The organism is Streptomyces sp. NPDC029956 (assembly GCF_055574655.1).
In genome coordinates this window covers 5522-62657 of sequence record NZ_JBVHZJ010000033.1, presented here as the reverse complement: position 1 = coordinate 62657, position 57136 = coordinate 5522, and the positions used below count along the sequence as shown (strand labels likewise).

49 protein-coding genes, 1 tRNA gene and 4 pseudogenes (1 of these 54 only partly in view) are annotated in these 57136 nt (G+C 69.6%); 27 read left to right on the top strand and 27 right to left on the bottom strand.

The window, feature by feature from the left end; all coding sequences use genetic code 11:
• From ACZ4XX_RS24800 to ACZ4XX_RS24750, 11 genes and pseudogenes are all read left to right on the top strand, one after another.
• Positions 1–104, top strand: the 3' end of a protein-coding gene (locus tag ACZ4XX_RS24800; protein ID WP_468510062.1) for an AAA family ATPase. 4087 nt of this gene lie to the left of the window's left edge; 104 of the gene's 4191 nt are visible here — the last part of the coding sequence; its start codon lies beyond the left edge, outside the window; its stop codon occupies positions 102–104.
• A gap of 32 nt (positions 105–136) precedes the next feature.
• Positions 137–1483, top strand: coding sequence for an esterase/lipase family protein (locus tag ACZ4XX_RS24795; protein WP_468510061.1), 1347 nt, complete (start codon positions 137–139; stop codon positions 1481–1483).
• Between the two features lie 1338 nt (positions 1484–2821).
• Entirely contained in the window at positions 2822–5395 is a 2574-nt protein-coding gene (locus tag ACZ4XX_RS24790; RefSeq protein WP_468510060.1) for a tetratricopeptide repeat protein, read from the top strand.
• A 572-nt stretch (positions 5396–5967) separates the two neighbouring features.
• Positions 5968–6150 carry a hypothetical protein gene (locus ACZ4XX_RS24785; protein WP_468510059.1) on the top strand — a complete coding sequence of 61 codons (183 nt, stop codon included), beginning with the start codon at positions 5968–5970 and terminating at the stop codon, positions 6148–6150.
• A 562-nt stretch (positions 6151–6712) separates the two neighbouring features.
• Positions 6713–6907 (top strand): annotated as a pseudogene (locus ACZ4XX_RS24780) (MobF family relaxase); the annotation flags it as partial.
• Between the two features lie 95 nt (positions 6908–7002).
• Positions 7003–7881, top strand: coding sequence for a MobF family relaxase (gene mobF / locus ACZ4XX_RS24775; RefSeq protein WP_468510058.1), 879 nt, complete (start codon positions 7003–7005; stop codon positions 7879–7881).
• The gene (locus tag ACZ4XX_RS24770) at positions 7881–8678 is read left to right on the top strand and encodes a hypothetical protein (protein ID WP_468510057.1); all 798 of its coding nucleotides are present in this window, start codon (positions 7881–7883) and stop codon (positions 8676–8678) included. The genes mobF and ACZ4XX_RS24770 overlap by 1 nt, the downstream gene beginning before the upstream one ends.
• A gap of 257 nt (positions 8679–8935) precedes the next feature.
• Positions 8936–9220, top strand: coding sequence for a hypothetical protein (locus ACZ4XX_RS24765; RefSeq protein ID WP_468510056.1), 285 nt, complete (start codon positions 8936–8938; stop codon positions 9218–9220).
• A gap of 137 nt (positions 9221–9357) precedes the next feature.
• Positions 9358–9654 (top strand): hypothetical protein, encoded by a 297-nt coding sequence (locus ACZ4XX_RS24760; protein WP_468510055.1) that lies wholly within the window; start codon positions 9358–9360, stop codon positions 9652–9654.
• A 281-nt stretch (positions 9655–9935) separates the two neighbouring features.
• Positions 9936–11213: a phage baseplate protein gene (locus ACZ4XX_RS24755; RefSeq protein WP_468510054.1), complete on the top strand. Its 1278-nt coding sequence runs from the start codon at positions 9936–9938 to the stop codon at positions 11211–11213.
• Between the two features lie 59 nt (positions 11214–11272).
• Entirely contained in the window at positions 11273–11737 is a 465-nt protein-coding gene (locus tag ACZ4XX_RS24750; RefSeq protein ID WP_468510053.1) for a hypothetical protein, read from the top strand.
• 21 nt (positions 11738–11758) lie between these two features.
• Here the strand turns inward: ACZ4XX_RS24750 and ACZ4XX_RS24745 are convergent.
• The 7 genes and pseudogenes from ACZ4XX_RS24745 to rhaI form a co-directional block, all read right to left on the bottom strand.
• Positions 11759–12071, bottom strand: a pseudogene (locus ACZ4XX_RS24745) (IS5 family transposase); the annotation flags it as partial.
• Between the two features lie 221 nt (positions 12072–12292).
• Entirely contained in the window at positions 12293–12934 is a 642-nt protein-coding gene (locus ACZ4XX_RS24740) for a LutC/YkgG family protein (RefSeq protein ID WP_468510052.1), read from the bottom strand.
• A complete protein-coding gene (locus ACZ4XX_RS24735) occupies positions 12931–14367 on the bottom strand; it encodes a LutB/LldF family L-lactate oxidation iron-sulfur protein (RefSeq protein ID WP_468510051.1) in 1437 nt (478 codons plus the stop codon). The genes ACZ4XX_RS24740 and ACZ4XX_RS24735 overlap by 4 nt, the downstream gene beginning before the upstream one ends.
• Positions 14364–15119 carry a (Fe-S)-binding protein gene (locus ACZ4XX_RS24730; RefSeq protein WP_468510050.1) on the bottom strand — a complete coding sequence of 252 codons (756 nt, stop codon included), beginning with the start codon at positions 15117–15119 and terminating at the stop codon, positions 14364–14366. The genes ACZ4XX_RS24735 and ACZ4XX_RS24730 overlap by 4 nt, the downstream gene beginning before the upstream one ends.
• On the bottom strand, positions 15119–16618 hold the full coding sequence (locus ACZ4XX_RS24725) for a rhamnulokinase (RefSeq protein WP_468510049.1): 1500 nt from the start codon (positions 16616–16618) through the stop codon (positions 15119–15121). Before ACZ4XX_RS24725 ends, ACZ4XX_RS24730 begins: the two co-directional genes overlap by 1 nt.
• Positions 16619–16794: 176 nt before the next feature.
• Complete coding sequence (locus tag ACZ4XX_RS24720) at positions 16795–18834, bottom strand: bifunctional aldolase/short-chain dehydrogenase (protein WP_468510048.1); 2040 nt, start codon at positions 18832–18834, stop codon at positions 16795–16797.
• A 99-nt stretch (positions 18835–18933) separates the two neighbouring features.
• On the bottom strand, positions 18934–20103 hold the full coding sequence (rhaI, locus tag ACZ4XX_RS24715; protein ID WP_468510047.1) for an L-rhamnose isomerase: 1170 nt from the start codon (positions 20101–20103) through the stop codon (positions 18934–18936).
• A 148-nt stretch (positions 20104–20251) separates the two neighbouring features.
• Here rhaI and ACZ4XX_RS24710 point away from each other — a divergent pair, with 148 nt between their 5' ends.
• Complete coding sequence (locus ACZ4XX_RS24710) at positions 20252–21307, top strand: LacI family DNA-binding transcriptional regulator (protein ID WP_468510046.1); 1056 nt, start codon at positions 20252–20254, stop codon at positions 21305–21307.
• Positions 21308–21338: 31 nt separating this feature from the next.
• Here the strand turns inward: ACZ4XX_RS24710 and ACZ4XX_RS24705 are convergent, their stop codons facing one another.
• The 14 genes from ACZ4XX_RS24705 to ACZ4XX_RS24640 all read right to left on the bottom strand — a co-directional run bounded on the left by ACZ4XX_RS24705 (position 21339) and on the right by ACZ4XX_RS24640 (position 34357).
• Positions 21339–21788 (bottom strand): MarR family winged helix-turn-helix transcriptional regulator, encoded by a 450-nt coding sequence (locus ACZ4XX_RS24705; protein WP_468510045.1) that lies wholly within the window; start codon positions 21786–21788, stop codon positions 21339–21341.
• Positions 21789–21876: 88 nt separating this feature from the next.
• Positions 21877–22740 (bottom strand): fumarylacetoacetate hydrolase family protein, encoded by an 864-nt coding sequence (locus ACZ4XX_RS24700; RefSeq protein ID WP_468510044.1) that lies wholly within the window; start codon positions 22738–22740, stop codon positions 21877–21879.
• Between the two features lie 39 nt (positions 22741–22779).
• Positions 22780–23817: a cupin domain-containing protein gene (locus ACZ4XX_RS24695; protein WP_468510043.1), complete on the bottom strand. Its 1038-nt coding sequence runs from the start codon at positions 23815–23817 to the stop codon at positions 22780–22782.
• A gap of 22 nt (positions 23818–23839) precedes the next feature.
• Complete coding sequence (locus tag ACZ4XX_RS24690; RefSeq protein WP_468510042.1) at positions 23840–25054, bottom strand: FAD-dependent monooxygenase; 1215 nt, start codon at positions 25052–25054, stop codon at positions 23840–23842.
• Between the two features lie 145 nt (positions 25055–25199).
• A complete protein-coding gene (locus tag ACZ4XX_RS24685) occupies positions 25200–25850 on the bottom strand; it encodes a CoA transferase subunit B (protein WP_468510041.1) in 651 nt (216 codons plus the stop codon).
• Positions 25850–26605 (bottom strand): CoA transferase subunit A, encoded by a 756-nt coding sequence (locus tag ACZ4XX_RS24680; protein ID WP_468510040.1) that lies wholly within the window; start codon positions 26603–26605, stop codon positions 25850–25852. Before ACZ4XX_RS24680 ends, ACZ4XX_RS24685 begins: the two co-directional genes overlap by 1 nt.
• 16 nt (positions 26606–26621) lie before the next feature.
• Complete coding sequence (locus ACZ4XX_RS24675) at positions 26622–27401, bottom strand: SDR family NAD(P)-dependent oxidoreductase (RefSeq protein ID WP_468510039.1); 780 nt, start codon at positions 27399–27401, stop codon at positions 26622–26624.
• Positions 27398–28144 carry an SDR family NAD(P)-dependent oxidoreductase gene (locus ACZ4XX_RS24670; protein ID WP_468510038.1) on the bottom strand — a complete coding sequence of 249 codons (747 nt, stop codon included), beginning with the start codon at positions 28142–28144 and terminating at the stop codon, positions 27398–27400. Before ACZ4XX_RS24670 ends, ACZ4XX_RS24675 begins: the two co-directional genes overlap by 4 nt.
• Positions 28141–29112, bottom strand: a complete 972-nt coding sequence (locus ACZ4XX_RS24665) for a fumarylacetoacetate hydrolase family protein (RefSeq protein ID WP_468510037.1) — start codon at positions 29110–29112, stop codon at positions 28141–28143. Before ACZ4XX_RS24665 ends, ACZ4XX_RS24670 begins: the two co-directional genes overlap by 4 nt.
• Positions 29113–29281: 169 nt before the next feature.
• Positions 29282–30223, bottom strand: a complete 942-nt coding sequence (locus tag ACZ4XX_RS24660; protein WP_468510036.1) for a VOC family protein — start codon at positions 30221–30223, stop codon at positions 29282–29284.
• 11 nt (positions 30224–30234) lie between these two features.
• The gene (locus tag ACZ4XX_RS24655; protein WP_468510035.1) at positions 30235–31239 is read right to left on the bottom strand and encodes an amidohydrolase family protein; all 1005 of its coding nucleotides are present in this window, start codon (positions 31237–31239) and stop codon (positions 30235–30237) included.
• Positions 31236–32366, bottom strand: coding sequence for an FAD-dependent oxidoreductase (locus tag ACZ4XX_RS24650; protein ID WP_468510034.1), 1131 nt, complete (start codon positions 32364–32366; stop codon positions 31236–31238). Before ACZ4XX_RS24650 ends, ACZ4XX_RS24655 begins: the two co-directional genes overlap by 4 nt.
• Before the next feature lie 39 nt (positions 32367–32405).
• The gene (locus ACZ4XX_RS24645) at positions 32406–33380 is read right to left on the bottom strand and encodes a cyclase family protein (RefSeq protein WP_376068095.1); all 975 of its coding nucleotides are present in this window, start codon (positions 33378–33380) and stop codon (positions 32406–32408) included.
• Entirely contained in the window at positions 33359–34357 is a 999-nt protein-coding gene (locus tag ACZ4XX_RS24640; protein WP_468510033.1) for a fumarylacetoacetate hydrolase family protein, read from the bottom strand. Before ACZ4XX_RS24640 ends, ACZ4XX_RS24645 begins: the two co-directional genes overlap by 22 nt.
• Positions 34358–34484: 127 nt before the next feature.
• Between ACZ4XX_RS24640 and ACZ4XX_RS24635 the strand changes: the two genes are divergently transcribed.
• Both ACZ4XX_RS24635 and ACZ4XX_RS24630 read left to right on the top strand, forming a co-directional pair.
• Positions 34485–35393, top strand: coding sequence for a LysR family transcriptional regulator (locus ACZ4XX_RS24635; protein WP_468510032.1), 909 nt, complete (start codon positions 34485–34487; stop codon positions 35391–35393).
• A 230-nt stretch (positions 35394–35623) separates the two neighbouring features.
• Positions 35624–36850 carry an MFS transporter gene (locus ACZ4XX_RS24630; RefSeq protein WP_468510031.1) on the top strand — a complete coding sequence of 409 codons (1227 nt, stop codon included), beginning with the start codon at positions 35624–35626 and terminating at the stop codon, positions 36848–36850.
• Positions 36851–37184: 334 nt separating this feature from the next.
• Here ACZ4XX_RS24630 and ACZ4XX_RS24625 read toward each other — a convergent pair whose 3' ends face one another.
• Positions 37185–38234 carry a LacI family DNA-binding transcriptional regulator gene (locus ACZ4XX_RS24625; protein WP_468510030.1) on the bottom strand — a complete coding sequence of 350 codons (1050 nt, stop codon included), beginning with the start codon at positions 38232–38234 and terminating at the stop codon, positions 37185–37187.
• Between the two features lie 248 nt (positions 38235–38482).
• Between ACZ4XX_RS24625 and ACZ4XX_RS24620 the strand changes: the two genes are divergently transcribed.
• The 5 genes from ACZ4XX_RS24620 (at position 38483) to ACZ4XX_RS24600 (ending at position 47243) form a co-directional block, all read left to right on the top strand.
• The gene (locus tag ACZ4XX_RS24620; RefSeq protein ID WP_468510029.1) at positions 38483–39793 is read left to right on the top strand and encodes an ABC transporter substrate-binding protein; all 1311 of its coding nucleotides are present in this window, start codon (positions 38483–38485) and stop codon (positions 39791–39793) included.
• 88 nt (positions 39794–39881) lie between these two features.
• Positions 39882–40766: a carbohydrate ABC transporter permease gene (locus ACZ4XX_RS24615; RefSeq protein ID WP_468510028.1), complete on the top strand. Its 885-nt coding sequence runs from the start codon at positions 39882–39884 to the stop codon at positions 40764–40766.
• Between the two features lie 5 nt (positions 40767–40771).
• Positions 40772–41674 (top strand): carbohydrate ABC transporter permease, encoded by a 903-nt coding sequence (locus tag ACZ4XX_RS24610; protein WP_468510027.1) that lies wholly within the window; start codon positions 40772–40774, stop codon positions 41672–41674.
• A gap of 46 nt (positions 41675–41720) precedes the next feature.
• A complete protein-coding gene (locus tag ACZ4XX_RS24605) occupies positions 41721–44324 on the top strand; it encodes a family 78 glycoside hydrolase catalytic domain (protein WP_468510026.1) in 2604 nt (867 codons plus the stop codon).
• Positions 44325–44804: 480 nt separating this feature from the next.
• The gene (locus tag ACZ4XX_RS24600) at positions 44805–47243 is read left to right on the top strand and encodes a beta-glucosidase (protein WP_468510025.1); all 2439 of its coding nucleotides are present in this window, start codon (positions 44805–44807) and stop codon (positions 47241–47243) included.
• A gap of 205 nt (positions 47244–47448) precedes the next feature.
• On the opposite strand, the pseudogene ACZ4XX_RS24595 reads toward ACZ4XX_RS24600, so the two are convergent.
• Positions 47449–47811, bottom strand: a pseudogene (locus ACZ4XX_RS24595) (Hint domain-containing protein); the annotation flags it as partial.
• A gap of 1093 nt (positions 47812–48904) precedes the next feature.
• Positions 48905–49663 carry a trypsin-like serine peptidase gene (locus tag ACZ4XX_RS24590; RefSeq protein ID WP_468510024.1) on the bottom strand — a complete coding sequence of 253 codons (759 nt, stop codon included), beginning with the start codon at positions 49661–49663 and terminating at the stop codon, positions 48905–48907.
• A 438-nt stretch (positions 49664–50101) separates the two neighbouring features.
• Between ACZ4XX_RS24590 and ACZ4XX_RS24585 the strand changes: the two genes are divergently transcribed.
• Positions 50102–50374 carry a transposase gene (locus tag ACZ4XX_RS24585; RefSeq protein ID WP_468510023.1) on the top strand — a complete coding sequence of 91 codons (273 nt, stop codon included), beginning with the start codon at positions 50102–50104 and terminating at the stop codon, positions 50372–50374.
• 9 nt (positions 50375–50383) lie between these two features.
• Here ACZ4XX_RS24585 and ACZ4XX_RS24580 read toward each other — a convergent pair whose 3' ends face one another.
• Positions 50384–50707: a hypothetical protein gene (locus ACZ4XX_RS24580; protein WP_468510022.1), complete on the bottom strand. Its 324-nt coding sequence runs from the start codon at positions 50705–50707 to the stop codon at positions 50384–50386.
• Positions 50708–51749: 1042 nt separating this feature from the next.
• Between ACZ4XX_RS24580 and ACZ4XX_RS24575 the strand changes: the two genes are divergently transcribed.
• The 3 genes from ACZ4XX_RS24575 to ACZ4XX_RS24565 all read left to right on the top strand — a co-directional run bounded on the left by ACZ4XX_RS24575 (position 51750) and on the right by ACZ4XX_RS24565 (position 52519).
• Positions 51750–52031 (top strand): HU family DNA-binding protein, encoded by a 282-nt coding sequence (locus tag ACZ4XX_RS24575; protein ID WP_468510021.1) that lies wholly within the window; start codon positions 51750–51752, stop codon positions 52029–52031.
• Positions 52032–52176: 145 nt separating this feature from the next.
• Complete coding sequence (locus tag ACZ4XX_RS24570; RefSeq protein ID WP_468510020.1) at positions 52177–52377, top strand: cold-shock protein; 201 nt, start codon at positions 52177–52179, stop codon at positions 52375–52377.
• A 65-nt stretch (positions 52378–52442) separates the two neighbouring features.
• Positions 52443–52519, top strand: a tRNA-Met gene (locus ACZ4XX_RS24565).
• Between the two features lie 98 nt (positions 52520–52617).
• On the opposite strand, the gene ACZ4XX_RS24560 is transcribed toward ACZ4XX_RS24565, so the two are convergent.
• Positions 52618–53445 (bottom strand): hypothetical protein, encoded by an 828-nt coding sequence (locus ACZ4XX_RS24560; RefSeq protein ID WP_468510019.1) that lies wholly within the window; start codon positions 53443–53445, stop codon positions 52618–52620.
• Between the two features lie 458 nt (positions 53446–53903).
• Here ACZ4XX_RS24560 and ACZ4XX_RS24555 point away from each other — a divergent pair, with 458 nt between their 5' ends.
• From ACZ4XX_RS24555 to ACZ4XX_RS24545, 3 genes and pseudogenes are all read left to right on the top strand, one after another.
• Positions 53904–54110: a hypothetical protein gene (locus tag ACZ4XX_RS24555; protein ID WP_468510018.1), complete on the top strand. Its 207-nt coding sequence runs from the start codon at positions 53904–53906 to the stop codon at positions 54108–54110.
• Positions 54107–54178 carry a hypothetical protein gene (locus tag ACZ4XX_RS24550; protein WP_468510084.1) on the top strand — a complete coding sequence of 24 codons (72 nt, stop codon included), beginning with the start codon at positions 54107–54109 and terminating at the stop codon, positions 54176–54178. The genes ACZ4XX_RS24555 and ACZ4XX_RS24550 overlap by 4 nt, the downstream gene beginning before the upstream one ends.
• Positions 54179–54233: 55 nt before the next feature.
• Positions 54234–55315 (top strand): annotated as a pseudogene (locus tag ACZ4XX_RS24545) (IS630 family transposase).
• A gap of 19 nt (positions 55316–55334) precedes the next feature.
• On the opposite strand, the gene ACZ4XX_RS24540 reads toward ACZ4XX_RS24545, so the two are convergent.
• Positions 55335–56099 (bottom strand): DUF2207 domain-containing protein, encoded by a 765-nt coding sequence (locus tag ACZ4XX_RS24540; protein ID WP_468510017.1) that lies wholly within the window; start codon positions 56097–56099, stop codon positions 55335–55337.
• Between the two features lie 101 nt (positions 56100–56200).
• Here ACZ4XX_RS24540 and ACZ4XX_RS24535 point away from each other — a divergent pair, with 101 nt between their 5' ends.
• Complete coding sequence (locus tag ACZ4XX_RS24535) at positions 56201–56974, top strand: hypothetical protein (protein ID WP_468510016.1); 774 nt, start codon at positions 56201–56203, stop codon at positions 56972–56974.
• Positions 56975–57136 lie beyond the last annotated feature (162 nt).

Sequence of the window (57136 nt, the reverse complement as noted above, 5' to 3'; positions counted from 1 at the left end):
AGGTGGCCCTGCCCTGGCGCGTCGAGGAGGACGTGGCAGCGCCCCGGGTGGGCAGACAGCGCGGGCCTGCTTCCGCCCCGAGGAGAGAGGAGAGCGTCTCGTGAGAGACGACTTCGTCGTCCTGGTCCCCGGCATCATGGGCACGGCCCTCACCCGGGACGGGCTCGACGTCTGGGACGTGTCCCTCCAGACGCTCGGAGGCGTCCTCGGGCCGAGAAGGACGAAGGAGGTGCTCAGGCTCCAGGAGGGCATCGGGGACGCCGACCCGGAACCGCCCCACGCCCTGGATGTGGGGCGCGTGATCCCCAGCGCCCGCCTGCTGCCCGGCCTGGTCTCCGACACCGGCTTCGCCGGCCTCCGGCAGAGCCTCGATCTCACGCAGGAGCAGTTCGCCGTCTTCCCGTACGACTGGCGCCTCAGCAACCGCAACACGGCCGCGAAGCTGGAGCGGTTCGTCGAGGAGCGGCTGGAGCGCTGGCGGACGACGGCCGACCCCGGACTTCATCCGGGCGCGCGCCACGCAAAGGTGGTCTTCGTGTGCCGCTCGATGGGCGGCCTCGTCGTGCGATACTACACCGAGGTTGTCGGCGGATGGAGGAACACCCGGTCGGTCACGACGCTGGGCACACCCTACTCGGGGAGCGTGAAGGCGCTGAGGTTCCTGACCGGCCGAGCGCGCTGGGTACCTGGACCGCTCAACGAGTGGGTCCACGAGGTCTGTTCGACGTACCCCTCGCTGGGGCAGCTGATCCCGACGTATCGGGTGGTGCTCGACCCTGAGGAGGGCAGGACCCGGCTTGCCAATCGAGTGCCGGTCGAGGGGATCGACCGCCGGACGATCGAGGATTCGTTCGCCTTCTTCGAAGAGATCCGGATGGCTGTCCGAATCAACGACGAACAATACGGACGGGACCGCTACGCTCTGCACGCCTTCGGCGGCGACAGACACCGCACCGATCAGGCGGTGTCCTTCTCCGCGAAGGGCAGGTTGACGTTCCACTCCGACTTCACGGGATCCGTCGACCCCGACGACCGGTCCCTCACGTACCGTGGGGACGGCACGGTGGCGGCCTTCGCGCAGATCCCGCCTGAGTGGAGCTCTCTGGGCCGCGCGCTGTGGCTAGACAGCAGGCATGCAGACCTCGTCAACGCCGAGGGGGCCGTCGAGCAACTCAGGCGCATCTGCCACGACATGCCGCTCGCCCGGCTACTCAGCTCCGACCACCCCGTCGGCGTCGAACTGCCCGACGTCGCCGTGGCAGGCGAATCGTTCGAGGTGTGGGCGACCGATGCCGACGCCGCCATGCGGCTCCGGGTTCGCCGATTGGCCGAGGACGGCACGCATGGGGAGGACGTGGAGATGGCGCCGTGCGGTGACGGCGCCTTCCGAGCCGAGCTGCAGTCCGGCCCCGGACGATGGACGGTGGAGGTCTACTCGCCGACAACCGGGTACGTGTGCCGGGACGTGGTCCTGGTCCTGTGACCGCCCGCCATCGGCGGCAGTCGAGGTCGGCGTCCAGTACAGCGAACAGGCGAGGCAGCCGGACAGGACGCCTGGCGAAGATCAACATTCTCCAGAGCCAGCTTGTCGATCACTCGGTGCGCTGCCCATTCGGCCATGGCGACATCGTCACGGCGTTTCGCCCGTTGCACCCAGAGGGCACCAGCCGCGCCCAGCCCGGCTCCGCTGAGGCCGGTGACCGTCGCGAGGATCGTCTCCCACATCGCCATGGTGGGATCGTCCGTGTCGTGCCCCGGTGTCCACAATGCTCGGGCACGGAACTGGCCGAGACCGTCGGTCATGGCGCATTTCGTTCTGAGGCGCTGAGCGCTCCCGCAGCCGACACCGCGGCGATGAGGGCGATCCCCCAGTCACTCGTAGGGCGGATCCTGCCATGAGGAGCCGACACGGGGCGGGGCCGTCGATTCAGTGGAGACGCGCCGTGCTGTCGGTGGGAGCCGGTACCGTGGTTCTGCACGACACGGCATGCCGCGAACCGCCGTTTCCGCCGCCGCCCCGCGCCCACGCCGCACGAGGGCAGCACCGCCGGACCAGGACCGATACCGGGTCCCGCGCAGAGAACTGATTCATCGTCCTGCCCGGCAGCCTTCATGTGACGTCCGGCGGGAAGCGTGGGATCCCGCCGTGGAGACGACCATGACCAAGACCGGCAGCGACCACTTCAAGCGCAGCGCCCGTGATCGCGCCCGTGCCTCCGGCCGTCGCTACCCCGACGTCCTGGCCGAGCTCCGCCGCGGCCGCCTCGCGTCGGCTGTTCCCCGAGCCACGTCGAAGGAGCCCGTCCGAGTCTGCAACGGGTTTGCCCGCAACCCCTTCGGCGTCACCCCGTGCGCTCGGCCGGCAGGGCACGAGCACACCGACGGTCCTCCTGTGAAGTCGACCCGCACTAACCCGCGCACGTCTGGCATGGCTACTTCGCGGCTCTGAATGAATGTGACCGTGCGCAGCACGACCGGTCGGTGCGTAGAGAGGCGTTCGACGCGATGGCGACTGGCCTGGTTCAGTGTCAACGTCATTCGCAGTCGGGGTGTTGCTGCGATGGTGGGGGTGGACACGGATGGTTGGCGAGGTTGGGGACGGCATGGGGTGGAACCAAAGGTGGGTGGTGGCGTCGATCGCCATCGGTGGGAACAGCTCCGGCCTGCTCTCCACCGGTGCCCGGCCCGGAAGCCCGAACTCGTGAAGTGGCCTTTCCGCAGTACCGGGGAGCATCCGGAGCCGCCCGCCTCCGGTCCCGGTTCGCGGGTGGAGGCGAGTGCCGAGCGGGCTGTCGCGATCGGGCGAAACAGCTATGGGCCCGTGCTGACCGGGGACCACGCCCGGGCGGTTTCCCTGCCAGCCGAGGCGCTGCGGCCGCCTGCCGAGGTAAGCACTCCGGCTGGGCTGGACACGCTGGCGGTACGTCCTGGCCTGTTCGTCGGCCGTACCCGCGAGCTGGAGCGGCTGGATTCGGCGCTTGCCGGCCCGGGTGGGGCGGTGGTGCAGGCGGTGGCGGGGCTGGGCGGGATCGGGAAGAGCACCCTGGCCGCGCACTGGGCGGCCACCCGCGCCCACGGCAGCGCCCCGGTCCGATGGATCACGGCCGACAGTCCCGCCGGTGTGCAGGAGGGACTGGCCGATCTCGCCGGAGCCCTGCAGCCGGCCCTTTCCGGCGTCCTGCCGATCGAGGCGTTGGCGGAGTGGGCCATGCAGTGGCTGGCCAGCCATACCGGCTGGCTGCTGATCCTGGACAACGTCAACGACCCCGCCGACATCACCCCGCTCCTTGCTCGCGCCGGGACGCGGGGACGCTTCCTGATCACCAGCCGCCTCTCCACCCCCTGGCACGGCATCCCCACCGTGGTACGCCTGGACGTCCTGGACGAGACCGAAGCCCTGGACCTCCTCACCCGCATCACCACCGCGGCAGGCCCCCGGGACCTGGACGGCGCCGCCGAACTGTGCGCCGAACTCGGCCACCTGCCCCTGGCCGTTGAACAGGCAGCCGCCTACCTGGCGCAGAGCCCACTCACCACACCCCGCGCCTACCTCGCCATGCTCCGTCAGTACCCGGCAGCGATGTACCAGCAAGGCGCCGTCGGCGTCACCTCACCCGAGCGCACCATCGCCCGGATCTGGCACATCACCCTCAACCAGATCACCGAACGCGAGCCCCTGGCCGCAGACCTGCTCCGGATCCTGGCCTGGTACGCCCCCGAGCAGATCCCCGTCACCCTCCTGGACGGCCTGGCCGACCCGCCGACGCTGCAGGCCGCACTCGGCCTCCTGACGGCCTACAGCCTGGTGACACCCGACCCCGCCACCGACACCCTGGCCGTCCACCGGCTCGTCCAAGCCCTCGCTCGCACCATCGACCCCGACGACCCCCACCGCACCCCCCAACTTGTCGACAGTGCCTGCGCCCACGCCACCACCCGACTGCACTCAGGCCTGCCCGCGACCTGGGACAACCCCGAGACTTGGCCCGCCTGGCGTGCGCTGCTCCCCCACATCGACGCCCTGGCCGACCATGCACCCCCCGACACCACCGTCACCACCGCGAGCATCCTCAACAACACTGGGATCTTCCTCGAACACCAGGGCCATCTCACCCGCGCGACCAGCTACCTCCAGCGTGCCCTCGCCGACACCGAGCGGCTGCTGGGAACCGACCACCCCGACACCCTGACCTGCCGCACCAGCCTCGCCTTCGCGTACAAGTCGGTGGGGGACTTGGGCCGTGCCATCTCCCTACACGAGCAGACGCTCGCCGACCGGGTCCGTGTGCTGGGTGAGGACCATCCCTCCACCCTGATCTCCCGCAACAACCTCGCCTTCGCGTACAAGTCGGCGGGGGACCTGGGCCGCGCCGTGCCCCTGTACGAGCAGACGCTCGCCGACCGGGTCCGTGTGCTGGGTGAGGACCATCCCTCCACCCTGATCTCCCGCAGCAACCTTGCCGCCGCCTACAAGTCGGCGGGGGACCTGGGCCGCGCCGTGCCCCTGTACGAGCAGACGCTCGCCGACCGGGTCCGTGTGCTGGGCGAGGACCACCCCGACACACTCAGCTCCCGCAACAACCTCACCGCCGCCTACCAGGCGGTGGGGGACATTGGCCGGGCGATCCCCCTGTACGAGCAGAACCTCGCCGATTCCGAGCGTGTGCTGGGTGAGGACCACCCCGACACCCTCACCTCCCGCAACAACCTCGCCTACACCTACCGGGAGGCGGGGGACCTTGGCCGGGCGATCCCCCTGTTCGAGCAGACCCTCGCTGACATGGTTCGGGTTCTGGGCGGGGACCACCCCGACACCCTGACCTCCCGCAACAACCTTGCCTCCACGTACAAGTCGGCGGGGGACTTGGACCGGGCCATCTCCCTACACGAGCAGACGCTCGCCGACCGGGTCCGTGTGCTGGGTGAGGACCACCCCGACACCCTGACCTCCCGCAACAACCTCGCGGCCACGTACGAGTCGGCGGGGGACCTTGGCCGCGCCGTGCCTCTGCACGAGCAGACGCTCGCCGATCGGGTCCGTGTGCTGGGTGAGGACCATCCTGACACCCTGACCTCCCGCAACAACCTTGCCGCCGCCTATGAGTCGGCTGGGGACCTGGGCCGGGCAGCCACCCTGTACGAGCAGACACTCGCCGATCGGGTCCGTGTTTTGGGTGAGGACCACCCCTCCACCCTGGCCTCCCGTAACAACCTCGCTTACGCCTACCGGTCGGCCGGGGACCTGGGCCGGGCCATCGAGCTGTACGAACAGACCCTCACCGACGCGGTGCGCGTGCTGGGTGAGGACCATCCGCTGACGGAAACGGTCCGAAGCAATCTCGCTGTTGCTGCTGCTGTCGCCGATCGCGATGGCGGCGAAGCGTGTCAGGTTTGACCCCCTGTGTTACAAGACTGGATACGACAAGAGCGCCCGATAGCTGCGCGGTGATCAGGGTGACGTCATGACGATCAGAAAGGGCGATGCCGCGTAGGCGCCCGAAAGCCGTCCGCGCCCTGCCGGGTCTGTGCGGGGACTGCGACCGGCGGGCGAAGGACGAAATAGAGCAGGCATGGTCGGCTGGGCCCGGGCAGCAGGAGGAGGGCCAGGTCCTGCCCAGCAGAAGGCCGGCCGCGGGTTCTCGTACTTCCACTGCTGACCTGAGCAAGCCCTTCCCGGCGTGGTGGGCAAGCCGGCGATGGAGCCGGTCCAACGGCCGTCTTCCCGCCAGTCGAACCCTCCTGGGCAGGTCTCATGATCGCTGCCGCGTCACACGCCCCCCATAACTAAGTGGAGAGGCATCGGGCGTTCGACTCCCTCTCACCTCAATGCCGCCGCCCGGCCCTTTCCGATCCGCCCCGGTGAGCGGGGCGGAGGACATGCGGGCTCCCCCGGCGGTCGTCCAACGCTGTCCGCCCGCCCCCCATCGGGGACGGGCGGACCCCTTTTCGAACACTGGGAGGACACCCATGCCCATCGACCCGCTGTTCCTGCTGCCGCTGCTCGTCATCGCGTTCGGCATCCTGTGCGCGTCCCTCGTGTGCGTGGCGGCGCTGTTCCGCGCCCACCGGACCGACACCGTCGCCGTGGTGAAGGAGCTGCCCGAGCTGACCGCGACGCTCCTGCGACTGCGGCGGCGGCCGCGCCGGTGACCCGGGTCGCACAAATGCGGTGAGGCCGACCGCGCCCGGAGCGGCAGCATGCCGCGCAGGTGCCGCCGTGCCTTCCGCCGCCAGTCGTCGGCGACGCGCGAAGTCGTCAGCTTCCCGGTGCTGGCCTGCCGGTACCGGGCCGCCCCAGGGGGGGGAGGTGGGAAAGTCCCGCCGGAGGGAGCCACCGGAGTGACCATCCGCCTCATCGGCGGCCTGCTCGCCGGGTTCGAGCTGGTGACCGCCGACACCGCGTGGGCCGGAGGCTGGTCCTCCGAGCGGCAGCGGACATCGAACTCTCACCCGGTCGCTCCAGTTCGCGCAACGCAGTTGCAAGATCCAACTGACCTATGCAAGGGCAGCCGCTACAGGACACGTGCTGGTTGCTGATGGGTGTCAGTTACCGGGTTGGGGCGGTGCCGGAGAGCGATGACACTTCCGGCGGCCGGGGCCACTTCCCGCCCGGCGGGACGCGGCCGAGAAAGTCGAATACCTCTTCCCGCATGCCGGGACGTGCACTGGATCGGCCTTTCCTTGCAGGTCAGAGCGGTGTGACGTGGTCGTCATGATGGATATCAGGCCGATCAAGCGCGGGCAGATGCACCGCTACTTCAAGCGTGAGGTCGCCGTCGGCGACAGCCTCCGCCCCGCCCGTACACCGCTCGTCACGGCTCAGGCGCAGGCGGGTGTCCCGCCCGGCCGGTGGATGGGGCGCGGCCTGGCCGACGTCGGCCTGCGCGCCGGGGAGATCGTCACCGAGGACGAGCTGTGCCACCTGTTCGGTGAAGGCCGGCACCCGCACGCCGACCGGCTCGTCGCCGAGCAACTCGCCGTCGGGAAGGAGCCGGCAGCCGTTTGGCGGGGGCCGGGGCACTGGGTCGGGCCGTGGAGGTCACGGGGATGGACCTGGTTTTCCGCCCGCAGCCGACGGTGCAGCTGGCGTGGGCGCTGGGCGACGAGGAAACACGGCTGCTGATCGAGGCCGCGCACGAGCGGGCGATCGAGACCGTCCTCACCTGGATCGAGGACAACGCCTCGACCCTCCGCACCGGCGCCCAAGGCCGTTACCTCACCCGGCCCGTCCACGGCCCGGCCGCCGCCCGCTTCCGCCACTACCAGTCGAGAGCCGGCACCCCGCTGCTCCACGACCACGTCCTTGTGTCCCTGCGGGGCCTTCGCCCGGACAGGAAGTGGGGCGCGGTCCACTCCACGGTCCTCTACGAGAACACCGTCGCGGCCTCCTCTCTCTACAACGAACTGCTGATGGCCGAGGTGTGCGAGCCGCTGGGCCTGGCGTCCGAGCCGCGCACCGTCAGCGCCGGGCGCCGACCGGTGATGGAGATAGCCGGAGTACCGCACGAACTGATCGGCTGGATGTCCCAGCGCGGCCGGGATATCGACCTGTGCCGCCAGGAGCTGGAGCACGAGTACGTCACCGCGGTCGACGAGGACGGCAACCTCAAGTTCGCGCCCGTCGTCTCCGAGAAGGCCCGCACAAAACTGGACCGGATCGCCGCCCGCAAGACCCGCCCGCCGAAGCCCAAGGCCCGCTCCCTCGCCCAGCTCCGCGCCGACTGGGAGGCGAGCGCGAGGCGTTCCTCGGGGATGCCGCCCACCTCGTCGACACGCTGCTGGAGCGGGCCCGGGCCGCGGCCGCCGCGATCCGAGCCCGCGTTGCCGAGAGCCTGGACGTCGCCCAGGCGGCCCTCGGTGTCGCCGCGATGGTGTTCGTGATGAGCGACAACGGGTACTTCCACCGCCGCCACCTGCTCGCCGAGGCCCGCCGCTTCCTCGCCCTGGTCCAGCGCGGCCGCCGCCGCGGACCCGGCCTGGACGAGCAGACCGTGAACGCCGCCATCGCTTCGCACTGCCTGGACATCAGCGAGCCGAAAACCGTACGCGGCCTGCTGGCGGACTACCGCCTCTACACCGCCCGCTGGGCCCACCCCGACCCGACCCACACCCGCCGACGCTCACCGGAGCCAGGCCCCGACGCCGACCACCGGCCTCCGGCCGACCTCACCACCGCGGGTGCCCCGGCCCTGCCGGTGGAGCCGGGGGAGTGGGACATCCCCCGTATACCGCCGCGCTACGACCGCGCGGGCATCGTCTCCACCGCCCTCACCCGCGAGCTGCGCACCGCCCGCCGTATGGGACGCGCCCGGTACTACGACGGCGTCACCGCGCACCAGCAGGCCGCGATGCCCGAGCAACTCCTCCTCCCCTTCCCCGACACCGACACCGATGCCGATGCCGAGGAGCCGAAGGCTGAGGGCGAGCCAGCGGACTACATGAGGGCGCTGCGGGCGTTCCAGGAGGCGTGTGCCAGGAAGGGTACGCAGGACCTGACCGCCGAGCAGGTGAGCAGCATCCAGGCCCGCATCGAGGAGATGACCACACGCGGCAAGGCACTCCGCGAGCGCTACTCCGGTCGTCCCGAAGATCCCGCTCCCAAGCCGGTCCTCGAGGACCAGCAGCACGGACAGCGTCCCGAGCAGCCCGGCCCCGGACATGGAGGCGCCGGCCGCTGAGCGGCGGCAACTGGTTCTCGCGATTCCGTTCCGGACCGGTCAAGCCCCTCTCCCAGCGGGGTGGGTATGCCGGAGATGGACTCGGGCAAGCCTCCCGTCTGGACGGCTTGCCCAGGGGACTGGGTTCTGCGACGACCGGGGCCGGACAGGACGCGACGGTAGGCGTGGCGGTGTCGTACGTTCCCGGGCACTCAGCTCCGGCACGTACGTCTTCACCGCGAAGACGGGCCGGAGACCGAGGGGAAAGGAACGGCACCGTGAAGATCCTCGAGGAAGGTCTCCACGTCCAGGACGGGTTCGTCGGCGGAGTGCTCGCAGACGCGGCGTTGCGTCGTGCTGCCGAGACCGCACGGCGACTCGACCGGCTCCAGGAGGAGGCGGACACGATGACGGACGGACAGCTCTTCTACTGGACGTACCGTGCCCTGCTGCACTACACGCAGAGGGAGGTGAGGGCCACCCAGGTCTCCCAGCTCGTCGAGCAGATACGCGGTGGGGTCCAGCTGGAGTGGAACGTTCCGGAACGGCTCCCCTGCGCCTGACCCTTCGGAAGGCCAGTCGGGCCCCCTGATCCGAACAAGATCAAGGGTTCACTGCCTCGTGCCTCATCCTCCCAGTGCGCAGGCGGTCCGTGCCCGACGCACTCCGGCTGTCGGTGGTGCCTGGGAGGCTGACCGGTATGAACGGTGACGAGCAGCTGCTGCGCGGCCGGGTCTACGGCCGCGACCACGATGACCCCGACCCGGGCCCGCGGCCGGACCGGACCCACGCCGAACTCATCGGCGGCCCGCTGGACGGCCTCCTGCTGGACATCCACGGCTGGTTGCCGGAGGAGGTCGACGACGGCGCCGCCCTGACCACCGAGCTGTCGAAGTGGCCCGGCAGCCGCGCGCTGTACGACCCGCGCCCCGGCGATCCCCGCGAACCGGGCCCGGGAATCGTCTGCCGCTTCCAGTACACCGGCGACACTCCCTGACCGGTGTAATCGCGGCGACCTGACCGGCTGTCCGCGGGCTCTGGCGCCGGGAGGATGGGCAGGACATCCAAGGACAGCTGCAGGGGAAGGGCGCTGATGGAGGACTTCTTCGCGAAGGTGGGCGTCGGAACCTCTATCCGACGATCGACGAACGATCGTCTCAGGCCGACGCTTGGAAGCCGAGATAGGCCAAGGGCTGTACTTTCGCGCCATCGTGGGCGCGCGACGGTAGTCGGCAGTGTGACCCCAGGTGTCGGATCTGTACGGCATACGATCTTGTCGTGCGGTCCACGCGGGACCGCAAGGGAGGGACCTTCCTCGTGGCACATTCTGAACTCATAGACCTGGCTGGCCCCTGGGGCCGCATTCTCAGCGGTACGCCGCTGAACCATGAGACACATACGCGGGCGGGGCAGGCCATGGCGGTCGACCCGGTCACGCACGAGCTCTTCGTGGTGCAGGTACGGGGCGCGCTGTCGGACGGGAACCTGTGCGTCTACCGCATCGACCGCAAGACCGGGCGGCCGATCGACAATATGCACCTCACTGGTTTCGGCCACGGGAACCAGATAGGCGCGCAGCACATCGATGGCACGACCCATCTCTGGACGGACGCAGGGCCGATGTCCGGTGACTACGGTACCCGCGTGGCCCGGGTCCCCTACCGTCCCGGGCAGACGTTCACCATGACCTCGCCCGAAGTCTCGGCGCCCTTTCGCCCCACGCCGGACGCCACGCAGACGTCCCCGAACGTCGATCCCGTCTACAACCGCCTCACCATCCGATACATCAACAGCGCTAAGGAGGTCTTCTTCAGCCAGTACCCCATTGCCCCGGTCACCGGCGATGTCACCTGGACCGCGACGAGAACGATCAAGCTACGTATGGGCAGTGGGGAGTTCTTCGCGGACTACGACACCCCCACCCCCCAGGGGTTCGCGTCGCTCGGTGAGTATCTCTACGTCTACACGGGCAGCCCGAATGCGAACAATGCCCACCTCACCGCCCTGTCCTGGACGGACGGCTCCGTCGCCGCGGGACCCCAGCACATCACCGCCGTGCCCGGACTGGACCGTCGGGAGCCGGAGGGCCTGTGTATCGAGCCGATGGGCGATGAGGCGCGTCTGCTGTTCGGTTTCAGCGGCAGCCACACCACCCCGCGCGAGGAGACGATCTGTTTCCTGTCGACGGACGCTCCGGTACAGGGCGTGAAGCTGCTGACGGACTGGACCGCCATCACGGGCGTCTCCGGAGCAACCCCGCAGACGGGTCTGATGAGCCCTCGCGGACGCCTGGTGGACCTGGCCGGGACCACCTACCTCCAGCTTCGCGGCGGCTTCGACTGCGACATCACCGCCGAAGGCCCCTTCGCCCAGCTCCCGCCGCCGCTGACCCCCAGCCGCACGGTCAGGGCCAACGCCACCCGCAACAATCACGACGGCCGCTGCGTCTGCCGGGTGGAGGCCAACGCCGACGGCAAACTCTCCGTCTTCGGTCCCACCGCCGACAACAGGATCTCCTGGATCGGCCTCGACAACTTCTCGGCAGCCTGGAGCTGACAGCCTGCCATCGCACCCGCACACTCGCCAACCATTCGTACGATCCTGGAGGACCAGCCATGCCCCATAGCCACACCAGCCGCCGCGCACTGCTCACCGCCGCCCTCGCCGTCCCCACGGCAGTGGTCGGCGCCCCTATGCTCGCAACTTCCGCTTCCGCGGCCGACGTCCCCGGCGGCATCAGCGTCGTCCACGACTGGCAGCCGCTCGTTCTGGGAGCGGGAGTCACCGCCGCCGCAGATGTCCCGGCCGCCCGAGTCGTGAGGATCGCGGGTACGGATTTCCTGCAGATGCGCGGCGGATTCACCTGTGCATTCACAGGTGACACCGTGGTCGGCAGCCTGCCGGCGGCGATAACGGTGCCGAAGCTGATGCGCGGAGTCTGTCCGCGCAACAACTCCCTCGGCATCAACTCCTGCCGCGTAGAGGTCAACACCTCCGGAAAAATCACCGTGTTCGGCGGTACCACCGCCAACGACATCACCTGGGTCACCCTGGACAGCTACTCGGTTGTTCTCGCCTGACAGGTCGCTTTCGTCTGTTGTTCATCCCGGGATGGTCCGTTTGGTGGGCTTCCTCGGGTCGCGCCAGGAGATGGTGTTCTCGCTGGTGATGCGGCGGGCCATGAGGTCGGTCATGGCGATGTGGATCACGGCTTCGGAGCGGGTGTGAAGGGTCTCGTAGTCGCGGGCCAGGCGGCGGTGGAGCTGTCCCGGGCTTGCGGGCGGTGATTTCCATGTCGATGCCGAGGGTGGCGGCATGTTCGACGAGGTGCTGGCGATAGCCGCCGTCTACCCAGACCTTGCGGACCCGGGGGTGGTCGGCGGCGGCCTGGTCCAGGAGCCGGGTGCCGGCCAGCCCCCGCTCACCGAGCCCTGCGGAGTACACCGGCTCGCTCAGCGGTCGGTACTCGTAACCGATCAGCGCCTTTCGGGTGCTGGTCGGGCAGCGTGGTTGTAGTTGATTTCGAGGTTGCAGGAGCCTCTGCCTGGGCGCAGAGGAGTGCGATTCCCGAGTTGTCGGTGCCTCGATAGAGAGCAGATCGCCGGTGCAGGTCTGGGCGGCCCTCCTTGGGGGTGCTAAGCATTGGTGAGGAGCACCACCTGGAGGGTGCGGGGACCGTGGACACCTTCGACACGGTCAAGCTCGATGTCACTGGTGGCGGAGGGCCCTGAGATCCAGGTCAGTGGGCGAGTCGGGTCAAGGCGCGGCAGCGCCTGGGGCACGGAGGCGACGGTCTGGCTGAGGGCGCGTACGACGCAGATGTGCAGGTCCGGTACGAGAGTGAGGGCGCGACGGCCTTGGCCGGGGCCGGCGTCCAGGACGATCGTCCCGGTCTCGGCGATCGCCAGGGCGCAACCGGTGACGACGGCATCGGTGGTGTCCAGGTCGTGCGGAGTGAGCGCGGTGTCCGTGTCGTGGCGCTGCTCCGCTGTCGTCGCGGAGAGCCAGGTGGCGGGCAGGCCGCGGGGGACGGCGACCGTGCGGGCGCCGTGCCGGTCGAGGAGTTCTGTGATGAGGGCCGGGATTTCGGCTTCCGTGGCGCGGTGCACGATCGCACGGTAATCGGCGAGGTTCTCGTGGAGGAGATCGAGGACCACGGCTGGGTCGTCGGGGGTGTGGGTGGCGAGGTACTCGCGTTCCGGTTCCTGGGCGGCAGACGCTGTGGCGAGCGCGGCTCGGATGCGGTTCAGGATCTGCTCGCGGGAGTTTCGGCTCATGAGTGCTCTCCTGTGCGGTTCTTCTTCCACCAGTCGCGGAACGGTTCAGCCGGCATCCCGGGCAGGTCGCGGCTCTCTGTCCACTGGCCCGCGCCCGGTCCGGGCAGCTTTTTCGGGTGCAGCGCGCGTGTCTTCGACGCGATGCGCTCACCTGCTGTGAGGACGCCAGGGTGGTTGAGTGCCCAGGTCGCCGCCTTGACGGTGGCCTTCTCCAGGCGGTGTCCCTTGCCGCCGTCATCGGCGACCTTCTCGCGGAGATGGACGAGGACTTCGGGGATGTCGATGGCCACCGGGCAGACGTCGTAGCAGGCGCCGCAGAGCGAGGAGGCGTAGGGGAGAGAGGCGTCGACCTCGCTGGAGGTGCCGCGCAGCTGCGGGGTGAGGATCGCGCCGATCGGGCCGGGGTAGACGGAGCCGTACGCGTGCCCGCCCGCCCGCTCGTACACCGGGCATACGTTGAGGCAGGCGGAGCAGCGGATGCAGCGCAGTGCCTGCCGGCCGACCTCGTCGGCGAGGGCGTCGGTGCGCCCGTTGTCGAGGAGGACCAGGTGGAAGGCCGTCGGGCCATCCCCGTCGGTCGTCCCCGTCCACGTGCTCGTGTACGGGTTCATCCGCTCGGCGGTGGAGGAGCGGGGCAGCGTCTGGAAGAAGACCTCCAGGTCCCGCCAGGTGGGCACGACCTTCTCGATGCCGACGACGGAGATCAGAGTCTCGGGGAGGGTGAGGCACATGCGGCCGTTGCCCTCGGACTCGACGACGACGAGGGTGCCGGTCTCGGCGACCATGAAGTTCGCCCCGGAGATCCCGACCTTGGCCCGCAGGAACTTCTCCCGCAGGTGCAGCCGGGCCGCCTCTGCGAGCTCGGCCGGCTCGTCGGACAGGCCCTCCGGCGCAGGACGGCCCCAACGGCCCATCTCCGCACGGAAGATGTCGCGGATCTCGCCCCGGTTGCGGTGGATCGCGGGGACGAGGATGTGTGAGGGCCGGTCGTCGCCGAGCTGCACGATCAGCTCGGCGAGGTCGGTCTCGTAGGCCCGGATGCCCTCCGCCTCCAGGTGCTCGTTGAGGCCGATCTCCTGCGTGGCCATCGACTTGACCTTGACGACCTCCCTCTCGCCGGTCGCCTTTACCAGCTCGGTGACGATCCGGTTCGCCTCCGCGGCGTCCGCCGCCCAGTGCACGGTGCCGTCGGCCGCCGTCACCGTCTCCTCCAGCTGCACGAGGTAGGTGTCCAGGTTGCGCAGGGTCTCGGTCTTGATCTGCTTACCCGCTTCGCGGAGCTCTGCCCAGTCCGCCAGCTCGGCCACGGCGACCGCCCGCTTGTCGCGGATCGTGTGGGTGGCGTGGCGCAGGTTCGCGCGCAGGGTGGCATTGCGTACGGCCTCGTGTGCGGCCTTCGGGAAGGCCGGCATGCCGATGAAGGTCCCGCTCATTCGAAGGGCTCCTCTTCCGTGCTCGCGAGGATCTCTGCGAGGTGCAGGGCTCGCTGCGGGGCGTCCTGGCGGCGCAGCATCCCGCCGAGGTGCATCAGGCAGGAGTTGTCGGCGCCGCACAGGAAGTCGGCGCCGGTGGACAGTGAGTGGTGAATCTTGTCGGCGCCCATGGCTGTCGACACATCGGGGTTCTTCACGGCGAAAGTGCCGCCGAAGCCGCAGCACTCCTCCGCCCCCGGAAGCTCTACCAGTTCGAGGCCCTTCACCGCCTCCAGGAGCAGACGCGGCCGGGCGCCGAGGCCGAGCATTCGCAGCCCGTGACAGGACGGGTGGTACGTGACCTTGTGCGGGAAGTACGCGCCGACGTCGGTCACGCCCAGCACGTCGACAAGGAACTCCGTCAGTTCGTATGTCCGGGGAACCAGGGAGTCCGACGCCTGCGCGAGGGTGTCACCGCGTCCTTCGGCCCGTGCCTTGCTGCCGATCCGCGGGTAGTTGTCGCGGATCATGGCGACGCAGGAGCCGGACGGGGTGACGACGTGTTCGTAGTCCTCGAAGGCCCGGGCCATGCGGTGGACCAACGGTTCGGTCTCCCGCCGGTAGCCGGTATTGAACTGGGGCTGCCCGCAGCAGGTCTGCGCCGCCGGGAAGTCCACGACGACACCGAGGCGTTCGAGAAGCCGGACGGTCGCGACGGCCGTTGAGGGGTAGAGCGCGTCGTTGACGCAGGTGGCGAAGAGAGCGACACGCATCAGCGGTTCCTCGGGGCGGGGGCGAGTCGGGCGGCGGCCGCTTCCCAGGCGGCGGTGTCGCCCTGGGGGGTGTAGTGCCGCAGGTACTGGGTGGAGGCGATCAGGCGGCGCATGTCGGCGAGGTCGCCGACCAGGCCGACGGCGCGGGCCTGAACGAGGATGTTGCCCAGCGCGGTGGCCTCGGTGGGGCCGGCGACGACGGGCAGGCCGGTGGCGTCTGCGGTGAGCTGGCAGAGCAGGTCGTTGCGCGATCCGCCGCCGACGAGGTGAACGCGGGTGATGTCCCGGTCGGCGAGCTCGGCGGCCTGCCGCAGGGCGCTGCGGTGGGCGAGCGCCAGGCTTTCCAGGATGCAGCGCACCACCGCGCCCTGGCTGCCGGGAACACGCTGCCCGGTGCGGACGCAGTAGTCCCGGATGCGGGCTGGCATGTCGCCGGGAGCGAGGAACTCAGGGGCGTCCGGGTCGACGAGCGAGGCGAAGGGCTCGGCGCGGGCCGCGTCGGCGAGGAGCGTCGGGATGTGCGTGGGGAGGTTCCTTTTCTCCCAGGTGCGCCGGCACTCCTCCAGGAGCCACATGCCCATGATGTTGCGCAGGTAGCGGATCGTGCCGTCGATGCCGCGCTCGTTGGTGAAGTTCGCCGCCCGGGACTCCTCGCTCAGCACCGGGGCGTCCAGTTCCAGGCCGGCCAGCGACCAGGTCCCGCAGGAGATGTACGCGAAGTTGGGCTCCGTCGCGGGCACGGCGGCGACCGCGGAGGCGGTGTCGTGCGAGGCGACCGTCGTCACGGGGGTGCGCGGGTCGAGGCCGGTGTACGCGGCGATGTGGGGAAGCAGGGTGCCGGCCGGGTCGCCGGGGGCGCGGAGCGGCGGGAACAGAGTGGGGTCGAGGGAGAGCCGGCTCAGGAGGTCCTTGGACCAGGTGCCGGTGCGGGCGTCGAAGAGGCCGGTGGTGGAGGCGTTGGTCTTCTCGGCTCCGATCGAGCCGGTCAGCCAGTGGATCAGCAGGTCCGGGACGAGGAGCAGGGTGCGGGCGGCAGCGTGCTGGGCGGTGCCCGCGCTCGCGGCGAGCTGGAAGACCGTGTTGAACGGCAGGTGTTGCAGGCCCGTGATGCCGTAGAGCTCCTCGGCGCCGACTTCGGCCCAGACACGGGCGGCGGCTCCGTCGGTCCGGTCGTCGCGGTAGTGGTACGGCAGGCCGAGCAGGGCTCCGTCCGTGTCGAGGATTCCGTAGTCGACGGCCCAGGTGTCGATGCCGACGGAGGCGACGCCGCCGGAGCGGGCGGCTTCACGTAGTCCGTCGAGGGTGCCTTGGAAGAGGGCCAGGACGTCCCAGCGCAGGCCGTCCGGCAGCCGCACGGGCGTGTTGGGGAAGCGGTGGACCTCGGTGAGATCGAGGTTGTCCGGGCCCACGCGGCCGACGATCACCCGTCCGCTGGTGGCGCCGAGATCGACTGCGGCGAACGCGGACGCGAAGGCGGAGGACGGTGGAGTGGTGGTCACGTGGATACCTCTGTGGGGCGGGTGGCCCGTCGGGGATCGGACAGGAGAGGCGGACCGGCGGCACCCGGCGGGCACGGTGTCAGGGCCGGTTCCCGTACGGCTTCATGCCGCCGGTCCGCGGGTGCGCCTGGGACGGGTGCGTCAGTCACCCGCCCCAGGCGCAGTCAAGGGGGCCGTCAGCGCAGGAAGGCGGCGGCGACGCCGGCGTCGACGGGGACGTGCAGGCCGGTGGTGTGGGTGAGGTCGCCGCCGGTGAGGGCGAAGACGGCGTTCGCGACGTGTTCGGGGAGGACTTCGCGCTTGAGGAGGGTGCGCTGGGCGTAGAACTCGCCGAGCTTGTCCTCCGCGATGCCGTAGGTGGCGGCGCGCTGGGCGCCCCAGCCGGCGGCGAAGATGCCGGAGCCGCGGACGACGCCGTCGGGGTTGATGCCGTTGACGCGGATGCCGTGCTCGCCGAGTTCGGCGGCGAGGAGGCGGACCTGGTGGGCCTGGTCGGCCTTGGTGGCGGAGTAGGCGATGTTGTTCGGCCCGGCGAAGACCGCGTTCTTGGAGGCGATGTAGACGATGTCGCCGCCGAGCTTCTGGTCGATCATGATCCGGGCGGCCTCGCGGGAGACGAGGAAGGAGCCGCGGGCCATGATGTCGTGCTGAAGGTCCCAGTCGCGGGCGGTGGTCTCCAGGAGCGGCTTGGAGATGGAGATGCCGGCGTTGTTGACGACGAGGTCGACGCCGCCGAAGGCGAGGACGGCCTCCCGGAACGCGGCGGCGATCCGCTCCTCGTCCGTCACGTCCACCGTCACCGCGACGGCCTTGTCCGGGCCGCCCAGCTCCTCCGCGACGGCGGCGGCGTTCTCGCCGTTCAGGTCGGCGACGACCACGCAGGCCCCCTCGGCGACCAGCCGGTGGGAGATCGCCTTTCCGATGCCGGACCCGGCCCCGGTGACGAGCGCGACGCGGGTGGCGAGGGGCTTCGGCTTCGGCATCCGCCGCAGCTTGGCCTCCTCCAGCTCCCAGTACTCGATGCGGAACTTCTCCGACTCCTCGATCGGCGCGTACGAGGAGACCGCCTCCGCGCCGCGCATCACGTTGATCGCGTTGACGTAGAACTCGCCCGCCACGCGGGCCGTCTGCTTGTCCTTGCCGAAGGAGAACATGCCGACGCCCGGCACCAGCACGATCGCCGGGTCCGCGCCGCGCATCGCGGGGGAGTCAGCGGTGGCATGCCGTGCGTAGTAGCCGGCGTACTCCTCCCGATACTCCGCGTGCAGTTCCCGCAGCCGGGACACGGCCTCGTCCAGCGGGGCCGTGGGCGGCAGGTCCAGGACGAGCGGCCGGACCTTGGTGCGCAGGAAGTGGTCGGGACATGAGGTGCCCAGCGCGGCCAGGCGCGGGTGCTGGTCGTGGGCGAGGAAGTCCAGAACGACCTCGGAGTCGTTGAAGTGCCCCACCTGAGGGCGGTCCTGCGAGGCCAGGGACCGGATGACGGGGGCGAGTGCAGCAGCCCGCTCCCGGCGCTCGCTGCCGTCCAGCGCCGCGTACCCCTCCAGCGGCGCGCCGAACGGCTGCTCCTTGCCCCGGTTTGCCAGGAAGGTCTCCGCGGTGCGGATCATCCACAGGGCGTTGACCTCGCATTCCTCGGCGCTCGCGCCCCAGGCGGTGATGCCGTGCCCACCGAGGATCACACCGATGGCCTCGGGGTGGGCTTCCTTGATCGCCGCGATGTCCAGACCGAGCTGGAAGCCGGGCCGGCGCCACGGCACCCAGGCCACCTTCCCGCCGTAGCAGTCGGCGGTCAGCTTCTCCCCGTCGGAGGCACAGGCGAGGGCGATGCCGGAGTCGGGGTGGAGGTGGTCGACGTGGGCGGCGTCCACCAGGCCGTGCATGGCGGTGTCGATGGACGGAGCGGCACCGCCCTTGCCGTGGAGGCAGTAGTCGAAGGCGGCGACCATCTCGTCCTCGCGCTCCACCCCGGGGTAGACGTTCTTGAGCGCCCGCAGCCGGTCGAGGCGGAGGACGGCGAGCCCGTCTTCGGTGAGGGTGCCGAGGTCGCCGCCGGAGCCCTTCACCCACATCAGCTCGGTGTCCGAGCCGGTGACGGGGTCGGTGACGGTGCTCTTGGCGGAGGCGTTGCCGCCGGCGTAGTTGGTGTTGCGGGGGTCGGAGCCCAGCCGGCGCGCGCGGTCGAGGAGCGCGGCGACTTCGGGGTGCGTGGCCATGGAGATCGGTCCTTCAGATGCGAGGCGGGAGGAGGTGAGGGGCGGCTGCTCGGCGCGAGAGCGGTTCGGGTCCGGTGGGCCGTCCGCAGGGCAGTGTGCTCAGGCGCCCCAGCCGGCCTGTTCGCCGCCGACGCGCTCGGCGGCGATCCGCTCCTGCCACCCGGACGCTGCGTAGGCGGCGACGGGGTCGGGGTGGAGGCCCTGTTCTTCGCGGACTTCCCGCAGCAGGGGGCGGACGTCCGTGTTGTACGCGTCCATGAGCACCGCGTTGGCGGCGAGGACGTCACCGGCGGCCTGAGAGGCGGTGAGCGCGTTGCGGTCGACGAGGAGGGCCTTGGCGGTGGCTTCCTGGGCGTTCATCACCGAACGGATGACGGCTGGGATCTTCGCCTCGATGTTGTGGCACTGATCGAGCATGAAGGCCACGTTCGTCTCGGTTCGCAGCCCACCGTTCTTGGCGACCTCGTGCATGATCCGGAACAGCTGAAAGGGATCGGCGGAGCCGACCATCAAGTCGTCGTCCGCGTAGAAGCGCGAGTTGAAGTCGAAGCCGCCGAGTCGTCCCTCGCGCAGCAGCAGGGCGACGATGAACTCGATGTTGGTGCCCGGCGCGTGGTGGCCGGTGTCGACCACGACCTGTGCCTTCGGGCCGAGCTTGAGGCAGTGGGCGTAGGCGGTGCCCCAGTCCGGCACGTCGGTGGTGTAGAAGGCGGGCTCGAAGAACTTGTACTCCAGCAGGATCCGCTGGTCCTCGCCGAGCCGCGCGTACACCTCGGCGAGGGACTCGGCGAGCCGGTCCTGGCGGGCGGTGATGTCGTCCTGGCCCGGGTAGTTGGTGCCGTCGGCGAACCACAGCTTCAGGTCCGTGGAGCCGGTGGCGTCCATGATGTCGACACACTCCAACAGGTGGTCGACGGCCTTGCGGCGTACCTTCGAGTCAGGGTGGCAGACGCTGCCGAGGCGGTAGTCGTCGTCCTGGAAGGTGTTGGAGTTGATCGCGCCGAGCTCCAGGCCGCGCTCCTTCGCGTACGCGGCGAGGGCGGCGTAGTCGTCGACCCGGTCCCACGGGATGTGTAGGGAGACCTTGGGCGCGACACCGGTGAACTCGTGAACCTTCGATGCGTCGTCGAGCTTCTCCCACGGCGTCCTCGGGACGCCGGACTGCGCGAACACCTTGAAGCGGGTGCCGGAGTTCCCGTAGCCCCAGGAGGGGGTCTCGATGCGCTGGGCCTTGAGCGCGGCCTTCGCGGCGTCCCGTACGACAGTCATGGGCAACCTCGGAACCAGGGCCGCGCGATATGCGACGGCAACGTGAATCGTTTCAGCCATACCGAAACACGGAACCGGTGAATGGTCAAGAAGCTGCGAGCAATCCTCTGTGAAAGGATTCACTCAAGAGGTGTGATGTCGGCCTAGGATGTCGGGCATACGGATCGATGCGAACGGATGGTCAGCAGTGGTGGGCATCAAGGACGTGGCGCGCCAGGCGGGCGTGTCCGTGGGGACGGTCTCCAACGTCCTGAACAGGCCCGAGCGTGTCTCCCACGAGATCCGGGCCCGTGTCCACGCGGCGATCGACCTGCTGGGATACGTCCGGAGCGAGTCGGCGCGGCAGCTCCGCGCGGGCCACAGCCGCATGTTGGGGCTGTTGGTCATGGACACCGGCAATCCCTTCTTCGCCGTCCTCGCTCAAGGAACCGAACGGGTGGCCGCCGAGGCGGGCCTGGGCGTGATGGTGTGCAACAGTGCCGAGAGCGCCGCGGCCGAGCAGGGCTATCTGTCGCTCTTCGTCGAGCAGCGTCTTCGCGGTGTCCTGTTCGCGCCGGTCGCATCTGACGGTCAACCGTGGCAGGCGCTGCGGCGCGCGAACATCCCCTTCGTCGTCGTCGACCGAGCGGTCGACACGCGCACCGCCTGTTCAGTGGCTGCTGACGACGTCCTGGGAGGCAGTCTGGCGGGTAGGCATCTGCTTGCCGCCGGCCATCGACGCATCGCTTATGTGCACGGCCCCGGCCATTTGCAGCAGGTCCGGGACCGGCGTGAGGGGCTTGCCCGCGCGGTGGAGGAGGCGGGGCTGGGCGTCGACGCGATCGTCGACATCCCTGCCGAGAGGCTGGACGTCAGCGCGGGCCGGGACGCCGGAGCACGACTCCTCGGCCTCTCACCCCGGCCCACGGCTGTTTTCTGCGCGAACGACCTCTTGGCCCTCGGCGTCATGCAGACGACCTTCGACGCGGGCGTGCGTGTCCCGGATGACCTCGCCGTCGTCGGCTACGACGACATCGAGTTCGCGGAGGCTAGCCTCATTCCGCTGACCTCGGTGCGTCATCCGGCCGCGGAGATCGGTCGCCTGGCAGCCGGGCTCCTGCTGCAGGAGATCGAGCCGCCGGACCCGGAGCGCGGCCACCAGCACGCCGGCATCGTGCTCCAGCCGGAGCTCGTCGTCCGCAGGTCGAGCACCCCGCAGCCCTGATCTCAGAGCGTGCTCGCCCTCTCCCCGGGCGTCAGGCGGTGCCGCCGGTCCGCAGGGGCCTGCGTTGGGCGAGGCGGGAGAGGACACGCAGCACCTCGTCCCGCTCCTCGTACGGGAAGACGGCGAGCAGTTCACCGTTGATCCTTTCCGCGGCCGGAGCGAGGGCGGCGTGCAGTTGCCTTCCCTCGTCGGTCAGGGCCAGCAGGGTCCGCCGTCGGTCCCCCGGGTCCTGCGTGCGGCTGAGGTGGTTCTGGTCGCTCAGCCTGCGCACGATGTGGTGGGCCGTGGACCTGTCCAGCGATGTCAGCTGCGCGACGGTGCTCTGGTCGATTCCCTCCCTGTCCCGCACGGCGTTGAGCACGGCGAACTGCTGCGAGGTCACGGTCTCGGAGACGAACCTGCTCCAGAGCGACGTGTGGACCTGCTCGGCACGCCGGATCAGGTGACCGGCGTAGCGGTCCAGGTCGAGGGCCCCGTTCATCCTTGGCTCCTGTTCGAACGGACTCACGGGGGCCGGTGCCGGACCGACCTTTCTGGTCCGGCACCGCCCCGCGCGGGACATGGACGGGTCAGCCGCGGCGGTGCCCGGGGCGGGACGCGTACGGGGTGGCCCGGGATCCGTCCACCCCGACTTCGAGCCGGCCGATCTTCTCGATCTCGACGACGACGCGGTCCCCGTCGCTGAGCGGGCCCACCCCCGCGGGGGTGCCCGTGGCGATCACGTCACCGGGGTACAGGGTCATCACCGAGGAAGCGTAGGCGACCAGCTCGCGCACGCCGAAGATGAGGTACGCGGTGTTGGTGTTCTGCCGGGTCTCGCCGGCCACGTCGCAGCGCAGGTCCAGCCGGTCGGGGTCGGCGATCTCGTCGGCGGTGACGATCCAGGGGCCGATGGGGGTGAAGGTGTCGAAGGACTTGCGTGTGGAGCGGTCCTCGCCGGAGCGGACGGTGATGTCCAGCAGGCAGGTGTAGCCGAAGACGTGGTCGAGGGCGTCGTCGGCGCTGACGTGCGAGGCGGTGCGGCCGATGACGACGGCCAGTTCGCCTTCCTGGTCGGTGCGGATGTCGGAGTAGGGCAGGACGATGTCCTGGTCCGGGCCGATCACGGAGGAGTTGGCCTTCAGGAACACGCCCAGGTCGGCGATGGAGGTGGGGTAGTCCATCTCGGCCTTGTGGTCGAGGTAGTTGACCGGGGCACCGATGATCTTGCCCGGGCGCGGCAGGGGGGCCTCTAGCTGGACGTCGGCGAGCGCCACGCGGCGCCCGACGGCCGGGTCGAGCACCGGGCCGATGGCGTCGGACAGCGCCTCGATGTAGTGCTGGAGCACGCCGGCCGGGCCGACGGAGGAGTGGGTGATCTGGTCGGTCACGTCGGTGACGGTGTCGCCGTCGACGATGCCGAGGCGTCCCTTGTCGAACAGGGCCAGGCGCATCGTGGCCTCCTTGATGGTATGGGAGAAGTGGGGGAGTAATCAGGCGCCGGGGTCGGCGGTCTCGCCGCGGTAGAGGCCCAGGGACTGCATCACGGGCTCGTCGCTGTACGAGAACAGGACCGCGTCGGCGGACTTCGAGGTGTTCAGGTGCCGGTAGGGGGCCCAGCCCGGGATGGCGAAGGTGTCGTTCTCCGCCCAGTCGAGGCGCTTGCCGTCTACGAGGGTGGCGCCTTCGCCGCGGACCACGCTGAAGACGGTGGAAGCGGTGTGGCGGCGGCCCGCGCCCTGGAAGCCGGGGCGCAGCCGCTGGATCCGGCAGCTGATGGTGGGCATGACCGGTCCACCTGTCCAGGGGTTGGTGTACTCCAGGACGATGCCGTCGACGTCGCTTCCCTCGGCGGTGTCGGCGATGGCCTCCAGGGCCCGGCTGGTCTCGGCCCAGGTGTAGCGGGTGACGGGCGAGTTCGGCCCGTCGGGCGTGATCCAGGCGGGGGTCAGGCGGCCGTGGAGGAACTGGCGGCTGCCGGCGTCGTCGGGGCGGGTCACGGGCTGGAGCCGCTGGGGGTACTTCTCGTAGAAGCCCGCTTCCAGCGCGTTGACCAGGGGATAGTCCAGGGCGTCGAGCCAGATCATCGGCGCGTCGCCCTCGTGGGTGTGGTCGTGCCAGTGCCAGCCGGGGGTGAGCAGCAGGTCGCCGGGGGCCATGAACACGCGCTCGCCGTTGACGGTGGTCCAGGCGCCGTCGCCTTCCAGGATGAAGCGGAAGGCGTTGGAGGTGTGGCGATGGGCCTGGGCGGTCTCGCCGGGCAGGATGATCTGCAGGCCGGCGTACAGGGTGTTGACCGTGGCGGGCGGGTCGGTGAGCCCGGGGTTGACGAGCATGAGAACCCGGCGTTCGGCCTCGTCCAGGGACAGGGTCTGCGAGAAGTGCAGCAGGTGCGGCCGCAGCTCCTTCCAGCTCCACCGGTAGGGGACGGCCCTGCTGCGGGGCTGGGCCGGGAACAGGTTTCCGTAGAACCGCCACAGTGGTGCCGCGCCGAGCTTGTCGAGGGCTTTGTAGGCGGGGTCGTCGGTCATGGTGTCTCCTCGCGGTGGTTGCTCACGGGGTGGTCGCGGGCGGGCGATCGCCGGCAGGGGTCCACACCCAGGCGATGTCGTCGAAGTCCTCGGGGCTGCGGTCGGACAGGAGCTGGTTGCGCAGGAAGGCGCCCATGCCGTCCATGTGGCAGAGCTCGCCGAACCGTCGCGCGTTCGTCTGGATCGACGCGGCCCGCTCGGTCCGCAGGGCGGCGTACGACGCGAACGCGTCCTCCGGGCGGTCGTGATCGCGCAGAGCGTGGCGGAGGGCCACGGCGTCCTCCAGCGCCTGGCAGGCGCCCTGGGCCAGGTACTGCAGCATCGGGTGGGCGGCGTCGCCCAGCAGCACGATGCGGCCATGCACCCAGTCGGTGATCGGAAGGCGGTCGAACAGCGGCCAGCGCCGGTCCCGGGCGACCAGGGGCAGGGCGTCGCGCACGGCGTCGCAGGCGCCGCCGAACCGCTCCTCCAGTTCGGCCTCGGTGCCCCAGTCGTCGGAGTCAGGGTCGTAGTGGTCGCTCTCGAAGACGGCGACCTGGTTGTAGAGCTCGCCGCGGCGCACGGGGTACTGCACGAGGTGCATACGCGGTCCGGCCCAGACGATGACCGATTCCGTCGTGGCGTGCTGCGCCATCGCGCCCGTCATGCTGGTGACGGGCAGGGCGCCGCGGTAGGCGACGTACTTCGAGCAGACGGGGGCGCCGTCGTTCACGAGGATCTGCCGGAGCCTGGAGTGCAGGCCGTCGGCGGCTACCACCGCGTCCGCTGCCAGCCGTTCGGGCGTCTCGGCGAAGTGCAGGCGCACCTCGGCCTGCGTCTGGACCGCGTCGGTGACGGTCCGTCCGGTGCGCAGGGTGATCGACGGGTGCTCCTCGCAGGCGGCCAGGAGGGCGCCGTGCAGGTCGGTGCGGTGGGTGACGAGGTAGGGGTGCTTGAAACGGCTGCGGTAGACGTCGCTGCGCAGGTCGAGGGCGGTGACCTGCTTGCCGGTGAGCGCGTCCATCATGACGAGCTGGGGCGGGGCGACGGCGGAGCGCTGCACGGCGTCGAGGACGCCGAGTTCTTCCAGCGCCAGCGAGGCGTTCGGAGCCAGCTGGAGGCCGGCTCCGATCTCGCCGAACCGGGTGGCACGATCCACCACGGTGACTCGGTGACCGGAGCGGGCGACGGCGAGGGCGGCGGCCAGGCCGCCGATGCCACCGCCGACGACGGCGATGTGCAGGGGCGAGGGCGTCACGGGCAGGTGCCTCCTTGAAGGGCAGGGTCCGTCTCCCGACCTGGGGAATCTTCCGCGTCGGGATCTTTGGTGTACGGACCATCGGGGCAGGAGCAGGAACCCCCGGTGCGGGTCCGCCTAGGAACCCGCAGGGGAGGGGGAGCGGTCAGCAGGCGGCGGCGGTGCCGTCGACGTGCACGAAGGCGCCCGTGCGGGCGCGGATGTCCTCGACGGTGACGCCGGGGGCGGTCTCGACCAGGGCGAGGCCGCGGCCGGTGACGTCCAGGACGCCGAGATCGGTGATGATCCGGTCGACGCAGCCGCGGCCAGTCAGCGGAAGGGTGCACTCGTCGACGATCTTCGGGGTGCCGTCCTTGGCGGTGTGCTCCGTCAGGACGATGACCCGGCGCGCGCCGTGGACGAGGTCCATGGCGCCGCCCATGCCCTTGACCATCTTCCCGGGGATCATCCAGTTCGCCAGGTCCCCGGTGGCGGAGACCTGCATGGCGCCGAGGACGGCGGTGTCGATGTGGCCGCCGCGGATCATGCCGAAGGACAGGGCAGAGTCGAAGAACGACGCGCCGGGCAGGACGGTGACGGTCTCCTTGCCGGCGTTGATCAGGTCGGGATCGACCTCGTCCTCCAGCGGGTAGGGGCCGGTGCCGAGGATGCCGTTCTCGGAGTGCAACACCACGTGCACACCGGCCGGCACGTAGGCGGGGATGAGGGTCGGCAGGCCGATGCCGAGGTTCACGTACGAGCCGTCGGTCAGCTCGGCGGCGGCCCGCGCGGCCATCTGGTTGCGGTTCCAGGCCATCAGGCGCGCACCGTCCTCTTCTCGATCCACTTGTCGGCCGCCTGGGCCGCGGTGAGGGGTACGACGCGCTGCACGAAGACGCCGGGCAGGTGCACCCGGTCCGGATCGAGGGCCCCGGGTTCGACGAGTTCCTCGACCTCGGCGATGGTGATGCGGCCGGCCATGGCGGCGAGCGGATTGAAGTTGGCGGCGGCGCGGCGGAAGACGAGGTTGCCGTGCCGGTCCCCCCGCCAGGCCCGGACAAGGGCGAAGTCGGTGGTGATGCCGTGCTCCAGGACGTGGGGCCGGCCGTCGTACTCCCGGGTTTCCTTGGCGGGGGAGGGGAGGGCGACGGTGCCGTCGGGGGCGTAGCGCCAGGGCAGGCCGCCGTCGGCGACCTGGGTGCCGACGCCGGCGGGGGTGTAGAAGGCAGGGATGCCGCAGCCGCCGGCCCGCAGGCGCTCGGCGAGGGTGCCCTGCGGGACGAGTTCGACCTCCAGTTCTCCGCTGAGGTACTGGCGGGCGAACTCCTTGTTCTCGCCGACGTAGGAGCCGGTGACCCGGCTGATGCGTCCGGCGGCGAGCAGGATTCCGAGACCGCGGTCGTCGACGCCGCAGTTGTTGGAGACGACCTGGAGGCCTGTGGTGCCCTGGGCGTGCAGGGCCCGGATCAGGGTCTCGGGGATGCCGTTGAGACCGAAGCCGCCGACGGCGAGCGAGGCGTTGTCGGGGATGTCGGCGACGGCGTCGGCGGGTTTCCGGATGACCTTGTCCACGTTTCCGGGTGTCCTTTCAGCTGAGGGGGCCCGGCAGCACGGCGGACCAGCCGCCGTCGGCGACGAGGTGAGCGCCGGAGACGTAGGAGGCTTCCTCGGAGGCGAGGAAGGCCGCGACCCGGGCGATGTCCTGAGGGGTTCCGAGACGGCCGAGGGGGATGTGCCGGGCGGCGTGGCGCAGGGGATGGGTTTCTGCGAGAAGGTTGTCGCGTGCGCCCTCGGTGTCGATCAGGCCCGGGCTGATGCAGTTGGCGCGGATGCCGTGCGCGGAACCCTCGGCGGCGAGCTGGCGCGTCAGGGCGATCACTCCTCCCTTCGCGGCGGAGTGCGCGGTGCGGTGGTTGGACAGCGAGGCCCTGATTCCGGCCGTCGAGCCGATGGTGACGATGCATCCGCGGCTGCGGGTCAGATGGGGCCACGCGGCGCGGGCGGTGAGCCACACCGAGTCCAGTTCGGAGCGCACGGTGGTCATGTAGTCGGCATAGGGCTGCTCGGTCAGGGATCCGAACCGCACCGAGCCGGCGTTGGTGAGGACGATGTCGATGCCGCCGAACGCTTCGACGGCTTCCGCCACCCAGGTCTCGACGGACTCGGGCCGGGTGACGTCCAAGGGCCCCGGAGTGAGGGCGGTGCCGCCCTCACGGCCGATCTGCCGCTGCGTCTCCACCGCCTCGTCGTGCAGGAGGTCGCCCCCGACGACCAGGGCGCCCTCGGCGGCGAAGTGGAGCGCCGCGGCCTTCCCCAGCCCGCGGGCGGTGCCCGAGATCAGGGCGACCTTCCCCTCCAGCCGCTTCATCGGACCGCCCCGTCGAGCAGGGCGTCGGAGACCGACTTCACCCCGCCGTGCGAGGTGAGGCCGCCGTCGACCGGTATCTCCGCGCCGGTGATGAACGACGAGTCGTCGCACAGGAGGAAGACCACCAGGGGGGTCACCTCCTCGACCGTGCCCACACGGCCGAGCGGCGTCTCGCGGATGTTGGCCTCCCGGAAGGCCGGGGCGGCGGAGGCTGTCATCTCGGTCTCGATGAAACCGGGGTGGATGGTATTCACCCGGATTCCTCGCGGGCCCAATTCCAGGGCGGCGGTCTTCGACAGCCCGCGCAAAGCCCACTTGCTGGTCGTGTACGCCACCGGGTAGTGGGCGGTCAGCGCAGCGGACGAGCCGACGTTCACGACGGACGAGCCCGGCGGCATCAGCGGGGCGAGGTGCTGGATGCCCAGGAGCGGGCCGTTGACGTTGACGGCGTGGACGCAGCTCATGTCCTTGGCGGTGACCTCGTCCAGCCGGGCCCGCCAGGTGATGCCGGCGTTGTTGACCAGACCATGGAGGGCCCCGTAGGTGTTCCGCAGGTAGTCGGCCAGGTCGGCCCAGTCGTCGGCCAGGGTGACATCGAGCCGGCGGACACCCTCCCCGCTGTTCACGTCCGTGGCGATGACCGTGGCACCCTCGCACTCCAGGGCTGCCACCTCGGCTGCGCCCTGGCCGCGGGCGGCGCCCGTGACGACGACGACCTTGCCCGCCAGACGCCCGCCGTTCACGGCCGCTCCCGGTTACGGCGCCGGCCCTTGGGCAGCGCGACCGGCTCGGTGCCCGGGATCACGCGGGTGGTGAGGGAGCCGATGGCCTCGACGGTCAGGGTGACGGTGTCGCCGGGCTTGAGAGGCGGCGGGGCCTGATCGCCGCTGCGGCCCCACAGCTCGGCGAGGCACCCGCCGTTGCCGCAGGTGCCGGAACCCAGGACGTCGCCGGCGACGATCCGGGTGCCGCGCGAGGCGTAGGCGGCCATCTCCTCGAACGTCCAGCTCATGTTGGACAGCAGGTCGCTGCCGACCTGCTCGCCGTTGACCTCGGCCGTCAGAGCCAGCCGCAGGAAGCCGTCAGCGTCGCGGTACGGCTCCAGCTCGTCGGCGGTCACCAGGTAGGGGCCCAGCGTGGTGGCGGTGTCCTTGCCCTTGCACGGGCCGAGGCCGACCTTCATCTCGGCGGACTGCAGGTCCCGGGCGGACCAGTCGTTGAAGACGGTGTAGCCGACGATGTGCTCCCGCGCCTGCTCCGGTGTGAGGTCGCGGCCCTCGCGGCCGATGACCGCGGCCACCTCCAGCTCGAAGTCGAGCACGGACGAACCGGGCGGCATGGGGACGTCGTCGTGGGGGCCGAAGACGGCGTGGGGGTTGGTGAAGTAGTAGGTGGGGGCCTCGTACCACTGCTCGGGCACCCCGGATTCGCCGCTCACGGAGCGGCGCACGCCCTCGACGTGTTCCTCGAAGGTGACGAAGTCCCGGACGGAGGAGGGCTGGAGCGGCGAGAGCAGGCGGACCTCGGAGACGTGCGGTCCAGGCGGCACGTCCAGGGCCGTGGCTCCGGCGGCGAGCAGGCCCGGCAGGCCGTCGGTGTCGCGGATCAGGTCCGTGAGGGAGGTGACTCCGGGCAGCGGGAACAGTGTGCCGTCGTCCTCGACGACGGCGACACGGTTCCGGTGCCGGTATTCGTAAGCGGCGAAGCGCATGGTGCGGCTCCCAGGTGGAGAAACGGGGGACACGGGACCGGGCCGCCCGAAGAAGGCCCGTTGCCGGCCCTCTTCGGGCGGCCCGGTCCCGTGGACCGGAGCCGGGAACGCGACGGTGGCAGTCAGGGCGGACATGGTCCGCCGCGTTCCCGGGGATCGGGCGGCCGGACTAGACCGGCGGGGCGAGGAAGCAGCCGCGGTCGGGGTCGTTGAACGACTCCTTCGCGACGAGCTCGTTCATCGCGTTGGCGGTGCCCCACTGGTCGGCGACCTCGGGCTGGGAGAAGTCGTAGACGTGGGGGTGCCAGGTGTCCTCGTCGAGGTTCTCCAGCTCGGTGGTGTACTCGACGGTATTGCCGTGCGGGTCGAGGAAGTAGGTGAAGGTGTTGTCGCCGGCCATGTGCCGGCCCGGCCCCCAGATCTTCGTGTGGCCGGCCCGCAGGACCCGGCCCGAACCACGCATGTACTCGTCGATGCCGCGCATCTCGAAGGAGATGTGGTGCAGGGAGGTGTGGGGGCCCTTCGCCAGCGCCATGGAGTGGTGCTGGGAGCTGATCCGCATGAAGTGCATGACCTCGCCCATGTGGGGCGAGCCGAGCGTGTCGGACAGCCGGAAGCCGAGGTGCTGCTCGTACCAGGCGCGGGTGCGGTCCAGGTCGGGGGAGTTGAGCACGACGTGCGACAGCTTGACCGGGATCGCTTCCTTCTCCTCGATCTTGCGGTGCCGGCGGACCGCGACGTCAGCGGAGACCTCGATGGTGCGGCCGTCGACGTCGAAGAACCGGAAGCCGTAGCCGCCGCCGGGGGTGTCGACCGCGCCGGGCTGCGAGATGAGCTGCACGCCTCCGGCCAGGAGCTGCTCGGCGAGGGTGTCCACGTCGGCCGCGGTCGCGGCCCCGTAGGACACCAGGTCCAGCCGCTTCTCGTCGGCCTTGCGCAGCCGGACGACGTACTGCTCGGGGCTGCCCTCGGCGGCGAGGAAGGAGATGCCGGAATCCTCCGAGACCTTGGTCAGCCCCCACACGCCGGCGTAGAAGTCGAGCTGCTTGTCGTAGTCGGGCACGGCGAGGTCGACGTGCCGCAGGTGGGTGAGCAGGCGGTTGTTCGTCATGGGTTGCCTCCTCAGGCGGGGGAGAGGTTGAGCAGAGCGGCGGCGTTGGCGCCGCGAACGGCGCGGAAGTCGGCTACGGGTAGGTTCGCCGCACGCAGCGCGCCGACGGGGTCGTCGGATCCCATGTCGAAGGGGAAGTCCGAGCCGAGCAGCACCCGGTCCGCGCCGGCCGCCTCGACCAACGCCCTCAGCACGCTCGGGTCGTGCACGAGCGAGTCGAAGTACAGACGCTGCAGGTAGCTGCTGGGCAGCTGGGCGCATCCGGCCGACGCGTCGGTCCGGGCGCGCCAGGCATGGTCGCTGCGCCCGATGTGGGTGGGCAGGTAGCCGCCCCCGTGCGCCGCGACGATCTTCAGCCCGGGGTGCCGGTCCAGGACGCCGGAGAAGATCAGGTGCGAGAGCGCAACGGCGTTCTCGGTCGGCTGGCCCACCGTGTTGGACAGGTACCAGCGGTCGAGGCGCTCATCGAGGGTGCAGCCGAACGGGTGCAGGAACACAACCGCCCCGGTCTCCTCGGCGCGCGCCCACAGCGGCTCGTAGGCCGGATCGGACAGCTCCCGGCCCGGGGCGTGGCTGGAGATCTCCACTCCGGCGAGCCCCAGCTCCAGAGCGTGGTCCAAGGCGGACACGACCAGTTCGGGATGCTGCAGCGGAACCAGACCCAGCCCCTTCAGCCGGCCGGGCGCCGCCGCGCAGTGCGCCGCAGTCGCCTCGTTGGCCAGGCGGTAGACCTTCTCAGCCGTGTCCGCGTCCGCCCAGTAGTGGTAATGCGACGGCGAAGGGCTCACGAGCTGGACATCGACGCCCTGGGCGTCCATCCGCGCGAGCCGGACGCCGGGGTCGGTCAGCGCCGGGATGCGGTCGCGGACCATGGGTCCGCTGACGGCGAGCGCGTCGGGCCCGTTGCGGCGGGCATCGAGCGCCCTGGCCTCGGCATGTCCCGGGAGGCCCGCTACGAGTGCTTCGATCTGCGGCAGCAGGACGTGGGCGTGGACGTCCACGGTCGGCGTGGTCACGGGAGCTCCCTGAGCATGGTCATGGTGCGGGCCATAAGCCCGGGAACATCGGCGTCACGGACGCCGTCGAGCTGCCACTGGCCGATCTGGACCGAGCCCTCGACGACCGGGCGGACGCGCGCGATCCGACGTTCGTAGTAGGCCTGGAGCAGGTCGTCGTCCCAGGTGTCCGAGGCGATCAGCATCTGGGCCAGGACCCAGGAGTCCTCCAGGGACAGCGCCGCGCCCTGCGCCATCGTGGGCGGGCAGCAGTGTGCGGCGTCCCCGACGAGCACGACCCGGCCTCGGTGCCAGGCTCCTTCGACGAGCAGCCGGTCGAACCAGGTGTAGTTGACCTTCGACGGGTCGGTGATCGTCGCGGTGATCTCCGGCCACGCGCCGCCGTAGTCCGAGGCGAGACGGACCATCTCCCGGGCGTAGGACTCGGGAGGTATGGAGGAGCGGTCGCGGTTCTTCTCGACGACGTACGCGTACAGCGTGGTGTCGCTGGTGGGGCAGTACCCGGCGATGAACGCCGGTCCCCCGTAGGCGAGGTCGGTGTGCTCGACCCCGACGGGCCGCGGGGCGGCGACGCGCCAGATGGCCATGCCGGTCGGTTCGGGCTTGTCGGTGATCCCGATCTGGGATCGGGTGGCGGAGCCGAGGCCGTCGGCGGCGATCACCAGGTCGTAGCGGTGCTCGCTGCCATCACTGAACCGGACCGAGACACCGGTGGCGTCCTGGTCCTGGACCGTGGCGGTCGTACCCAGACGGACGGTCGCGCCGCTGGCACGGACTGCGTCGATCAGGATCTGCTGGAGCCGCGGCCGCTGCATACCGACAGTGGCGGGCAGGTCGTCGCCGCCGGTGCGCAGGTCACGCTGGACGTGCAGGACGGTGCCGTCCGGCGCGGTGATGCCGACCGAGCCGAAGGGGAAGCCGGACACCTTCACCTGTTCCCAGACGCCGAGCTCGCGCAGGACGCGCAGCGCATTGCCCTGGAGGGTGATGCCGGAGCCGGCGGTGGCGTTCCAGTCTTCCTTCGCCTCGACGAGGTCGACGTCGATTCCGGCGCGGCGCAGCAGGATCGCGGCGGCGTTGCCGGCCGCCCCGCCGCCGATGACCAGGACCTTGCGGGGTGTGCTCATGGGGAACTCCCTTGTTCCTCGGGCTGTGGGGCCCCGGGACTACTTGACGGCGACGGGGTTGACGGGGGACCCGACGGCGCCGGTGATGGGCAGGGGGGCCGCGGTCAGCCAGAACTCGTAGACGCCGTCGGCCGCACAGTCCTCGGCGAGGTCCTCCAGGTCCCACATCTCGCCGATCAGCAGGCCGATGTGCGGGATGACGACCTGGTGCAGGGGCTGGAAGGCGTGGTCGAACTCGTTGGGCCGCACTTCAAAGCCCCAGGTGTCGGTCGCGATCGCGGCGATCTCGCTGCCGTGCAGCCAGGACGCGGTGGTGAACGACAGCCCCGGGGCGGCACCTCCGGCGTAGTCGCCCCATCCGTCCCGCTGCACGCGGGCGAGCTGGCCGGTACGAACGAGGACGATGTCGCCGCGCCCCACGGTGACGCCATGGGCCTCGGCGGCGGCCGCCAGATGCTCCTCGGTGATCGCGAAGCCGTCTGGCAGCTCGCCGTTCTCACCGGCGGTGCGGCCGACGTCCAGGAGCACGGCGCGGCCGGCGATGTGGGAGGCCATGTGCTCGATGCCGGTGACCTGGTCGCCGTCGGACGTGACGACCTGCTCTGCGGGCCGACCGTTCCACGCCTTGCCGTGGTCGAAGATGTGGCCGAGCCCGTCCCACTGCGTGGAGCACTGCAGCGGCATCGCAATCACGTCGTCGGCGCCGCCGATGCCGTGGGGGAGGCCTTGATTGCCCAGGGCCGCGTCCGTGCCGGTGTCCAGCATGGTGTGAACGGGATTGGTCCGGCGCCGCCAGCCCTTCTGCGGGCCGTTGATGTCGAAGCGCTGCGAGAGCGAGAAGCTGACGCCGCGCCTGATGAGCGCGGCGCCTTCACGGCGCTTGGCCTCGTCGAGGAAGTTCACGGTGCCCAGCCGGTCATCCTGGCCCCAGCGGCCCCAGTTGGAGCACTCCTTGGCGGCCTGGGCGATCGCGCCTTCAGGGTCGGTACGGTTCACGACTCCTCCGCGAGACATCGGGTGCGCTGAGCGCCGAGACCGGTGATGGAACAGTCCATGACGTCGCCGTCGCGCAGCAGCCGGCCCCAGTGCATGCCGTTGCCCGCGGGGGAACCGGTGAGCACGAGGTCGCCGGGCAGGAGCTGTGCGCTCTGGGAGGCGTAGGCCACCATGCGGGCGACGTCGAAGATCATGTCCTTGGTGGACTCGTCCTGCATGGTCTCGCCGTTGAGCTTCAGGGTCAGCCGGAGGTCTCCGGTGTCGCCGACGGACTCGGCCGGCACGATCCACGGACCGAGCGGGGTGAACCCGGGGGCGTTCTTGCTGCGCAGCCAGTCCGTGCCGATCTGCGGCATGTCCCTGCGGAACACCGTCGCCCGGTCGGTCAGATCGTTGGCGATCGTGTAGCCCGCGACGTACTGGAGCGCCTCGTCCGGCGACACCTGGAAGGCGGGTCGGCCGATCACCGCGACCAGCTCCAGCTCCCAGTCCGGCTTCGCCGCCCACGCCGGCAGCGTGACGTCGTCGTAGGGGCCGGTGACCGAGCTGGGCAGCCCGATGAACACGTAGGGCAGGTCCTCCGCGGCGCGGCGGTCCATGATCTCGGCCGCCTCTGCGCGCCGCTCCTCCTCGGAGCGGTCGTCGTCCGGCGCCCGGTGAGCGACGTGCAGATCGATGACGTGCTGGCGATAGTTTGCGCCGGACTGGAGGATCTGGCGCGGCTCGACGGGAGCGAGCACTCGGAACTCCTCCAGCGGGCGCCGTGCGGTCTCGGAGGCGGCCGCGAGTTCACGCAGCAGCGGGAGAACGGCCGGCCAGCGATCCAGCAGACCCCGCATCGTCAGCGCCGGGTCGGCCAGAGCCGTCCGCAGGTCCAGGACCTGCCCCTCGCGGTCGACAAGTCCAGGGAAAGCCGGGCCGTCAGCGGCCGAGAAAGTACCGAGAGCGAAAGGCCCGGAGAAAAGATCAGAAGCGGATTGAGGTTTCACCGACATGTCCTCCTGATTGCGATGGGACTAATCTGAACCCGCCGCACACAATCAGGGAAATCGATTGTATGGATCCCTCTCATTCGTCGAACAAATAGCCTCTGCTCGCTCGCACCCCAGGGAAGCCCATCCGGTGAATCTCGCTCGTCTCGACCTCAACCTCGTCGTCGCACTGCGCGCACTCCTTGAAGAACGCAACGTCACGAAGGCAGGACAGCGCGTCGGCCTCAGTCAGCCCGCCATGAGTGCTGCCCTGGGCCGGCTGCGCCGCCACTTCGGCGACGAGCTCCTGTCCAGGGTGGGCAGCCAGTACGAACTCACGGCTCTCGGCCAAGTCCTCCTGGATCGCACCGCCACCGCCTACGACGTCCTCGAGCGCCTTTTCAGCAGCCAGGCCGCCTTCGACCCGGCGACGGAGACCCGAGAATTCCGTCTCGTCGCCTCCGACTACGCCGTCGACGTCTTCGGCGTGGAACTCGCCCGGGTCATCAACGACGAGGCCCCCGGAATCCGCCTCCGCTTCACGCGCACCCCCATCACCGTCGTCGATGACACCGCCAGCCTCCTCAGCGCCACTGACGGCCTCCTGATGCCCCACGGTGTCATCAGCGACTTCCCCGCCACCGACCTCTACGACGACCGCTGGGTCTTCGTCGTCGCCGACGACCACCCCAGCATCGAGGACCGCCTCACGCGCCAGGACCTCGCCCGGCTTCCCTGGGTGACCTACCAACGCACCTACGACGCCCCCGCCGTGCGCCAGCTCGGCATGCTCGGCATCGAACCCCGCGTCGAAGTCTCCGTCGACAGCTTCCACGCACTGCCCGCTCTCGTCGCCGGCACCCGCCGCATTGCCCTCGTCCAAGCCCGCCTCGCCCGCCTCATGGCCCCCCTGGCCCCCGTACGCCTCCTAGAACCCCCCTACGAAGCCGTCCCCCTCCGCGAAGCGCTGTGGTGGCACCCGGTCCACACTCACGACGCCGCCCACATCTGGCTCAGGGAGACCGCAGCCCGTGTCGGCCGCCGCATCGCTGACACCTGAACCTCCCAAGCAACGACGAGATACACCCCATGGCGCTGAAAGACCTGCTCAGCCCCTATTCACCCGATGGATCCGAACCATCGCGAACCTGGATGCCCCAAGGGCTGGGCACCGCGCTCACCGGCACGCATAGTCGAGGGCACCTCCGCCCCCGGTCCCGGCCCGCTCCGCACACTTGCCGCCACCGACCGGGCGCCACCCCCGCCTCCCTCGCGCCCTGGAGTGCCGTCGTGCCCGCACCCCTCGCACCGCCGTCCCCCGACCACACCGCCGCCCCCGCCGGGCGCCTCCCCGCCGCCGTCCTCATGACCGGCAGCTGCCTGCCCGTCCTCGGCGCCGTCCTCCTCGCCCCCGTCCTGCCCCGCATGCAGGACCACTTCGCCGACGTGCCCGGTAGCGCGGCCCTCGTCCCCGTCGTCCTGACCATCCCCGCGCTCGCCCTCGCCATTCTTGCCCCCTTCGCGGGCATGATCGTCGACAAACTGGGTCGCAAACGCCTCCTCATCGCCGCCACCGCCCTCTACGCGGTCTTCGGCACGGCGCCGCTCTGGCTCGATTCCCTCCACGCCATCCTGATCAGCCGCATCCTCGTCGGCGTTGCCGAGGCCGCCATCATGACCGCCTGCACCACCCTCATCGGCGACTACTACAGCGGCGAGCTCCGCGACCGCTACCTCGCCCTGCAGACCATGTGCGCCTCCGCCTCCGCCACCCTCTTCTTCGTCCTCGGCGGAGCCCTCGGAGCCGCGAACTGGCGCGCCCCGTTCTGGCTCTACGCCGTCGGCCTGCTCATCGCCCCCGTCATGGCCCGCGTCCTGCCCGCTCCCACACCGCCCGCACGAGACGACAAGACCGAACCACAGGCCCCCGCGCGCCCCTTCCCCATGCGCCGCATGGCGGGCATCTGCCTTCTGACCCTCTTCGGAGCCGTCGTCTTCTACACCGTCCCCGTCGAGATGGCCTACCTCCTCGACGACCTGGGCACCGACTCCACCGGCACCATCGGCGCCGTCACCGCCGTCGCCAGCGCAGCCACCGTCCTCGGCTCGATCCTCTTCACCCGCCTCGCCGCGCGGCGGCGGCCTCTGCCGATCCTCCTCGCGCTGTGCGCGCTCGGTTTCCTTCTGATGGGTCTCGCCGACAGCCTGCCCCTGCTGATCATTGGCGCCGTCCTCAACTGCATCGGCACCGGCATGCTGCTTCCGTCGCTCGTGACCCGGGCGATGGCCCGGCTCGACTTCGCCGACCGAGGCCGCGGCATGGGCCTGTGGACCGCGGCGTTCTTCCTCGGTGAATTCCTCTGCCCCCTCGCCCTGCTGGCGGGCAAGGAAGCGGTCGGCAGCCTCGCGGCCGCCGTGGGCATCCTGGGCGCCGCTACCGCGCTCCTTGCCGCCGGCCTGCTCCCCGTAGCCCGACGCCGCACGCACACCGCCGTTCCCGCTGCCGAGCAGCGATGACGCCGATCTGCCGCCCAGGCACGCCCAGCTCCCAGCGCCGTACCGCGATACCGGGCGCCAGAGCTTCGTGAGCTTGAACCTGATAGCCCGTCTGGGCCGTGTGCTCCATGAGCAGACGGCTCAGAAGCATGCCCGCTGCATCGGCCGGCCCTCGCGCGGGCAGCAGCGGCTACGTCAATTTCGAACTCCCGGCATCCCTGCTGCCCACTGCCGTGAAACCGCGGACCGGTCCGCTCACGACGGCGTCGGCGTCAACTGGCTGCTCCGCCCCCGGAACGACCTTCCCAAGGTCTGCCGGTCGCGGCGGCCGGACACGGACGAAACCAGCACGCGCCTACGGCACGTGGGGCACGTCTGTGCTGCGCCGCACGACAAGCCGTGGAGTCATCGTGGTCTGCATGGACCGGTCCCGTCGTCCTTCAACCCGCTCGATCAGCATCCTCGCAGCGGTTGCGCCCATGGTGTGCCCCGCCTGGTCGACGCTGGTGAGCTGGACAGGCGCGAGCGAGGCGATCGCGGTGTTGTTGTAGCCGACGAGCGAGAGGTCCCCCGGGATGGACAGTCCCAGCTCGTCGGCGGCGCGGTAGATGCCAAGTGCCGCGACGTCAGCGCCGGTCAGGATCGCCGTGGGTCGGTCACTCCCGGACAGGAGGGCGAGCCCGGCCGCATGGCCGCCGTCGTCGGAGTACGCGGCGTGGTGCACACGTGTCCGCCCGGCGAGGCCGTGACGGTCCATCGCACGCAGGTAGCCGTCCGCCAGCGCGACCTCCGGGGGGCGCTGCCAGCGACTGGTCCTGCTGCCCGACGCCGAGACCAGGGCGATGTCCCGATGGCCGAGCGCGACGAGATGGTCGACCGCCAGCCCTGCGCCGACGTCATCCGCGTCGACCACGGAGTCGTGAACGGCGGCAGCGTCGTGGTGACCGATGACGACGGTGGGCGTCATCTCGGCCGTTGCCAGGACCTCGGCCCGCGGAGTCCCTGGAGCGATCAGGACCAGGCCGTCCATCTGGCGGTCCACCATCGAGCGGATCGTGCGCGCCTGTTCGCCTGCACCGAATCCGGCCGCGCCGATCAGCACCGTGTACTCGCTGTCCTCCAGCTCCTCGTGGATGCCGTCCAGGATGTCGGCGAAGAAGGCATTCCGGACGTTGTCGAGCAGAACGCCGATCGTGTACGTCCGGCCGCGCATCCCACGAGCCGCAGCATTGGGCCGGTACCCCAGCTCGGCCATCGCCGTCCGCACCCGCTCCTGCATAGCCGGGCTCACGCCGTAGGCATTGCGCATCACCTTGGACACGGCGGCAGTGGACACGCCGGCGTGGCGTGCGACATCGGTGATCGTCACCCGTTTGGTGTTCCTGGCCGAGCTGTCCGGAGCCATATGAGCCCCGCCTCCTCACACGTAGTGCAACGTTCTACACGCTTGGCCTTCGAGGTATCCCCTTATTCGACCAGGCGACGACGATGTTACGCGTCTGTGTCTTGACGACGCCAGAGGGATGGCGTCATGGTGTTGCCAGTTCGGATGGAGAACGTTCTACACGCTCCGTCTCTGCGCGGCCGGTCCTCCCCGCCGCCCCTTGCGCCCGCTGAGCGCCCCTCCTTCTCTCACGATCCTGGGAGTCTCCAGTGCCCCACCGCACGATCTGCGCCCGCCGCCTCATCCTCTCCTCGGCCGGCGTCATGTCCCTGGCTCTCCTCGCCACCGCCTGCGGCGGCAGCGGCGGCGGCACCTCCGCGGCGCCCAAGGACTTCAAGTACCTCAGCGTCACAGAGAACACGACCACGCGCACGGCGCTCACCACGCTCTCGACGACCACCTGTAAGGCCGAGAACACGGCCCTTCCGCTCAAGGTCGAGACCATCCCCCAGGCGCAGCTCGACCAGAAGCTCCAGCTGCTCGCCGGCCAGAATGCTCTGCCCTCGATGTTCGCCGCCGGCAACGCCCCGGCGCTGACCAAGCAGCTCGCCAAGGGCGGCAAGGTGGCGGACGTCCAGATGGAGCTGGATCGCCTCGGAGTCCTCGACCAGCTGGAGCCGGCCGCGGTCTCCACGATCAAGGCCCTGTACGGCGGCAAGCTCATGGCGCTGCCATACGAGTACAACATCGAGGGCTTCTTCTACAACAAGAAGCTCTTCCAGGAGAACGGCATCGCCGTCCCCGGCACCTGGGACGAGCTGCTCGTCGCCGCAGACAAGCTCAACGCCAAGGGCATCCAGCCGTTCTCCGCCTCCGGCGCCCAGGGCTGGCCCCTCACCCGCCTGATCAGCGGCTACCTCTACCGCAGCCTCGGCCCCGAGGCCCTCGACAAGGTCGACGCCGGCACCGCCAAGCTGACCGACCCGAACTACGTCAAGGCCGCCGAAGAAGTCGCCAACCTCGGCAAGAAGGGCTACTTCGGCAAGGGCGTCGGCTCCATCGACTACGACACCGCGATGAACCAGTTCCTCACCGGCAAGTCCGGCATGTTCTACATGGGCAGCTGGGCCCTCGCCAACATCGCCGATCCCAAGCAGAACAAGGTCGGCGCGGAGAACGTCGGCTTCATGCCCCTCCCCGCAGTCAAGGGCGGCGCCGGCTCCATCGACCAGTACCCCTCCAACATCGGCCTCGCCGTCACCCTCGGCTCGCAGAACTTCAACAGGGAGACCGGCGCCTGGGTCAGCTGCATCGCCAAGAACTTCGGCAGCACCGCCCTGAAGGACCACGGCACCATCACCGGCTTCAAGGTGAACACCCCGGTCAAGGACGCCAACGAGGTGGCCAGCACGGTCCGCAAGACGATCAGCAACTCCAAGCAGAACGTCCTGTGGTTCGAGGCGCTCTTCAGCACCAAGGCGACCACGATCAGCAACACCAACGCCCCCGGCCTGGTCAACGGCAGCGTCAGCCCCAAGCAGTTCATGGAGACCGTCCAGTCCGCGCTCGGCAGCCAGTAACCCCGCGAGACGGGCGGCCCGCCAGCCCACGGCGCGCCGCCCGTCACCGTTTGGCCAGCCCTTCACAGAAACGAAGTGGACACCACTCATGCACCGCGTACTCGGTGACCGCAGGGCGATCATGCTCCTGCTCGGTCCCGCACTCCTCGTCTACACACTGATCATGATCGTCCCGATGGTGTGGTCGCTCGGGTACTCCTTCACCAAGGGCAACTCCATCGAGGGCTTCACCGGCAACGGTCTGGCCAACTTCACCCGGCTCCTCGACGACCCAGCTGTCCACGACGCCCTGTGGTTCACCCTCAAGTACGCGGTCATCGTCACCGCAGGCCAGGTCATCGCCGGCTACCTCCTGGCCTTGCTCTACGTCTTCTTCCTCAAGAAGGCTTCCGCGCTCATCCGAACGCTCGCCTTCTTCCCCGTCATCCTGCCCACTGTCGCCGTCGGCCTTCTCTTCCAGAAGCTCTTCCAGGTCGCCCCCCAGCCGGGCCCCGTCAACTCTCTCCTCATCGCCTTCGGCCTGGAACCAGTCGACTTCTTCGGGAACGCCAGCAGCGCCTTCTGGGTCCTGATCATCATGGACATCTGGCGTTCCATGGGCTTCTACGCCGTCCTGCTCTTCGCCGGCCTCGTCGACATCCCCGACGAAGTCCTCGAATCCGCCCGCCTCGACGGCGCCTCCGGCCTGCGCCTGATCCGCCACATCGTCCTGCCGCTCTCCCTGCCGGTCCTGATGTCGTCGCTCATCTTCAGCATCAACGGCACCCTCAAGGTCTTCGACTCCGTGGTCGCCCTCACCAACGGCGGACCCGGCAGCGGCACCACCCCGCTGACCCTGTACATGTTCCAGTCGTCGTTCACCTACAGCGAGTACGGCTACGGCAGCACCATCGCGCTGCTCCTCACCGCCGTCTGCCTCCTGGTGAGCCTGGCGGTCTACCGCGTCTCGCGGCGCGACAACACGGAGAGCTGAACGACATGGCCATCGACACCCTCCAGAAGACCACCAGCACCGGCCACAAGCGTCCCAAGCAGCCGCCACTCCGCGCCGCGCGCAAGGCTGGCGGCCGTCCGTGGATCCGGCTCGCCGTCGCCATTCTCCTGGTCATCGAGATCTACCCTCTGATCTGGATGGTCCTGACCTCGCTGAAGTCCAACAGCGACTACCTCAACAACTCCACCTGGAGCCTTCCCACCACCTGGGAGTGGGGCAACTACGCCGAGGCATGGACCACCGGCAACATCGGGCTCTACGTCAAAAACAGCCTCCTGGCCGTCGTCCCCGCTCTCGCCCTTATCCTCCTGCTTGGCACCGCGGCCGGCTTCGCCTTGCAGATCATGGTCTGGAAGGGCCGCAGCATCACCCTGCTGGTCTTCCTCGCCGGCATGATGATCCCCCCGCAGATGATCCTGTTGCCGCTGTTCACCATCTACTTCCAGACCGGCCTGTCCGGCACCCTGTGGCCGCTCATCCTCACCTACACCGGCACGGGCCTGCCCTTGACCGTCTTCATGATGGCCACCTACTACAAGAGCGTCCCCCGCGAACTCTTCGAAGCGGCCACCCTCGACGGCGCCGGCATCCTGCGCGCCTTCTGGACCATCAGCGTCCCCATGGTCCGCAACGCGCTCCTGACCGTCGGCCTGGTGCAGTTCTTCTTCATCTGGAACGACCTCCTCATCGCCCTCACCTTCACCAACAGCCAGGACCTCCGCACCATCCAGGTCGGCCTGCTGAACTTCACCGGCGACTTCGGCGCCACCCAGTACGGCCCGCTCTTCGCCGCCATCTGCATCAACGTCTTCGGCACCCTCGTGATCTACCTCTTCCTCAACCAGAAGGTCATGAAGGGCCTCACCTCGGGAGCGGTCAAGGGCTGACCAGCCCCTCGAACCACCCTCCCGAGCACACGAAAGGCCCCTTCCCTTGCAGTCCCTCCAGCCCTCCCCGGTGCGCTTCGAGCACTTGCCGGACGGTCTCGGCATCGGCACCGGCACCCCCCGACTGTCGTGGAGTCCCGCCGCCGAAGCCGGTGACCAGCACGCCTACGAAGTCGAAGTCGAACGCCACGGCCACGCCTACCGAACCGGCCGCATCGCCGGCGCCGACCACCTCCTCGTCGCCTGGCCCGACGCACCGCTCGCCTCCCGCGAAGCCGCGGTCGTCCGCGTCCGGACCTGGCCGGCGAACGACAACGAACCGTCAGCGTGGAGCGAGCCCAGCTCCGTCGAGGCGGGGCTCCTCGCACCGGAGGACTGGTCCGCTGTCCCGGTCGGCGCGGACTGGGACGAGGACCCCGCCGCGGAACGCCGCCCGGCCCGGGTCCGCAGGCACTTCCAGATCGACGACCGGCCGGTCCAGCGCGCCCGGCTCTACATCACCGCCCACGGTCTGTACGAGGCCGAGATCAACGGCACTCGCGTCGGCGACGAGGCCCTTGCCCCCGGCTGGACCGTCTACTCCCAGCGGCTGCGCTACCGCACCCACGACGTCACGGCCCTCCTCGCCTCCGGCGCCAACACCATCGGCGCATGGCTGGGAGACGGCTGGTACCGCGGGAGGTACGGCTTCGACGGCGGCACCCGCAACATCTACGGCACCGACCAGGCCCTCCTTGCCCAGCTGGAGGTCACCTACACCGACGGCACCACCACCGTGCTCGCCACCGACCACACCTGGCACGCTGCTGTCGGCCCCCTCCTTACCAGCGGCCTGTACGAGGGTGAGACCTTTGACGCCCGCCTCGACGAGCCCGGTTGGGCCACCCCGACGGCATCGCTTGACGGCTGGACCCCCGTCCGCACCGGCACCCGGGATCCTCGGACGCTCGTCGCGCCCGAAGGCCCTCCGGTCCGCTGCACCGAGGAGATCCTCCCGGTGTCGGTCACCCGCACCAGGGACGGCCGCCACCTGCTCGACTTCGGGCAGAACCTCGTGGGCCGCCTCCGCATTACCGCCGACGGGCCCGCCGGCACCACCCTCACCTGCCGGCACGCGGAGGTCCTGCAGGACGGCGAACTCGCCACCCGTCCCCTGCGCGAAGCGCACTCCACCGACACGCTCATCCTGCCCGGCACCGGCCCCTACACCTGGGAACCCCGCTTCACCCTCCACGGCTTCCGCTATGCGGAGATCACCGGCTGGCACGGCGACCTCGCCCCCGGCGCCGTGACCGCGCGCGTCCACCACACGGACATGCGCCGCACCGGCTGGTTCGAAAGCAGCGACCCCCTGGTCAACCGTCTCCACGACAACGTCCTGTGGAGCATGCGCGGCAACTTCGTCGACATCCCCACCGACTGCCCCCAGCGCGACGAACGCCTCGGCTGGACCGGCGACATCCAGGTCTTCGCCCCCACCGCGAGCTTCCTCTACGACTGCGCCGGCATGCTCGACTCCTGGCTCACCGACGTCGGACTCGAGCAACTCCCCGACGGCACCGTCCCCTGGTACGTCCCCGTCATCCCTGGGGAGCCGATGTGGACGCCGATCCAACCCGGAGCTGCCTGGGGCGACGTCGCGACGCTCACGCCCTGGGCCCTGTACCAGCGCTTCGGCGACCTCGAACTCCTCCGCCGTCACTACTCCATGGGCAAGGCGTGGGTCGACCTTGTCGAGAAGCTCGCGGGCCCTAGCCGCCTTTGGGACACCGGCTTCCAGCTCGGCGATTGGCTCGACCCCGCCGCCCCTCCGGACGACCCCGCCGCCGGGCGCACCGACCGCTACCTCGTCGCCACCGGCTACTTCGCCCACTCCGCCCGGCACCTCGCGCGGGCAGCCCACGCACTGGGCCACGCCGACGACGCCACCGCCTACGGCACGCTCGCCGACGAGATCACCGCCGCCTTCCAGAACGCCTACGTCCGCGCCGACGGCCGTATGGAGAGCGACAGCCCCACCGCGTACGCCCTCGCGATCGCCTTCGACCTCTTGGACACGGGCCGCCGCCAAGCCGCCGGTGACCGCCTGGCCGAACTGGTAGAACATGACGATGCCCGTATCGCCACCGGCTTCGTGGGCACCCCCCTCATCTGTGACGCGCTGACCGACACCGGCCACCTCGACACGGCGTACCGCCTGCTCCTGCAGACCGAATGCCCCTCCTGGCTCTACACCGTCTCCATGGGCGCCACGACGATCTGGGAGCGGTGGGACAGCCTCCGACCCGACGGCACCCTCAACCCCGGCGGAATGACCTCGTTCAACCACTACGCCCTCGGAGCCGTGGCGGACTGGCTCCACAGGGTCGTCGGCGGCATCGCGGTCACAGGGCCCGGCGCCACGGCCCTTGCCTTCCGGCCCCGTCCGGGAGGAGGCATCACCTGGGCCCGCACCCGCTACGAGACGCCCCACGGGACTGCCGCGCTCTTCTGGGAGACCACGCCCGACGGCATGAAGGTCGAAATCACCGTGCCTCCGAATTGCACAGCGATCGTCGAGCTCCCCGGGTACCAACCCGACAGACTCACCTCGGGCACACATGTCCTCCATTCCGGCAACGCTCCGCGAAGAACGTCCGGCGGTACCTGAGAAGATCAAATAGTGCCCGGCATGGGTTTCCATTCATGCCGGGCACGCGCATATCGATGAAAATGGACTACCCGAATCCATGGGGCTGATGGGAGTCATCGAATATTCGTATGAAGGCTTGGGGGCTCCACTGGGGGGGAGTTGAATTCTTCCTGTCGGTAGAGGAATCGTGCATCGGTGCAGTTCAGGATCCAGGAGCCGAATTATTCGATCCCGACAGGTTGACCCGAAGCAATCATGGTCGTAGCTTTTCGGCTTGCATGAGGCGCCGAGAACCAAAGCGCCTGGAAATCCCCTGAAGGCTCCTGTGGGACGCGGGAAGCCCGTAAGGGGGCGTGGAAGCAATCCGGTGAGAATCCCCTACTGCCGGATATGCAGCATCCGATTCCGCGGGCCCCGCCCGCCACCACCGTCCGGAGAGTCGCCGTGAACCGACGCGCCTTCCTGTCTGCCGCCATCGTTACAGCAGCAGTCGCCACCATGACCCCTGGAGCCACCATTCAGGCAATCGCCGCCACCGATCCCCGCGTCTTCGACCGCGTCGACGCCGTTCTCGCACGGATGACGCCCGCGGAGAAGGAGGCGCTCGTCCGCTGCGACTTCGGCGCTCTCACTTACCTCGGCATCCCGGCCCTCACCATGGTCGACGCCTCCGCTGGGCTGAGGGACGAGAAGAACGTCACCGCCTTCCCCGTGCCGCTCGCCCAGGCCGCCGCCTTCGACGAGGACCTGGCCCGCCGCATCGGCGTCGCCATCGGCACCGAAGGACGCGCCAAGGGGTACAACAACCTCCTCGGCCCCACGGTCGACCTCACCCGCACCTGGCACTTCGGCCGCCAGGCCGAGAGCCTCGGCGAGGACCCCCTGCTCGCCGGCCGCCTCGGCGCGGCGCTCACCACGGGTATGCAGAGCCGCCAGGTCACCGCCACCGTCAAGCACTTCGCCGCCTACACCCAGGAGGCCAACCGCTTCTTTACAGACACCCTGGTGTCCGACCGCGCCCTGCACGAGACCTACCAGGCGCCCTTCCGCCGCGTCATCGCCGCCGCGCCCACCACCTCGGTGATGATGGCCTACCCGAAGATCAACGGCACCTTCGCCACCGAGAGCCCCGCTCTCTTCGACGACGTCAAGAACCGCCTCGGCCTCCAGGGCTACACCGTCCCCGACTTCTGGGCCGGCGCCGACCAGGTCGCCGCCGCCAAGGCTGGCATGGACCTCGCCGGACTCGGCCCCGGTGGAGTCAAGCTGGCACCCGGCGCGCTCACCAACGGCTCCATCCCGGCCGCCCGCCTCCACGACGCCGCCCGCCGCATCCTCATCACCATGTTCGCCAACGGCCTCGTCGACAATCCCCTCCCCGCACCGGCCCAGGACGTCAGCACCCCCGAGCACAAGAGCCTCGCCCATGAGGCGGCCCTGGCCTCCACCGTCCTGCTCACCAACCGCTCCTCCGCCCTCCCCCTGCCCGCCACCCTCAAGTCCCTCGCAGTCATCGGCCCCGCCGGAGCCGACGCCCTCACCGGAGTCGCCGGCTCCACCTACGTCGACCCCGGCACCTGGACCACCCCTCTCCAGGCCATCAAGACCCGAGCCGGCGGCGCCCTCACAGTCACCCACTCCCAAGGCACCACCGGCGACACCCCCCTGGCCTCGGTCCCCTCCACCGTCCTGCGCACCAGCAGCGGAACCGCCGGCCTCACCGGCCGCTACTACGCCTCCGCCCAGCCCACCGGCACCCCGGTCGCCACCCGCACCGACAGCACCGTCGACTTCACCAGCGCTCCGGTCGCCAACCTCCCCGCGGTCTGGTCCGCAACCTGGTCCGGCACCCTGACCCCGACCCACACGGGTCTGCACCGTTTCTCTCTCCTGCCCGCCGGCACCGCCACCCTGAAGATCGACGGCGTCACCGTCGTCTCCGGCTCCCGGGGTACCCGCCGCTTCTTCCTCGGCACCTACGACTACCCCCTCCAGGGCACCGCCGAGCTCACCGCCGGCCAGACCGCCACCGTCGAACTCACCTACAACAACGCCATTGCGGACCCGGACCCCATGGGCCGGAGCACCTGCGGACTCACCCTCGGCTGGCAGCCCGCCTCCCTCATCCCGGCCGCTGTCCAAGCCGCCCGCACCGCCGACGCTGCCGTCGTCTTCGTCAACCGCATGGCGGGCGAGGCCATGGACCACGAGCAGCTCGGCCTCCCCGCGGACCAGAACCAGCTCATCACCGCCGTCGCCGCCGCCAACCCCCGCACCATCGTCATCCTCAACACCGACGGCCCGGTCGCGATGCCCTGGCTCGACGACGTCGAAGCCGTCATCCAGACCTGGTACGGCGGCCGCGGCATGGGCACCGCGCTCGCAGCCGTCCTCTTCGGCGACAGTGACCCCTCCGGCCGGCTCCCCGTCACCTTCCCCGCAAGCACCACCCAGGGCCCCGGCAGTACCACCGCGACCTATCCCGGCAAGAACGCCACCGTCTCCTACGACGAGGGCATCGCCATTGGCTACCGCTACTACGACACCAAGGGACAGCAACCGCTCTTCCCCTTCGGCCATGGCCTGTCCTACACCACGTTCGCCCACGGCTCTCTCGAAGCCGCCCACGACGCCGTCTCCAAGACGACCACCCTCTCTGTCACCGTCACCAACAGCGGCAACCGACAGGGCACGGACGTCATCCAGGTCTACGGCACCCTCCCGGCCGCGGCGGCAGCCGAGCCGCGCCGCCTCGTCGCCTTCCGCAAGCTCTCCCTCGCCCCCGGCGCCAGCCAGCGCGTTACCTTCACCATCCCCGCCGACGACCTCACCATCTGGAGCGCCGGAGCCTGGACGCTCGTCCCCGGCCTCTACACCTTCGCCACCGCCCGCAACTCCCGCACTACGACCGCTCAGCGGGCAGTAAGCATCAGCTGACTGAGCCAGCGACCCGCTGCCGTAGGCGGCTGAAAAGCGACTAGCCCGCCGTATGCCGTCCGAGAGCCTGGACGCCCCCGACCAGGCTCTCGGACACCTCACGAAGGGTTCAGCGTCCTCTGCACGGACCTCAACCGGTTCCATCGCCGGTGACCTGCACCGTCCAGATGGTCTTGCCTGAAGCCGTGTACCGGCTGCCCCACTACGTGCGGGCCTTGCGGGTGAAGCCGCGGTTTGCCGTGATGGTGACGGTCTGGCCCGTGTCGGTGAGGAGGGTCATCCCGGGGGTGAGCTGGCCGGCTTCGATCCAGTCCCGCTGTGATGGTGACCAGAAGGGGTGCTCGTAAGTGGCGGTGAGCTTTGAGGGACGGTGGGGTGTGGCGATGGTGAGTTCGTTGAACTGTTTGTCGTCTTCGGTGACGATGAGGCGAGTGACCTTTCTGGGCCCTGTCTCGCCGGTCTCTGGGTCGGTTGCCTTGACTTCGTCGCCGAGTTCTACGTCTTCAATGTTCTTGGTCTTTCCGTCCGCCATGAGGACGGCGGTTCCGGCGAGGAAGCACTTGCCGCAGCCGGGGACCTTCATCTTCCGGGCGATGAGCGCGAGGGTGATGTCGAATGCGATTTTCGCGGCGCCCTGGGCGCTCCGGCCCTGGTTGAAGTCTGTGGCGACTTCGCTGCCTCGGGCGACAACGCCTTCGGCCATGGCCTGGCCGGGGTTGATCCGGTTGTTGAGGTCTGAGAGGGCTTCCTTGCAGGTCCCTTCCCAGGAGACGCAGTTTCCGATGTTTGAGAATTCGGTGGAAACCCCGTTCCACGCGGATTCGACATATTTCGGTCCCTCCGCTATGAAGGCGTCGGCGAACTGGGAGAACCATCCCTTGTCGCCGGAGAGCGACCCCACCGGCCTGTGGCTCGACGACGGAACAGGCAACAACGAACCCGGCGGCGGCCAAAGCACCACACCAGGCGTTCCCGCCGGCCCGCGGGGATGGTCCCTATCGCAAGAGGGAGGACGCGGAGCGTAGGATCTGCTCCCCGCGCCCGCGGGGATGGTCCCCCACCTACCAGGGGCTAGGCGCGAACGCGCTGGTAGCTGCCTCTGTAGCCGAGTGGAACGCTCTCCTCCCACAGCTTCCAGGCGTTGCTGCAGCCTTCGGCCCAGCGGTCGTCGAGGTAGGTCTTGTACTCGTCGAGAATGGAGGGGCGGTTCTGCCACTGGCTTGCGTGTCCTGGAGGCTTCGCCCGGGGTTGGTCCTGCGTGGAGACTGATGAGCAAGCAGTGACCGGCGACTACCCGGAGGGCCCCCGCCTGCCCCTGCTGACGGCGGCGGAGGCACGGGACGCGGTCGGCTACATGTGCCTGCTGGAGACGCTGGATCTCAGGCCCGCGGGCAGGCCGCCAGCCAGCTGGCCGCGGACCTGGCCCGGCGGCTCCCGGCCGGCTGGGCGCGGCACCTGCACGTCAGTCGAGGATGCCGAGTTGATGCCCACGTCTCTACCGGCCATCGTGAGCGGCCGCCTCAGCTGGCCAGCCCCACCGCGAGCGTCTATGGCCGTGCAGCGGGCAAGATCACTACGTCAGACACCGTCTGAGCACGACAGCTGGCGGGGCTCGCCAACTGCCGTGCTCCATTCCATGGCGCTGACCTACGCAGTGCTCGTCAGCCGTGCTCGGACTTCCGGTAGAGGTCCTGGGCGAATGCGCCGAGGGCTGTTCCGTAGCTTGCGTCCGCGTCGCCGCCCACGTTCACCGCGACGACAGTGCCCTTTGCCGGGTCACCCGAGAGGTACGGGCCGCCGCTGGCCCCCACTCCCATCAGGCAGGGGACACGCACCAACGCCTCGCCTGCCGCCCAGGTGGTGACACCCGAGCAGTGCAGGACCCTGTCCGTGTACGGGTAGCCGAAGAAGTGCGCGGCCGCCCCGGGTTTTGCCGTGAACGATATGGGCTGGGCGCCGACGAAGTCGGAGATGTTCCGTCCGTCGGCACCGGGGTTCATCTCCAGCATCGCAAGGTCCCGTCCGTCCGTCTGCCAGTCCTCGGCCATCCGTACCCGGCGCACCGTGAAGCCGCCGTGAGGCCCCGCACCATCCTCGTAGCCCGGTACGAAGAAGAGGTTCTGATCCCAGGCAGCAGCCTGCGCAGATGCTCCCTCAGCCGGTGTCCTGACACAGTGCGCGGCGGTGATAACGGTGCGGATCCCGACGACGGTTGCCGTACAGGCACCCGAGCCGCCGCCCACACCCGACGACGCGTACAGCCGGCCGACCGTGCGGGCTATCGAGCCGCCGCCGGTCCAGGCCGGCTGGACCGGATCGTCCTTGGCGTCCTGCCGGGCCACCTCGGCCATGCCGCCGCCAGCCCAGTGGGCCTCGATCACGCGACGGTGTTCCTCGGTGGTGGCACCGTCGTGAACCACGATGCCCACCTCGGCCGGCTGTGTCCCGCCGCTTCCGGCCGTCGTGGCCGGACCGCAGCCCAAGACCCCCGACAGGATCAAAGCGGCCGTGGCTGCCGCGACCCCTGAACGTATGTTCCCCATGCTCCCTACCCCCTCATCCCGGTTCCCGCTCACCTCCCGGGTCCATGGGGGCGTTGCGCCCCCGCCGGTTTGCGGTTCGGCCGTCCCGCATACGCGGTCGATCACCGCGCGGAGCTTACGGCAGCGCCGGACAACGTCCGCGCCTACGTCAGCCGGAACCTACGAGGCAAGCCCCAGCCGGTCGCCTCCGGCCGCCGACCGCCCACGCCGTCACCCGCGGGATCCTCACCCACCCCGACCCCCTGGCCGAGAGCGACCGGCTCCAGCTCAGGGCCGTGCTGGCCAACTGCCCCGAACTGGACGCACTCGCCGAGCATGTGCGCTCCTTCGCCCGCATGCTCGCCCAGCTGCAAGGCCCCCCACCTGCCGACATGGATCGAAGCCGCGACCGCCACCGACCTGCCCAACCTCCAGCGCTTCGCCCGGCACCTGGAACGTGACCTCGACGCAGTCAGTGCCGGACTCTCGCAGCCGTGGAACTCCGGAGTCGTCGAAGGCCATGTCAACCGGATCAAGATGCTCGAGCGCCAGATGTTCGGCCGGGCCGACTTCGACCTCCTCCGCAAGCGCGTCCTGCTCCACTCCTGAGCTTGCTGTTCAGCCCTCAGCTTCCGGCGAAGGTGGTTCGTTTTCGGCGGCGAGGGTGACCTGGGCGGTCCATGACCAGGGTTCCTGGGGCGGATCCCAGCTCACCTCCACGTCGATGTCGTGGAAGTCGCGCGCGAGTTCCCTCACCATCACCGCCGCCGCAGCCCGAGCGTCTTGCGGGTCGGTGTTGATCGGCACGTCCAGCCGCCCGCAGAGATTTCCGCTTTCGGTTACGACGCTGGTGCGCCAGCCCTCCGGCGTCGCAGACAGGAAGATCCCCTTCGGAATGCCCCAGGCGGGCCGCTTCCTCTTCTCCTTCTTGCGTCTCGCCATGCCGCCTATTCAACATCGCCGAGTTCATGGTGACGAGTCTGGGTGGAGGATCACCCGCCGTCCCTGACCTGTGACCACACCGACGAACACAGCCACCCCGCCCCCCAGCCGCCCCGCTCCATGCTCACATCAGCGGCTGGGGCATACCGGCCGTCACGTGACCTGCACGACACCCTCGCGCCGGGCGACCTGAGGCCTGGAGAGGAGAACCCGGCGGGTCGGTAGGTCGATTTCCGTGACGACGGCAGTGACCTTCTCGCCGACCTCGAAGTCTTCCACCGGACTCACCGCAGGCCGACCGGGGGCTTCCCTGAAGGGGACCAGCCCGGCGATCCCAAGCGTCACGTGCGTTGTTCCGGGTTGGTGCCAGTGACGGCACGTCAGGACTGAGCGTTGCCGCTGGTGGAGTGCTGAGTAAGGGCGGGGCCGCTGCCGTGGGGTGGTGCGTGCGGCGGCCGCGGCTGCCATGGGGCGGGTGTGACCCGGCCGTCGAACAGGTCGGGACCCTGGCAGAGGTCTGCCAGGCCTGCGCCCGCAACATCCACCACATCGCCATCCTGTCTACGGCCAAGCCCGCAGGCGCCACCGCCGCTGGCCCGGACGGGGAGCAGTCGGCGCAGCGCGCCGCGGTACCCGGCGGTTTCTCCCCACCGCACGCTGCGCCGGAACTCGTACCGCGCCCGCGCCGATCCCGCCGCCAGCGGGGCCAGACAGCGTTCCTCGCCCACGCCTGTGCTCTATCTCCTGCGCGCCCTTGTCACCACAAATGCCCCTGCGACGATAACGATCAAGATGATGGCGATGATCCAGAAGGGCGGAGACCACTGCCCCGCTCCTTTGGCCAAGAGCTGCATGTGCGACATGTCGTCCCCATGTATCTGCAGCGGCTGTCTTGGGAAGCCGGTCGGCTGCCGGATGCCGTATACCCCAGCGAAGCCGCCCAACCTTCGTGGGCAGCTGCTCCAGTTTTCCTGTCAGGACAAGCTTGATGGCCCATACGGCCCAAGCAGGGAGACGGTTGCCTACGGAGTGTGTTTCACCGATGAACCGCAGTGAGCTGACCGCCGCCCTGGCCGATCGTGCCGAGGTGACCCGCAAAGACGCCGACGCTCTGCCGACGGCGCTCGCCGAGACCGTCGGCGACGTCGTCGCCAAGGGCGACGAGAAGGGCACCATCCCCGGCTTCCTCACCTTCGAGCGCACCCACCGCGTAGCGCGCACCGCCCGGAATCCGCGGACGGGCGACCCGATCGAGATCCCTGCCGGCTACAGCGTGAAGGTGTCCGCGGGCTCGAAGCTCAAGGAAGCCGCCAAGGGCAAGTAACACCCCCGCCCCCGCCCCACCAACCCGTGCGACCAGTCAGCCGGACACGGGCGGCAGGGGACGGGCGCCGGACGACTTCCCGGAAGGGGATGACGTCCTTCTTCTCAAGGGCCGGGGCTTCCGGCAGGATCGAACGGATACGAGTATGGCCAGCGGTACGGTGAAGTGGTTCAACGCGGAGAAGGGTTTCGGGTTCATCGCTCAGGACGGCGGCCCGGACGTCTTCGCCCATTACTCCAGCATCTCCAGCAACGGCTACCGTGAGCTCGTCGAGGGAGAGACGGTCACCTTCGATGTGACGCAGGGCCAGCAGGGCCCGCAGGCCGAGAACATCGTCCGCGCCTGACCCGCCGATCCCCGGATAATGCTCGCCACTGGGCGTCGGCTGCTGTGTAGGGTGGTGTTCACCGACGCGGGGTGGAGCAGCTCGGTAGCTCGCTGGGCTCATAACCCAGAGGTCGCAGGTTCAAATCCTGTCCCCGCTACCAACGCAACAGCCCTTTCGACCACCAGGTCGAGGGGGCTGTTGGCATTCAACGCCCGCGTGTGCCGTCGAGACGGCCGGATGCATGCGAATCGGGCGGTTCTACTCGCCGGGCCGCACCTTCACGATCTTGATGTCCGTGGCGCCCTCCGCCTCGAGATCTGCCTTGCGTTGTTCGGCGCTGGGCTGGTCGTAGCTCACCGTGGACACCATGGTCTTGCCGTCGCGCGCGCGTACCCATTTCACCCGGTAGTTGACCATCGGTACGCTCCCTCGTCCGCTCCGCACCCGTCGGCCCGGATCAGCAGGCCATGTCTTTGCATCCGGTACGGACATCCGCCCGCCCCAGGTCGACCGGATCTCATCCAACAACTTCGGGTAGTGCTCCCCGTGCGTGTTCAGCGCATGCCACACCGCATCCAGAGCTGCTTTGAGCGGGTCGGGTTCGGCAGCAGCGAGTACGGCGGGGAGAGCGAAATGCGGCTGTGAGATGGGCCCACGGACCTGCGGTGTGCTGGCAGGGAACACGAGCTCGGTGAACACCATCGGTGCCTGGCTGCCCGGTAGCCGGCCAAGCTCGTAGCTCGTCTCCCCGTCGCTCTCTTCTGCGGTCTTGACCCACATCAACCCTGCCGGCGGCGGGGGAAAGTACGGCCGCCGCTGGGGCGGTACTGCCCCGAGGACATCCGGGCCCGGTTCGAGAGGGGTGGACCGCAGAGCCTCCCGCATCCGGGCCGCGTCGTCGAAAGGGGGCGGTAGCGGATGCCCCTGCGTCAACGCGGCGAGCGCCCCAGCGACCCACGGCACATCGGTCAGGCCCGCCACCTCGCAGGCCCGCTGAGCGGCGAGCACCGCCACGGCACGCTGGACATCGGGATCCGCGGCGCCGAGGTCGTGGACCAGGTCACTGTCGAAGTCGAGCAGCCCCAAGACGTTGCTCTCGCGGACACGGCGCAGCGACTCACTCGGCAGTCTTCCGCCCCACCGCCACCTCTCGTAGTGCAGCTGCGGATCCTCCGTGACCCCTACCCCATCTGAGACCAGCTTGTGCACAACGCCCCCCGTTCGGGACGGCCTCTGAAATCCCTATCGGATCTGCCGTCACGTCTCCCGCATCATGCCGCAGGCCACTGACACGCCCGGGACCACGGGCCGGGGTGACGCGGCCGAGTGCTCGTTCATGTCCGGCAGCCGTGGCTCTCGCGTACGGTAACCGCCGCCCATCTACTGGGGCCGACTGGCTACGACGCCGTTCAGATCGGCTCGCCTTGACTAGTGCAGAGAAGCCAGGCCCCCTGCCACCGGTACGGGTTCGGCGGCAACCCCCTGTGCCAGCAACATCATCGAGAGGTAGCCGAGCAGCAGAAGCCGAAGCGCCCGGGTGCGTGATGTCCGAGCTGCCGCCAGACCTTCCACGGCTTCGGACCCTGGAGCACTGGCTGGTGCTGTCCCTGGAACGGGTCCGGCACCGGATAGCCGAGGTCGAGACCCGCGAGGCCGCGCTGCGCCCCGTACGGCGGCTCCCGGAAGGCCCCGGCTGGGTCCTGTCATTCCTGCGTGAGGGCGGGCGGCCGGTCGCGGACGCCGGGCGCTGACCGACGGCGGGATCCGGGCGTGCGAAATCTGCCGGCCCGACTCCGAACTCGGCATCCTCGACTACTGAGGGTTTCGTCGTGTTGTCGGGTGACAGAAAGTGATCCCCGCGGTATGCCGGTGGTATGCGGTACGCGCAGGGTGGGGGCCTGACCGCTGAGCGGCGGGCGTTTCGTGAACAGGTGAGGCTGGAAGCCGGTGCCCGGTTTCAGGCCGGTGAGAAGACCCTGGCGATCGCCCGGGATCTTCGGGTCAGCGAGCGGTCGGTGGAGCGCTGGCGGCAGGCCTGGCGTGAAGGAGGTGCCGAGGCCCTGCGCTCAATGGGTTGGGTCCGACGAGTATGCCGAAGCTGTCGGCAGCCCAGTTCGCTTCGTTGGAAGAGGAGTTGGGTAAAGGACCGGCCGCTCACGGGTTCGAGGATCAGCGCTGGACGCTGGCTCGGGTCGAGACGGTGATCATCCGACGGTTCGGGCTGAACCTCTCGATCGCGACCGTGTGGCGACTGTTGAAGCGGCACGGCTGGTCCTGGCAGGCCCCAGCCCGCCGGGCACTCGAGCGGGACGAGCAGGCGGTGGAGCTGTGGAAGCAGGAGGTCTGGCCCCGGATAAAAGCACCGCGGCGGCGCTCGGAGCCTGGATCGTCTTCGAGGACGAGGCCGGGTTCGCGATGACGCCGCCGCGCGCCCGGACTTGGGGCCGGCGCGGACGCACGCCCGTCGTCCGCGTCCGGGGACGCTCCCGCCGTCGGATCTCGGTGGCCGCACTGTGCTGCTACAAGCCCGGCGAGAAGAGCCGGATGATCTTACCGGCCCCGCTTCCACCTCCCGGTCAAAGGGGCCCGCAAGAGCTTCGCCTGGACCGACTACCGCGACCTCGCAGTCCGCGCACACATCCAGCTCGGCGGCCCCATCATCCTGGTCTGGGACAATCTCAACACTCACCTGGCCGTCGGCATGAAGCAGTACGCGGCCGAGCACGACTGGCTCACCGTGTTCCAACTGCCCCCATACGCACCGGATCTCAATCCGGTCGAAGGCCTTTGGTCGCTTCTGCGGCGCGGCCCGACGGCGAACACCGCTTTCACCGACCCGGACCATCTCACCCGCACCCTCCGCCGAGGCCTGCGACACATCCAACTCCGACCCGCCCTCATCGACGGATGTCTAGCTGACACCGGCCTCTCACTAACCCCACTGCCTTCACTCTGAAGGCTTCAGCGGCGCCTTCTCAGATGCCGCCGTCACCAGAAAGGGCGCTTGAGCCGTACGAGTCACCCTCGGTTCGGGCGACGGTCTCCCGGGCGGCACGGCCACCGAGCAGACCGGCACAGGCGGCGAACTCCGGCACCAGCAGACGCAATGCCCGGCGCCCGTGAAGCGAAGCAAGGAGCCCGATCTCCTCCGGCCCGACCGGGGTATCACCGTGAAGGGGATGCAGGCGACGCATCTCTCGCAACAGCCGGTGCCCGGCCATTGTCCGCACCGGGGCGCACAGGACGGCGAGCGAGAGCACGGCCAGAGGCAGACCCGCCCAGGGGGATCCCTGCACCGCAACGGCCACGGCCGTACTGCTCGTCGCAAGGGCCAGCAGTCCGGCCACTGCCAGCCGTGCTCGGCCGCATCGCAGGCCACGCACGGCCAGTTCGGCACGCACCTCCTCCCGAGCCCGCCGTACCGCCGGAGCGACGGCGGCATCAGCCAACGACAGCTCCCGGCCCAACATCGTCCACGTGGCCCGGTTCAGCACCGTCACGTCACGTCCCGGGCTGGTGTGCACCACCCGCCGCAGCCGACCGGACCGGCTGACTTCGATCGCCCCCGCAAGGTGGAGTTCTACGACGGCCACTGCCAGCGCGGCCTTCGAACCGCCCCGCACTCCCGCGACACCGACCGCCGTCAGGCCGTCCGCCCGCCCTCTGGCGGGCAACCACCGCAACAGCCCCGCACCGATAAGCCCGGCCACCACACACACGACACCGATCGATCCCACCACGTACCCCCCGCCATACGGACGGCAGGACCTCCCCGGCCCGCCTCCAGAACAATGACACGGCCGGATGACAGCCGCTCAGCAGTAAGGCCCTAACCTTGTCCGTGCTGCACACCGCTGGCCTACCGGAGGGATCGTCACCTGTCACCACCGACAACACGACGAAAACCTCAGTAACCGAGCTTGAGGAAGTCGACTGGGGCAAGGTCCATTCCGAAGGTGGCCACTTCTCGCTCGACATCCTCGGACTGGTCCCGGGGCTCGGTGAGATCGCCGACGGAGCCAACTGTGCCTGGTACTTTGGCGAGGACCAGAAGATCGACGCGGGCCTGTCCTGTGCCGGAATGGTGCCCTTCGCTGGATGGGGTGCCGCTGGCGTCAAGTTCGGCAAGTGGGGCACGAAGGCCGACGGCTTCTTCAGCAAGCTGTTCGGCAACACCCCGTCCTTCCCGCTCTGCGCCCCCCGGATGTCGCTCTCCAGCGTGATGGCGACGGCGATCAGCTGCCCCCTGGGCAGGGCGAACATGGGTAACGACACCTTCATATCACCGTCAGGCCTGATGTACATGCGAGAGAGCGCCACTCGGCATCGCATCGACCACGTCATGGACCACACGAAGCCGGGCCCGGCCGACAAGCCCCTGCACGGTGTCTTCAAGGTGAAGGACGAGCTCCTGAAAATGATCGACGACGCCTGGAAGAGAGGTGGCGAACAGGTCCCGACCAACAACAGCAACAAGGTCACCCGCGTTGACTTCGACGAAGCCATCGGTGAGGGCGGCGAGAAATTCCTCTGCATCGTCACCAGGCCAGTCAAGAAGAAAGAAAGAGTCATGACGGTCTTTCCGTCCTCCTCGCTAGCGTGTCCGAGGAAGTGAGGGCGTGGCGAAGGGGATGACGCCCGGCCCCTGAACAAAGGTCGGTGGGGCCGGCTTCGTGCCGGGCCCCCCCCCTTCCCCCCCCCCACCCCCCCACCTTTCAAGACCCCCCCCCCCCCCCCCCCCCCCAAACCCCGGCACCCCCCCGAGAACAAGAAAACC

What these genes read in the sequence shown, in the direction of transcription:
- ACZ4XX_RS24795 (WP_468510061.1), top strand. Translation starts at nt 137, where the DNA reads ATGGGCACGGCCCTCACCCGGGACGGGCTCGACGTCTGGGACGTGTCC.
- ACZ4XX_RS24785 (WP_468510059.1), top strand. Translation starts at nt 5,968, where the DNA reads ATGCCCATCGACCCGCTGTTCCTGCTGCCGCTGCTCGTCATCGCGTTC.
- ACZ4XX_RS24770 (WP_468510057.1), top strand. Translation starts at nt 7,881, where the DNA reads ATGAGCGACAACGGGTACTTCCACCGCCGCCACCTGCTCGCCGAGGCC.
- ACZ4XX_RS24760 (WP_468510055.1), top strand. Translation starts at nt 9,358, where the DNA reads ATGAACGGTGACGAGCAGCTGCTGCGCGGCCGGGTCTACGGCCGCGAC.
- ACZ4XX_RS24750 (WP_468510053.1), top strand. Translation starts at nt 11,273, where the DNA reads ATGCCCCATAGCCACACCAGCCGCCGCGCACTGCTCACCGCCGCCCTC.
- ACZ4XX_RS24740 (WP_468510052.1), bottom strand. Translation starts at nt 12,934, where the DNA reads ATGAGCCGAAACTCCCGCGAGCAGATCCTGAACCGCATCCGAGCCGCG.
- ACZ4XX_RS24735 (WP_468510051.1), bottom strand. Translation starts at nt 14,367, where the DNA reads ATGAGCGGGACCTTCATCGGCATGCCGGCCTTCCCGAAGGCCGCACAC.
- ACZ4XX_RS24730 (WP_468510050.1), bottom strand. Translation starts at nt 15,119, where the DNA reads ATGCGTGTCGCTCTCTTCGCCACCTGCGTCAACGACGCGCTCTACCCC.
- ACZ4XX_RS24720 (WP_468510048.1), bottom strand. Translation starts at nt 18,834, where the DNA reads ATGGCCACGCACCCCGAAGTCGCCGCGCTCCTCGACCGCGCGCGCCGG.
- rhaI (WP_468510047.1), bottom strand. Translation starts at nt 20,103, where the DNA reads ATGACTGTCGTACGGGACGCCGCGAAGGCCGCGCTCAAGGCCCAGCGC.
- ACZ4XX_RS24710 (WP_468510046.1), top strand. Translation starts at nt 20,252, where the DNA reads ATGTCGGGCATACGGATCGATGCGAACGGATGGTCAGCAGTGGTGGGC.
- ACZ4XX_RS24705 (WP_468510045.1), bottom strand. Translation starts at nt 21,788, where the DNA reads ATGAACGGGGCCCTCGACCTGGACCGCTACGCCGGTCACCTGATCCGG.
- ACZ4XX_RS24700 (WP_468510044.1), bottom strand. Translation starts at nt 22,740, where the DNA reads ATGCGCCTGGCCCTGTTCGACAAGGGACGCCTCGGCATCGTCGACGGC.
- ACZ4XX_RS24695 (WP_468510043.1), bottom strand. Translation starts at nt 23,817, where the DNA reads ATGACCGACGACCCCGCCTACAAAGCCCTCGACAAGCTCGGCGCGGCA.
- ACZ4XX_RS24685 (WP_468510041.1), bottom strand. Translation starts at nt 25,850, where the DNA reads ATGGCCTGGAACCGCAACCAGATGGCCGCGCGGGCCGCCGCCGAGCTG.
- ACZ4XX_RS24675 (WP_468510039.1), bottom strand. Translation starts at nt 27,401, where the DNA reads ATGAAGCGGCTGGAGGGGAAGGTCGCCCTGATCTCGGGCACCGCCCGC.
- ACZ4XX_RS24665 (WP_468510037.1), bottom strand. Translation starts at nt 29,112, where the DNA reads ATGCGCTTCGCCGCTTACGAATACCGGCACCGGAACCGTGTCGCCGTC.
- ACZ4XX_RS24660 (WP_468510036.1), bottom strand. Translation starts at nt 30,223, where the DNA reads ATGACGAACAACCGCCTGCTCACCCACCTGCGGCACGTCGACCTCGCC.
- ACZ4XX_RS24650 (WP_468510034.1), bottom strand. Translation starts at nt 32,366, where the DNA reads ATGAGCACACCCCGCAAGGTCCTGGTCATCGGCGGCGGGGCGGCCGGC.
- ACZ4XX_RS24645 (WP_376068095.1), bottom strand. Translation starts at nt 33,380, where the DNA reads ATGTCTCGCGGAGGAGTCGTGAACCGTACCGACCCTGAAGGCGCGATC.
- ACZ4XX_RS24640 (WP_468510033.1), bottom strand. Translation starts at nt 34,357, where the DNA reads ATGTCGGTGAAACCTCAATCCGCTTCTGATCTTTTCTCCGGGCCTTTC.
- ACZ4XX_RS24625 (WP_468510030.1), bottom strand. Translation starts at nt 38,234, where the DNA reads ATGGCTCCGGACAGCTCGGCCAGGAACACCAAACGGGTGACGATCACC.
- ACZ4XX_RS24615 (WP_468510028.1), top strand. Translation starts at nt 39,882, where the DNA reads ATGCACCGCGTACTCGGTGACCGCAGGGCGATCATGCTCCTGCTCGGT.
- ACZ4XX_RS24610 (WP_468510027.1), top strand. Translation starts at nt 40,772, where the DNA reads ATGGCCATCGACACCCTCCAGAAGACCACCAGCACCGGCCACAAGCGT.
- ACZ4XX_RS24600 (WP_468510025.1), top strand. Translation starts at nt 44,805, where the DNA reads ATGACCCCTGGAGCCACCATTCAGGCAATCGCCGCCACCGATCCCCGC.
- ACZ4XX_RS24585 (WP_468510023.1), top strand. Translation starts at nt 50,102, where the DNA reads ATGTGCGCTCCTTCGCCCGCATGCTCGCCCAGCTGCAAGGCCCCCCAC.
- ACZ4XX_RS24580 (WP_468510022.1), bottom strand. Translation starts at nt 50,707, where the DNA reads ATGGCGAGACGCAAGAAGGAGAAGAGGAAGCGGCCCGCCTGGGGCATT.
- ACZ4XX_RS24575 (WP_468510021.1), top strand. Translation starts at nt 51,750, where the DNA reads ATGAACCGCAGTGAGCTGACCGCCGCCCTGGCCGATCGTGCCGAGGTG.
- ACZ4XX_RS24570 (WP_468510020.1), top strand. Translation starts at nt 52,177, where the DNA reads ATGGCCAGCGGTACGGTGAAGTGGTTCAACGCGGAGAAGGGTTTCGGG.
- ACZ4XX_RS24555 (WP_468510018.1), top strand. Translation starts at nt 53,904, where the DNA reads ATGTCCGAGCTGCCGCCAGACCTTCCACGGCTTCGGACCCTGGAGCAC.